Source organism: Vibrio sp. 1F255, from assembly GCF_041439145.1.
GTDB lineage: Bacteria > Pseudomonadota > Gammaproteobacteria > Enterobacterales > Vibrionaceae > Vibrio > Vibrio crassostreae_C.
In genome coordinates, this window is sequence record NZ_JBGONQ010000009.1 from 57,672 (window position 1) to 115,342 (window position 57,671).

At 44.4% G+C, this 57,671-nt stretch carries 46 protein-coding genes and 1 pseudogene (2 of these 47 cut by a window edge); 27 read left to right on the top strand and 20 right to left on the bottom strand.

The features are described 5' to 3' along the window. A protein-coding gene (locus tag ACED41_RS07675) for a SulP family inorganic anion transporter (RefSeq protein WP_017062156.1) crosses the window boundary here: on the bottom strand, window positions 1–1,240 show its 5' portion. 308 nt of this gene lie to the left of the window's left edge; the window shows 1,240 of its 1,548 coding nt (coding positions 1–1,240); the start codon lies at window positions 1,238–1,240; its stop codon lies off the left edge, out of view. 258 nt (window positions 1,241–1,498) lie between these two features. Beyond that, window positions 1,499–4,666 carry a ribonuclease E gene (gene rne / locus ACED41_RS07680; RefSeq protein ID WP_371724735.1) on the bottom strand — a complete coding sequence of 1,056 codons (3,168 nt, stop codon included), beginning with the start codon at window positions 4,664–4,666 and terminating at the stop codon, window positions 1,499–1,501. A 618-nt stretch (window positions 4,667–5,284) separates the two neighbouring features. On the opposite strand from rne, the gene rluC reads away from it, so the two are divergent. Beyond that, window positions 5,285–6,229: a 23S rRNA pseudouridine(955/2504/2580) synthase RluC gene (gene rluC / locus ACED41_RS07685; protein WP_017054981.1), complete on the top strand. Its 945-nt coding sequence runs from the start codon at window positions 5,285–5,287 to the stop codon at window positions 6,227–6,229. Window positions 6,230–6,523: 294 nt separating this feature from the next. Here the strand turns inward: rluC and ACED41_RS07690 are convergent, their stop codons facing one another. Next, complete coding sequence (locus tag ACED41_RS07690; protein ID WP_371724736.1) at window positions 6,524–7,105, bottom strand: nucleoside triphosphate pyrophosphatase; 582 nt, start codon at window positions 7,103–7,105, stop codon at window positions 6,524–6,526. Window positions 7,106–7,254: 149 nt separating this feature from the next. Between ACED41_RS07690 and yceD the strand changes: the two genes are divergently transcribed. The 15 genes from yceD to ACED41_RS07765 all read left to right on the top strand — a co-directional run bounded on the left by yceD (window position 7,255) and on the right by ACED41_RS07765 (window position 20,360). Then, a complete protein-coding gene (gene yceD, locus ACED41_RS07695; protein WP_017062153.1) occupies window positions 7,255–7,782 on the top strand; it encodes a 23S rRNA accumulation protein YceD in 528 nt (175 codons plus the stop codon). A 35-nt stretch (window positions 7,783–7,817) separates the two neighbouring features. Further along, the gene (rpmF, locus tag ACED41_RS07700) at window positions 7,818–7,988 is read left to right on the top strand and encodes a 50S ribosomal protein L32 (protein WP_004737376.1); all 171 of its coding nucleotides are present in this window, start codon (window positions 7,818–7,820) and stop codon (window positions 7,986–7,988) included. Window positions 7,989–7,997: 9 nt separating this feature from the next. After that, window positions 7,998–9,023 (top strand): phosphate acyltransferase PlsX, encoded by a 1,026-nt coding sequence (plsX, locus tag ACED41_RS07705; protein WP_017062152.1) that lies wholly within the window; start codon window positions 7,998–8,000, stop codon window positions 9,021–9,023. Window positions 9,024–9,028: 5 nt separating this feature from the next. Further along, window positions 9,029–9,979, top strand: a complete 951-nt coding sequence (locus tag ACED41_RS07710) for a beta-ketoacyl-ACP synthase III (RefSeq protein ID WP_017054985.1) — start codon at window positions 9,029–9,031, stop codon at window positions 9,977–9,979. A gap of 80 nt (window positions 9,980–10,059) precedes the next feature. Then, window positions 10,060–10,983 carry an ACP S-malonyltransferase gene (gene fabD / locus ACED41_RS07715; RefSeq protein WP_017067205.1) on the top strand — a complete coding sequence of 308 codons (924 nt, stop codon included), beginning with the start codon at window positions 10,060–10,062 and terminating at the stop codon, window positions 10,981–10,983. A gap of 25 nt (window positions 10,984–11,008) precedes the next feature. Then, window positions 11,009–11,743, top strand: coding sequence for a 3-oxoacyl-ACP reductase FabG (gene fabG / locus ACED41_RS07720; protein ID WP_010437280.1), 735 nt, complete (start codon window positions 11,009–11,011; stop codon window positions 11,741–11,743). Window positions 11,744–11,909: 166 nt separating this feature from the next. Then, window positions 11,910–12,143, top strand: coding sequence for an acyl carrier protein (gene acpP, locus ACED41_RS07725; protein WP_004737381.1), 234 nt, complete (start codon window positions 11,910–11,912; stop codon window positions 12,141–12,143). Between the two features lie 93 nt (window positions 12,144–12,236). After that, on the top strand, window positions 12,237–13,481 hold the full coding sequence (fabF, locus tag ACED41_RS07730; protein ID WP_010437291.1) for a beta-ketoacyl-ACP synthase II: 1,245 nt from the start codon (window positions 12,237–12,239) through the stop codon (window positions 13,479–13,481). Between the two features lie 104 nt (window positions 13,482–13,585). After that, the gene (gene pabC / locus ACED41_RS07735; protein ID WP_371724737.1) at window positions 13,586–14,464 is read left to right on the top strand and encodes an aminodeoxychorismate lyase; all 879 of its coding nucleotides are present in this window, start codon (window positions 13,586–13,588) and stop codon (window positions 14,462–14,464) included. Next, window positions 14,461–15,477, top strand: a complete 1,017-nt coding sequence (gene mltG / locus ACED41_RS07740; protein WP_017062149.1) for an endolytic transglycosylase MltG — start codon at window positions 14,461–14,463, stop codon at window positions 15,475–15,477. The genes pabC and mltG overlap by 4 nt, the downstream gene beginning before the upstream one ends. Before the next feature lie 10 nt (window positions 15,478–15,487). Beyond that, window positions 15,488–16,120, top strand: coding sequence for a dTMP kinase (gene tmk / locus ACED41_RS07745; RefSeq protein WP_371724738.1), 633 nt, complete (start codon window positions 15,488–15,490; stop codon window positions 16,118–16,120). A gap of 6 nt (window positions 16,121–16,126) precedes the next feature. Next, on the top strand, window positions 16,127–17,092 hold the full coding sequence (locus tag ACED41_RS07750; RefSeq protein WP_017062147.1) for a DNA polymerase III subunit delta': 966 nt from the start codon (window positions 16,127–16,129) through the stop codon (window positions 17,090–17,092). Continuing rightward, on the top strand, window positions 17,083–17,850 hold the full coding sequence (locus ACED41_RS07755) for a TatD family hydrolase (RefSeq protein WP_017063483.1): 768 nt from the start codon (window positions 17,083–17,085) through the stop codon (window positions 17,848–17,850). The genes ACED41_RS07750 and ACED41_RS07755 overlap by 10 nt, the downstream gene beginning before the upstream one ends. 445 nt (window positions 17,851–18,295) lie before the next feature. Then, window positions 18,296–19,726: a PTS glucose transporter subunit IIBC gene (gene ptsG / locus ACED41_RS07760; RefSeq protein ID WP_017062145.1), complete on the top strand. Its 1,431-nt coding sequence runs from the start codon at window positions 18,296–18,298 to the stop codon at window positions 19,724–19,726. Window positions 19,727–19,955: 229 nt separating this feature from the next. Further along, the gene (locus ACED41_RS07765) at window positions 19,956–20,360 is read left to right on the top strand and encodes a hypothetical protein (RefSeq protein ID WP_017062144.1); all 405 of its coding nucleotides are present in this window, start codon (window positions 19,956–19,958) and stop codon (window positions 20,358–20,360) included. Window positions 20,361–20,451: 91 nt separating this feature from the next. On the opposite strand, the gene ACED41_RS07770 is transcribed toward ACED41_RS07765, so the two are convergent. Further along, window positions 20,452–21,045: an outer membrane beta-barrel protein gene (locus ACED41_RS07770; RefSeq protein ID WP_017067207.1), complete on the bottom strand. Its 594-nt coding sequence runs from the start codon at window positions 21,043–21,045 to the stop codon at window positions 20,452–20,454. A 145-nt stretch (window positions 21,046–21,190) separates the two neighbouring features. Here ACED41_RS07770 and ACED41_RS07775 point away from each other — a divergent pair, with 145 nt between their 5' ends. Together ACED41_RS07775 and ACED41_RS07780 are read left to right on the top strand one after the other, a co-directional pair. After that, window positions 21,191–21,280, top strand: a complete 90-nt coding sequence (locus ACED41_RS07775) for a YnhF family membrane protein (protein ID WP_100214626.1) — start codon at window positions 21,191–21,193, stop codon at window positions 21,278–21,280. 41 nt (window positions 21,281–21,321) lie between these two features. Then, window positions 21,322–22,536: a patatin family protein gene (locus ACED41_RS07780; protein WP_017063485.1), complete on the top strand. Its 1,215-nt coding sequence runs from the start codon at window positions 21,322–21,324 to the stop codon at window positions 22,534–22,536. Between the two features lie 159 nt (window positions 22,537–22,695). On the opposite strand, the gene pyk is transcribed toward ACED41_RS07780, so the two are convergent. Then, the gene (pyk, locus tag ACED41_RS07785) at window positions 22,696–24,144 is read right to left on the bottom strand and encodes a pyruvate kinase (protein WP_017062141.1); all 1,449 of its coding nucleotides are present in this window, start codon (window positions 24,142–24,144) and stop codon (window positions 22,696–22,698) included. A 319-nt stretch (window positions 24,145–24,463) separates the two neighbouring features. On the opposite strand from pyk, the gene ACED41_RS07790 reads away from it, so the two are divergent. Together ACED41_RS07790 and ACED41_RS07795 are read left to right on the top strand one after the other, a co-directional pair. Next, window positions 24,464–25,681 (top strand): ROK family protein, encoded by a 1,218-nt coding sequence (locus ACED41_RS07790; protein ID WP_017062140.1) that lies wholly within the window; start codon window positions 24,464–24,466, stop codon window positions 25,679–25,681. Window positions 25,682–25,849: 168 nt separating this feature from the next. Then, window positions 25,850–26,791 carry a chemotaxis protein CheV gene (locus tag ACED41_RS07795; RefSeq protein ID WP_017062139.1) on the top strand — a complete coding sequence of 314 codons (942 nt, stop codon included), beginning with the start codon at window positions 25,850–25,852 and terminating at the stop codon, window positions 26,789–26,791. Window positions 26,792–27,124: 333 nt separating this feature from the next. Here the strand turns inward: ACED41_RS07795 and ACED41_RS07800 are convergent, their stop codons facing one another. The 4 genes from ACED41_RS07800 to ACED41_RS07815 form a co-directional block, all read right to left on the bottom strand. Beyond that, a complete protein-coding gene (locus ACED41_RS07800) occupies window positions 27,125–30,217 on the bottom strand; it encodes an error-prone DNA polymerase (protein ID WP_371724739.1) in 3,093 nt (1,030 codons plus the stop codon). A gap of 113 nt (window positions 30,218–30,330) precedes the next feature. Next, the gene (locus ACED41_RS07805; protein ID WP_371724740.1) at window positions 30,331–31,800 is read right to left on the bottom strand and encodes a DNA polymerase Y family protein; all 1,470 of its coding nucleotides are present in this window, start codon (window positions 31,798–31,800) and stop codon (window positions 30,331–30,333) included. Window positions 31,801–31,803: 3 nt separating this feature from the next. Continuing rightward, complete coding sequence (imuA, locus tag ACED41_RS07810; RefSeq protein ID WP_371724741.1) at window positions 31,804–32,511, bottom strand: translesion DNA synthesis-associated protein ImuA; 708 nt, start codon at window positions 32,509–32,511, stop codon at window positions 31,804–31,806. A 317-nt stretch (window positions 32,512–32,828) separates the two neighbouring features. After that, window positions 32,829–33,569, bottom strand: a complete 741-nt coding sequence (locus tag ACED41_RS07815; protein ID WP_017062135.1) for a YciK family oxidoreductase — start codon at window positions 33,567–33,569, stop codon at window positions 32,829–32,831. Between the two features lie 143 nt (window positions 33,570–33,712). Between ACED41_RS07815 and sohB the strand changes: the two genes are divergently transcribed. Next, window positions 33,713–34,774, top strand: a complete 1,062-nt coding sequence (sohB, locus tag ACED41_RS07820; protein ID WP_004737399.1) for a protease SohB — start codon at window positions 33,713–33,715, stop codon at window positions 34,772–34,774. Between the two features lie 143 nt (window positions 34,775–34,917). Here sohB and ACED41_RS07825 read toward each other — a convergent pair whose 3' ends face one another. The 3 genes from ACED41_RS07825 to ACED41_RS07835 all read right to left on the bottom strand — a co-directional run bounded on the left by ACED41_RS07825 (window position 34,918) and on the right by ACED41_RS07835 (window position 39,825). Then, window positions 34,918–36,480 (bottom strand): SpoVR family protein, encoded by a 1,563-nt coding sequence (locus ACED41_RS07825; RefSeq protein ID WP_017062134.1) that lies wholly within the window; start codon window positions 36,478–36,480, stop codon window positions 34,918–34,920. A gap of 11 nt (window positions 36,481–36,491) precedes the next feature. Continuing rightward, window positions 36,492–37,763, bottom strand: coding sequence for a YeaH/YhbH family protein (locus ACED41_RS07830; RefSeq protein WP_017062133.1), 1,272 nt, complete (start codon window positions 37,761–37,763; stop codon window positions 36,492–36,494). 127 nt (window positions 37,764–37,890) lie between these two features. Further along, the gene (locus tag ACED41_RS07835) at window positions 37,891–39,825 is read right to left on the bottom strand and encodes a PrkA family serine protein kinase (protein ID WP_017062132.1); all 1,935 of its coding nucleotides are present in this window, start codon (window positions 39,823–39,825) and stop codon (window positions 37,891–37,893) included. Between the two features lie 379 nt (window positions 39,826–40,204). Between ACED41_RS07835 and ACED41_RS07840 the strand changes: the two are divergent. Next, window positions 40,205–40,345: pseudogene (locus ACED41_RS07840) on the top strand (MipA/OmpV family protein); the annotation flags it as partial. Between the two features lie 108 nt (window positions 40,346–40,453). Here ACED41_RS07840 and ACED41_RS07845 read toward each other — a convergent pair. The 5 genes from ACED41_RS07845 to ACED41_RS07865 form a co-directional block, all read right to left on the bottom strand. Beyond that, window positions 40,454–40,954: a YfbU family protein gene (locus ACED41_RS07845; protein ID WP_017066932.1), complete on the bottom strand. Its 501-nt coding sequence runs from the start codon at window positions 40,952–40,954 to the stop codon at window positions 40,454–40,456. 384 nt (window positions 40,955–41,338) lie between these two features. Beyond that, window positions 41,339–42,079, bottom strand: a complete 741-nt coding sequence (gene pflA, locus ACED41_RS07850) for a pyruvate formate lyase 1-activating protein (RefSeq protein WP_010437353.1) — start codon at window positions 42,077–42,079, stop codon at window positions 41,339–41,341. Window positions 42,080–42,243: 164 nt separating this feature from the next. Beyond that, window positions 42,244–43,245, bottom strand: a complete 1,002-nt coding sequence (locus ACED41_RS07855) for a lipid A deacylase LpxR family protein (RefSeq protein WP_017062129.1) — start codon at window positions 43,243–43,245, stop codon at window positions 42,244–42,246. Window positions 43,246–43,445: 200 nt separating this feature from the next. Continuing rightward, window positions 43,446–45,722 carry a formate C-acetyltransferase gene (gene pflB / locus ACED41_RS07860; RefSeq protein WP_017066931.1) on the bottom strand — a complete coding sequence of 759 codons (2,277 nt, stop codon included), beginning with the start codon at window positions 45,720–45,722 and terminating at the stop codon, window positions 43,446–43,448. A 307-nt stretch (window positions 45,723–46,029) separates the two neighbouring features. Beyond that, window positions 46,030–47,571, bottom strand: coding sequence for a DUF3360 family protein (locus ACED41_RS07865; protein ID WP_016767646.1), 1,542 nt, complete (start codon window positions 47,569–47,571; stop codon window positions 46,030–46,032). A 799-nt stretch (window positions 47,572–48,370) separates the two neighbouring features. Between ACED41_RS07865 and ACED41_RS07870 the strand changes: the two genes are divergently transcribed. The 4 genes from ACED41_RS07870 to ACED41_RS07885 all read left to right on the top strand — a co-directional run bounded on the left by ACED41_RS07870 (window position 48,371) and on the right by ACED41_RS07885 (window position 51,549). Continuing rightward, window positions 48,371–49,141: an ABC transporter ATP-binding protein gene (locus tag ACED41_RS07870; protein WP_065585117.1), complete on the top strand. Its 771-nt coding sequence runs from the start codon at window positions 48,371–48,373 to the stop codon at window positions 49,139–49,141. Between the two features lie 137 nt (window positions 49,142–49,278). After that, on the top strand, window positions 49,279–50,049 hold the full coding sequence (locus tag ACED41_RS07875) for an ABC transporter substrate-binding protein (RefSeq protein WP_010437364.1): 771 nt from the start codon (window positions 49,279–49,281) through the stop codon (window positions 50,047–50,049). A gap of 79 nt (window positions 50,050–50,128) precedes the next feature. Then, on the top strand, window positions 50,129–50,869 hold the full coding sequence (locus tag ACED41_RS07880; RefSeq protein WP_017063493.1) for an ABC transporter permease: 741 nt from the start codon (window positions 50,129–50,131) through the stop codon (window positions 50,867–50,869). Window positions 50,870–50,871: 2 nt separating this feature from the next. After that, window positions 50,872–51,549: an ABC transporter permease gene (locus tag ACED41_RS07885; protein WP_017063494.1), complete on the top strand. Its 678-nt coding sequence runs from the start codon at window positions 50,872–50,874 to the stop codon at window positions 51,547–51,549. Window positions 51,550–51,620: 71 nt separating this feature from the next. Here ACED41_RS07885 and xthA read toward each other — a convergent pair whose 3' ends face one another. The 3 genes from xthA to emrD form a co-directional block, all read right to left on the bottom strand. Next, complete coding sequence (gene xthA / locus ACED41_RS07890; protein ID WP_010437369.1) at window positions 51,621–52,427, bottom strand: exodeoxyribonuclease III; 807 nt, start codon at window positions 52,425–52,427, stop codon at window positions 51,621–51,623. Window positions 52,428–52,596: 169 nt separating this feature from the next. After that, window positions 52,597–54,687 carry a S9 family peptidase gene (locus tag ACED41_RS07895; RefSeq protein WP_065585118.1) on the bottom strand — a complete coding sequence of 697 codons (2,091 nt, stop codon included), beginning with the start codon at window positions 54,685–54,687 and terminating at the stop codon, window positions 52,597–52,599. Between the two features lie 348 nt (window positions 54,688–55,035). After that, window positions 55,036–56,241 carry a multidrug efflux MFS transporter EmrD gene (emrD, locus tag ACED41_RS07900; RefSeq protein ID WP_017065927.1) on the bottom strand — a complete coding sequence of 402 codons (1,206 nt, stop codon included), beginning with the start codon at window positions 56,239–56,241 and terminating at the stop codon, window positions 55,036–55,038. A 499-nt stretch (window positions 56,242–56,740) separates the two neighbouring features. On the opposite strand from emrD, the gene ACED41_RS07905 reads away from it, so the two are divergent. Next, window positions 56,741–57,671: the start of a methyl-accepting chemotaxis protein gene (locus ACED41_RS07905; RefSeq protein ID WP_065585119.1), read on the top strand. Its footprint extends 1,187 nt past the window's final position; 931 of the gene's 2,118 nt are visible here — the first part of the coding sequence; it begins with the start codon at window positions 56,741–56,743; its stop codon lies beyond the right edge, outside the window.

A 57,671-nucleotide genomic window follows, 5' to 3' on the forward strand; every position in this document is an offset into this window, starting at 1 on the left:
TTACTGATGTATCTGCGTAGATGTGTTTAGCATGTTGCCAAGCAAACATTAGCGCAGAAGCGACAACACCAACACCTACTGCCACAGCAAGATCAGTCAGTACTGTTACTACGGTAACAAGAACGATAACGAAGAAGTCTTGTTTAGGAACGCGACGCGCAAGCTTGAAGGTTGCCCATTCAAATGTGCCGATAACAACCATGAACATTACGCCCACAAGTGCTGCTAGAGGAATCATTTCAATCAGTGCAGAACCGAACAGGATGAACATCAGTAGTGCAACTGCGGCGACGATACCTGAAAGACGACCACGACCACCTGAGTTTACGTTGATCATCGATTGACCGATCATCGCACAACCACCCATCGCACCGAATACAGAACACGTTACGTTAGCCATACCTTGACCAACACATTCACGGTTAGATTGACCACGAGTGTTTGTCATTTCGTCTAGTACTGTCAGTGTCAGCAGAGATTCAATCAGGCCGATAGCCGCAAGGATAATTGCGTAAGGCAGGATGATCTGTAGTGTATCTAAAGAAAACGGAACAGCAGGAATTGAGAATGTTGGAAGAGAGCCCGCTAGCGTAGCAGCTTCGTCACCAGACATTGTACGTAGGAAGTCGACAACAGTGCGAGTTTCAAGGTCAAGACCCACAACCAAAGCCGTTACTGTAACAATAGCAACTAATGAAGATGGTACTGCTGTTGTTAGCTTAGGTAGGAAGTGGATGATAGCCATTGTAAGGGCTACTAGACCTAGCATTAGTGTCATTTGACCGCTTGGTAACCAAGTCAACGCACCTGTTACGTCTGGCGCTTTAAATTGACCAAGTTGAGCTAGGAAGATAACAATGGCCAAACCGTTCACGAAACCAATCATTACTGGGTGTGGAACGATACGGATAAATTTACCTAGTTTAAATACACCTGCTGCAATTTGCAGAAGGCCAGCCAGCATAACGGCTGCGAATAGGTATTGAACACCATGGGTTGCCACTAGGCTCACCATTACAACGGCCATTGCGCCGGTTGCGCCAGAAATCATACCTGGACGGCCGCCAAAGACAGAAGTGATTAAACCTACGATGAATGCTGCATAAAGACCAACCATTGGGTCAACGCCAGCAACAAAGGCGAATGCTACAGCTTCAGGTACCAGAGCCAGGGCTACTGTAAGACCTGAAAGCACGTCATTCTTTACAGAGTGCTTTGAAAATTGTGGGAATTCGAACATGTTTGCTCAGCTATGCTTAAGATGGATTTACCGACACGGGTGTATTGCGTAGCCAAACAGTGATGGAAAAGAGCGGCAATAGCGAAGTGTCGAAAAGATAAGTGCGCGAATGCTACCCAAAAATGTGATTAAGTTCAAGGTTGAACCTAACTTTGAGTAATATATCTGTTAATTTTTATTCGATTAGTAGATATGAAAAAGGCTGCTTTAATAAGCAGCCTTTGATTCTATTTACTCGCGATTACCTATCAGTAATCACTAGTAGTTTGGCTTAGTCATCGCCGCGCCAGCTTTGTTCGACGCTGCCTGACTGCCTGCACCTTTCGATACAAAACGTTCAGTGCGGAACGGAGCTGCAATCACTTCAATCTCTTTGATCTCTTGAGGACCAGGAGCTTTAGTCATTGGTGAACCGGCTTGCTTCTTAGCAACAGCTGCCTTTGGTGCCGCTTTAGGAGCTTCTGCTTTAACAACAGGTGCTTCTTCAACTTTTGCACTTTCAGCTTTAGGCGCTTCAGCTTCAACAACTGGTGTTGCTTCTGCTTGCACAGCTTCTGCTACAACAGGCGCTTCAACTTTCGTCGCTTCTGCAATCACTGGAGCTTCAACTTTCGCGGTTTCAACAACCACTGGTGCTTCTTCAACGACTGCAGGAGCTTCAACTACAGCAGGAGTCTCAGCTACTTGAGCTTCAACAGCAGCATCTTCACGACGGATGATAACTTTACCCATTGCAAGCTCTGGACATGCGAAGCCGCCAGTCATTGCTACGTTGCTTTGTGGTGCCGTCTCTAGAGCAACATTCTGCTCTTGAACAGATGTTTGAGCTTCAGCTGCTACTTGAACTTCAGCCACTTCAGGCTTTGCCTGCTTGTGGTGAGGTTTTGGAATGAAGCGAGGCATCACTTTACCCATAGCCATCTCTGGAGAAGCTACACCACCTTTACGTAGGCGGAATGGGTTAGGGCGACGATCACGACCGCGACGACGACGTTGACCACTTGCACGTAGGTGACGTGGAGAACGACGGTTACGACGTTGTTTCGGCTCTTCCTGTTCAGTTTGCTCTGCATTCGCTTGAGTTGCTTCTACTTGTTCCGCAACTTTTTGCTCTTGAGCTACTGACTGTTCTTTTGAAACAGATAGTTCTTTAGCAGCAACCTGCTCTTTTGAAGCGTTATCTTCAGCTTGAGCTTGTTGGTCTTTAACACGAACTTGCTTGTTCAGTTTACGACGCTGACGACGCTCTTTAATCTTAGCTGCTTTCGCTTCAGGTTTAGCCTTAGGCGCTTCCGGTTTACCAGCTTGTGCTTCTGCTGCTAGCTGTAGACCTTCTTCTGCTAATTTAGATGGTGCTTGCTCTTCGCGTTGCTTCTGCTCATCACGTGGCTTGTTGCGACGGTCTTGCTTAGGCTTGCGAGGCTGACGAGTTTGCTGTGGAGCTGCTTCTTTTTGCTCTTCAGGCTTCTCATCACGAGCTGGCTTACGGCGGCGTTTGTTGTCACGGTTTTCGTTACGATTGTCACCACGTTCACCACGGTCGTTACGCTGTTCGCCACGCTCACCACGTTGGTTACGACGACGGTTATCGTTACGATCACGGCGTTGACGGTTGCCGTTGTTACGATTGTTTTTAGGTTTTTCTTCTTCTTTCTTCTCTTCTTCTTTTTTCTCTTCTTGAGTTGAAGAGCCAAATAAGAAGCTACCGATAGCTTTGAAGAAACGACCAATTAGGCCTGGTTCTTGAGTCGCTGCTGGTTCAGCTTTCTTCTCTTCTACAGCTTTAGGTGCTGGAGCAGGAGTTGGTGCTGATTGAGCAGGAGCTGCGAAGCCTTTCAGAGCAGGTTCTTCGATCTTCTTAGGACGAATAGTCTGTTCAGCAGGCTCTTTGCTTTCCGCTTCTTTTAGAGCTTCTAGCTTGTTAGGTAGCAAGTAAGATAGTAGATCGAACTCTTCACCTTCACGAACACGGATAACCTCAAAATGCGGCGTTTCCATGTCTGAGTTAGGAACAACAGTGATCTTAACTTCTTGGTTCTTCTCGATGTGGTTTACTGAGCGACGTTTTTCGTTCAGAAGGTAAGAAGCGATTGGAACAGGCACAACAGCAAGTACTTGTGCTGTGTTGTCTTTTAGAGCTTCTTCTTCAATCAAACGTAGAACAGAAAGTGCTAGAGATTCGTTATCACGAACAACACCAGTACCTGTACAACGAGGACAAATGTGGTGGCTTGCTTCTGCTAGTGATGGGCTCAAACGTTGACGAGACATCTCTAGAAGACCAAAGCGAGAAATACGACCAATCTGAACACGTGCGCGATCTAAACGAACGGCATCACGTAGACGGCTTTCTACTTCGCGTTGGTGGCGAACCGGGGTCATATCGATAAAGTCGATTACAACAAGACCACCTAGGTCACGTAGACGTAATTGACGTGCAATTTCATCGGCAGCTTCTAGGTTAGTGTTAAGTGCTGTTTCTTCAATATCGCCGCCCTTTGTTGCACGAGCAGAGTTGATATCGATAGAAGTCAGTGCTTCTGTTGGGTCGATTACAATAGAACCACCAGATGGAAGACGAACTTCACGTTGGAAAGCAGATTCGATCTGGCTTTCAATCTGGTAATGGCTGAATAGTGGCACTTCACCATCGTATTTCTTAACGCGATTCATGAAATCTGGGCGTATTAATTGAATGTGCGCTTGTGCACGTTCAAAAATAGTATTGCTGTCGATTAGAATCTCGCCAATATCACGACGTAGGTAGTCACGAATTGCGCGAACAATAACGTTACTCTCTTGGTGAATTAGGAAAGGAGCTGCATTTGAATCAGAAGCTTGCTTGATAGCGCCCCAATGGTTCAATAGAACATTCAGGTCCCACTCTAGCTCTTCTGCGCTTTTGCCAACACCCGCTGTACGCACGATTAAGCCCATACCTTGAGGAAGCTCAAGAGTGCTTAATGCTGCTTTCAGTTGAGTGCGTTCATCACCTTCGATACGACGAGAAATACCGCCAGCACGAGGGTTATTAGGCATAAGAACTAAGTAACTACCAGCCAAAGAGATGAAAGTTGTCAGTGCAGCACCTTTGCTACCACGTTCTTCTTTCTCTACTTGTACGATTACTTCTTGGCCTTCTTTTAGCACTTCTTTAATGCTAGGACGGCCTTGGTATGTATAACCTTCAGGGAAGTATTCGCGGGCAATTTCTTTAAGAGGGAGGAAACCGTGACGTTCTGCGCCGTAATCAACGAATGCCGCTTCTAGGCTTGGTTCAATACGGGTAATACGTCCTTTGTAGATATTCGCTTTCTTTGACTCGTGACCTGGACTTTCGATATCTAGATCGAACAGTCGTTGGCCATCAACCAAAGCGACACGCAACTCTTCTTTTTGAGTTGCGTTAATTAACATTCTTTTCATTTAGAAGTTCTCATTGTCTTTTCTTATTTTCATCATTGTTCTTATCGCTTTATTTCGTTTCTCATGGTGCCAGATCCCATGGCTTTATCGGTGCAGCCTCCCGGCTGGAGAGGGATGCTCTGGGGCACGTCAGTCATCATAGGGAGTTAGCCTATGATCCGCGATGTGGCGGTGAATACTCAACATGAGTGTACGTGAGTAGAGCGATAAGGAACTCAGTTGACCGTGTCTTACGCCGATTGCAGCACTGTCTAATCTGAGTTATCTACTCATTTACTTGCTTATGAATGGTTAGCTGTTTAAATAATAGTCAAACCATTGATAGCAGCTGTGAACTATAGCAGCGGTCGGTAAACACAGCAATCTGCTTTGTCGGAATGCTGTAAAAAAAACAGTTTTTGTTTGGGTTTTGATAGCTCTAACTCACTGTCTATAAATAATTTATCAATTGATATTTTAATTTGCAGGAATCTTGATGCTTTTTTGTTCGAAGAATCAAAGAAATATAGAACTTCAATGACCATTTTGGGATAGATCGGTAAGGATTAGGGATAAATAAGTTCGGAATAGGGCTAAGAAAATCTCAATTATCAAAAGTGACAGTGATACAATAGCGCAATGAGCGAAATTAGAACCCAAGTCCAATTCGTCGACATTGACGAAGATATGGCTGGTCAGCGTATTGATAACTTCTTACGCAACCAATTAAAAAACATCCCGAAAAGCATGATTTACCGAATCGTGCGTAAAGGCGAAGTCCGCGTAAATAAAAAACGCATCAAGGCTGAGTACAAACTAAAAGCTGGCGATTTAGTTCGTATCCCTCCGGTTACTATTGAAGAGAAAACAGAAGAGAACGTGCCGAGCACGAAACTCAACAAGGTTTCAGAATTAGAACAGTGCATCATTTATGAAGATGATCACATGCTAATTCTTAACAAACCGTCTGGCACTGCTGTTCATGGTGGTAGCGGATTAAAATTTGGCGCGATTGAAGCATTACGTGCTCTTCGCCCTGATGCTCGTTTTCTTGAATTAGTGCACCGTATCGATAGAGATACGTCTGGCATTTTGCTTGTTGCTAAGAAGCGCTCGGCGCTAAGACACCTTCAAGCACAGTTCCGTGAAAAAACGGTTCAAAAATACTACTTCGCTTTAGTTATGGGCGAATGGAAGAACAGCTGCAAAGTCGTCAACGCACCTTTGTTGAAAAATGAAGTGAACAGCATTGTTCGAGTTAACCCGAATGGTAAAGCTTCTGAAACCCGTTTTAAGGTTTTAGAAAAATTCCAAGAGGCGACGTTGATTCAAGCAAGCCCAATTACAGGCCGAACACACCAAATTCGTGTGCACGCTCAGTATACTGGTCACCCAATTGCTTGGGATGATCGCTACGGTGATCGTCGTTTTGACGCTTACACGGGTAAGGTTGGTCTTGATCGTCTGTTCCTACATGCAGCAAACATCAAGTTCACACACCCAGGTAGTGAAGAGAAGATGGATATCTCGGCGCCAATGGAAAGAAGGCTAGAGAAAGCCCTAACTGGTTTACGTAAGCTTTAAGAAGATACGAGATACGAGATACGAGATACGAGATACGAGATACGAAGGTATAGAGTGCCTCTAAATTTGTTCTTCAGTATCCATAAATGAGAAAGGTTGACGAATATCGTCAACCTTTTTTGTTTTCATCTGTTGTAGAAGATCCCCAAGTCGCTCGTTCCTCGCTCTTGAGGATGACGACTTTTTAAAATCACGCTCTATATCATTAGTTGGTTAGATAAAATTGCGTGTTCCGCCATCCCCTAGACTGACGAAGGAAGGAGTAGGGAATCTCTAACAAAGAGAGCGTATCCGTTATAGTACACCCATTCCTTGCGCTTCTAACATATCGACTAGATCGATCAGCGGTAAGCCGATCAAAGTATTTGGATCTTTACCTTCCATCTGTTTAAACAACGCGATGCCTAACCCTTCACACATAAAACTGCCCGCGCAGTAATAAGGTTGTTCTTTCTCGACATAACTCATGATCTGTTGCTTAGTTAAATCGCGGAAATGCACAACAAAGGTGTCGAGACGCGTGTCAGCTTCATTGGTCTCGTTGTTCCAAACCGAAAGCCCAGTATAAAAAGTAATGCTCTTGCCGCTTTGACGAGATAACTGCTCGATCGCTTTTTCTCGAGTGTGAGGCTTACCTATGATCTCTCCATCAATCACACAAACCTGATCAGAACCGATGACTAAGCTAGGTTGCTCCGCAACACAAGACTTAGCTTTGGTCTCAGCAAGGCGCATCACCAACTGTTGTGGTGTCTCTTCTGGAAGCGGCGTTTCATCGCAGTCTGGCTTGGCTGTAATGAAGCTTAACTGTAGTTTTTTGAGGATCTCTTGCCTAAATGGTGATGTAGAGGCTAAAACTAGTTGGTAATTTCTCATTTTAATTTACAATTCAAGGAAGCATTTATCTCAGGATAACGTAACTTGTCCTGCTATTCATAATGCTCTGAATAGGAAAGGCAGGAAAGTACATTTTTTTTGCCATTTCCTTTGACTAAACACGATTTGGAAGATAAGATTCGCGCCCTATGCAAAAGGAAAAAATACCGCGTACAGTTGATCCGGCAAGAACGGCTCAAAAACGACTCGATATGGATGGTATCATTCAGGTCAGTCTTTTGAAGCGTTTAACTGAAGCAACTGAAGGCGTAAAACGTGACGCGCAAGTCTCAATGTCATTTGGGCTTGATGAACAACGATTAGTCGTTATCTCTGGTAAAGCTAACGTCGAAGTCGATTTAGAGTGTCAACGTTGTAATGAGGTTTTCGCACATGAGTGCGATGTCCAATTTACTTATACTCCTGTTTACAGTGAGAAAAGTGAAGAGGAAGCACCGGAAGAGTACGATTTGGTAGATCTGAACGAGTACGGTGAGTTAGACCTGATTCAATTAGTTGAAGACGAGTTCATCCTTGGATTGCCACAAATAGCAATGCACGACGATGCGAAATGTAGCGTTAACTCAAATAACTTGGTGTTTGGTGAACTTCCTGAAGAAATTGAGGAAGACAAAAAGCCGAATCCATTTGATGTTTTAAAAAGCTTAAAGAAGTAATTGCTTCTTTAAGAATTTACATAGGAGTAGGGTCAATGGCCGTACAAAAGAGCAAGAAATCACGTTCAATGCGTGGCATGCGTCGTTCACACGATGCGCTAACTACAGCTGCACTTTCTGTAGACGCAACTTCAGGTGAAACTCACCTACGTCACAACGTGACTGCCGAAGGTTTCTACCGCGGCAAAAAGGTTATCAACAAGTAAGGTTGACCTTTGCAAAATCTAACCGTTGCGCTTGATGCAATGGGCGGGGACTTCGGTCCTCGTGTAACAGTGCCTGCCGCCGTGCAGGCACTGTCGTATTTCCCAGAGCTAAAAGTCATTCTAATAGGTGATCGAAACGCGATCACATCTCAATTATCTTCATTAGGTCGAATGCCTGATTCTCGTTTGAGTATCCAGCATTGTGATCGAGTCATTTCCAATTCTGAAAAACCTTCACTAGCCTTACGTAATAGTCAGGGTAGCTCTATGCGTGCCGCTATCGATCTGGTTGCCGAATCACAGGCTGATGCTTGTGTGAGTGGTGGTAACACTGGCGCACTGATGGCTTTATCCCGTTTCAGACTCAAGCTTCTTCCCGGTATTGATAGGCCTGCATTGGTTTCAGCTTTGCCTACTGCATCCGGAAATCGCACATGGATGCTTGATTTAGGGGCGAACGTTTCTAGTGACGCAGATTCACTGTTTCAGTTTGCTGTCATGGGCAGTGCATTAGCAGAACAACATTTAGGTCGCGCACCACGTGTCGCTATCTTGAATATCGGTGCAGAAGAAATTAAAGGCAATGACCTTGTAAAACGATGCGCTGAAATGTTGTCTAATACTCAGTCTGTGAACTTCATAGGCTATATTGAAGGTAATCAATTACTTCAAGATGCTGCTGATGTCGTCGTATGTGATGGTTTTGTGGGCAATGTCTGCTTAAAAACGTGCGAAGGTACGGCTCAGCTCTTTATTGATAAGCTAAAAACGCGCATGATGGCTTCAACAATAAAGGGTTGGATAGCCAGAATGCTGTTTTCTGAGCTATTTACTGAATTAAAAACCTTGAACCCCGACCAGTATAACGGCGCAAGTTTGTTAGGATTACGCGGCATTGTCATTAAAAGTCATGGAAGTGCTGATGTGTCTGCAGTCGTCAACGCGATTGGTGAAGCAGTACACGAGGTCAAACGACAAGTCCCCAGCCGCATTAGCGATCGTTTGGAAGCGGTTTTACTCGAGAGGCATTATTAGTCTTCATGTATAGCAAAATTTTAGGTACTGGCAGCTACTTGCCATCTCAGGTGCGTACTAACGCAGACTTAGAGAAAATGGTAGAGACTAGCGATGAGTGGATCGTTGCTAGAACGGGTATTAAAGAGCGTCGTATTTCAGCGGAAAACGAAACCGTTGCTGATATGGCGTTTTACGCTGCTGAAAATGCCATTGAAATGGCAGGTATCGACAAAGAAGAGATTGATTTAATCATCGTTGCGACAACCAGCAGTAGCCACACATTCCCGTCTTCGGCATGTCAGGTACAAGGCAAGCTTGGTATCAAAGGCTGCCCTGCGTTTGATTTGGCTGCAGCGTGTTCTGGTTTTGTCTACGCACTGTCTGTTGCTGATCAACACATCAAGACTGGCATGTGTAAGAACGTTTTGGTGATTGGTGCTGATGCACTGTCAAAAACCTGTGATCCGACTGACCGCTCTACTATCATCCTATTTGGTGATGCAGCAGGCGCGGTGGTTGTAGGCGCAAGCGAAGAGCCAGGTATTTTGTCTACTCATATTTACTCTGATGGTAAATACGGTGAGCTTCTAAGCCTAGAAGTACCAGAGCGCGGCGGTGATGCAGACAAATGGCTGCACATGGCGGGCAACGAAGTATTTAAAGTGGCGGTAACTCAGCTTTCTAAGCTAGTTAAAGACACCTTAGCGGCGAACAATATGGATAAGTCAGAGCTTGATTGGTTAGTTCCACACCAAGCGAACTACCGTATTATCTCGGCAACCGCTAAAAAGCTGACGATGTCGCTTGACCAAGTTGTGATTACTCTTGATAAGCATGGCAATACGTCGGCAGCTACCGTACCAACGGCCCTTGATGAGGCTGTTCGCGACGGGCGAATTAAACGTGGTCAAACGCTTCTACTTGAAGCATTTGGCGGCGGCTTCACTTGGGGTTCTGCGTTAGTTAAATTCTAACCCCAAGCGATAATCAACAAACAAGGCACATAACTTATGTGCCTTATTCAATTTTTTGCTTTGCTTAAAGGAAAATTACAATGAGCAAATTTGCTATCGTATTCCCAGGCCAAGGCTCTCAAGCTATCGGTATGCTTGCTGACCTAGGCGAACAGTATGATGTTGTTAAAAAGACATTTGCTGAAGCTTCAGAAGCACTTGGTTACGATCTATGGGCATTGGTTCAAGATGGTCCTGTAGAAAATCTAAATGAAACTTTTCGCACTCAACCGGCTCTATTAACAGCGTCTGTTGCAATTTGGCGTGTATGGCAAGAGCTTGGCCTAGAGCAACCTGTAAATCTAGCAGGTCACAGCCTAGGTGAATATTCTGCACTTGTATGTGCCGGCGTTATCGACTTTAAAGAAGCGATCAAGCTGGTTGAACTACGTGGTCAACTGATGCAAGAAGCGGTTCCTGCAGGTGTTGGTGCAATGTACGCAATCATCGGTCTAGACGATGAAGCGATTGCTAAAGCGTGTGAACAAGCTGCGCAAGACGAAGTTGTGTCTCCAGTTAACTTTAACTCTCCTGGCCAAGTTGTTATCGCGGGTAACAAAGCGGCAGTAGAGCGTGCTGGTGCACTTTGTAAAGAAGCGGGCGCTAAGCGTGCACTTCCGCTACCTGTTTCTGTGCCGTCTCACTGTGCACTGATGAAGCCAGCAGCAGACAAGCTAGCGGTGGCTCTAGAAGCTCTAGAGTTCAACACGCCAGCATTGCCTGTTATCAATAACGTTGATGTTATCGCTGAAACAGATCCTGCAAAAATTAAAGACGCACTTGTTCGTCAGCTGTACAGCCCAGTTCGTTGGACTGAAGGCGTACAAGCGATGAATGAGCAAGGCGTTGAGAAGCTACTTGAATTAGGCCCTGGTAAAGTTCTTACTGGTCTAACAAAACGAATCGTAAAAACTATGACAGCTGCTGCAGTTAACGACACTGCATCACTAGAAGCTGCTAAGTAAATAACCACTTAATAGAGAAGTTATGATGAATTTAGAAGGCAAAGTTGCACTAGTTACAGGCGCAAGCCGTGGTATCGGTCGTGCAATCGCTGAACTTTTAGTTGAGCGTGGTGCTAAAGTTATCGGTACAGCTACTTCTGAAGGCGGCGCAGCTGCAATCAGTGAGTATCTGGGTGAGAATGGTAAAGGTCTTGCTCTTAATGTCACTGATGTTGACTCAATTGCTGCTACACTGAAAACCATCAACGATGAATTTGGTGCGATTGACATTCTAGTTAACAACGCTGGTATCACTCGTGATAACCTACTTATGCGTATGAAAGACGATGAGTGGAACGACATCATTGATACTAACCTAACGCCTATTTTCCGCATGTCTAAAGCTGTATTGCGTGGCATGATGAAGAAGCGTCAAGGCCGTATTGTTAACGTTGGTTCTGTAGTTGGTACTATGGGTAACGCTGGTCAAGCTAACTACGCAGCTGCAAAAGCTGGTGTAATTGGCTTTACTAAATCAATGGCTCGTGAAGTTGCGTCTCGTGGCATTACAGTAAACACTGTAGCGCCTGGTTTTATCGAAACAGACATGACTAAAGCGCTAAATGATGACCAACGTGCAGCAACTTTGGCGAATGTACCAGCAGGTCGACTAGGTGACCCTCGCGAAATCGCTGAAGCTGTGGTATTTTTGGCGTCACCTGCGGCAGCTTATATCACAGGTGAAACACTTCACGTCAATGGCGGTATGTACATGGTGTAAATTATGTGCAACATTTGTGCATGATTTAAGTCAAGATCATACGTAATTTCGGTTAAAATCGTGAAAATTGTGGTTTGACCAGAAAAGTTGACCTTGCAACTTTCAATAGATTGAATAAACTACGGAAAACATCGCATAAAGCGAACTCTGTAAAGGAAAAGAAAAAATGAGCAACCTCGAAGAACGCGTAAAGAAAATCATTGTTGAACAGCTAGGTGTAGACGAAGCTGAAGTTAAAAACGAAGCTTCTTTCGTTGATGACCTAGGTGCAGATTCTCTAGACACAGTAGAGCTAGTAATGGCTCTAGAAGAAGAATTTGACACTGAAATCCCAGATGAAGAAGCTGAGAAAATTACTACTGTTCAAGCAGCTATCGATTACGTAACTAGCGCTCAGTAATAATCTCTCCCAGGCGGTCACCTCGACCGCCTGTGTTTTATCTAACTCATCTATCCTCATCTTAAATCACCTCAATCCCCGGAGTGTAAAATCGTGTCCAAGCGTCGTGTAGTTGTCACTGGCATGGGTATGTTGTCACCGGTAGGCAACACTGTAGAATCTTCTTGGAAAGCCCTGCTAGCTGGTCAAAGTGGTATCGTTAATATCGATCATTTTGATGCAACCAATTTCTCAACTCGTTTTGCAGGTCTAGTTAAAGACTTTAACTGCGAAGAGTATATGACTAAAAAAGATGCTCGTAAGATGGACTTGTTCATCCAGTACGGCGTCGCAGCAGGTATTCAAGCTTTAGATGATTCAGCCCTAACTATTACTGAAGAAAACGCTCCACGTGTGGGTGTTGCTATCGGTTCTGGTATTGGTGGTCTTGGTTTGATCGAAGCCGGTCACCAAGCTCTAACTGAAAAAGGCCCTCGTAAGATCAGCCCGTTCTTCGTACCGTCGACGATCGTGAATATGATTGCTGGTCACATGTCTATCATGCGTGGCCTACGCGGTCCAAACATCGCGATTTCTACTGCATGTACGACTGGCCTACATAACATTGGTCACGCGGCTCGTATGATTGCATACGGCGATGCAGACGCAATGCTAGCGGGTGGTGCTGAAAAAGCATCAACTCCACTAGGTATGGGCGGTTTTGGTGCGGCTAAAGCACTTTCTACTCGTAACGATGAGCCTCAAAAAGCTTCTCGTCCATGGGACAAAGGCCGTGATGGCTTCGTTCTTGGCGACGGTGCAGGCATGATGGTTCTTGAAGAGTACGAACATGCGAAAGCTCGTGGCGCTAAGATTTACTGTGAGCTAGTTGGCTTCGGTATGTCGGGTGACGCTTACCACATGACATCTCCAAGTGAAGATGGCTCAGGTGGCGCACTAGCAATGGAAGCGGCTATGCGTGATGCTGGCATTACTGGTGAACAAATCGGTTATGTAAACGCACACGGTACTTCGACTCCTGCAGGTGACGTAGCGGAAGTTAAGGGCATCAAGCGTGCTCTTGGCGAAGCAGGCAGCAAGCAAGTATTGGTTTCTTCTACGAAATCAATGACAGGCCACCTTCTAGGTGCTGCTGGTTCTGCTGAAGCTATCATCACGGCTATGTCTCTGGTTGACCAAATTGTTCCACCAACAATCAACCTAGATGATCCTGAAGAAGGCTTAGATATTGACTTAGTACCTCACACTGCGCGTGAAGTTAGCAACATGGAATATGCTGCATGTAACTCATTCGGTTTCGGTGGTACAAACGGCTGTTTGATCTTCAAAAAGATTTAATCATCTTATTAAAGACGTAAACACTCGTAGATAGTCACAATTAGACTTGTTTTTAAACGGCTTGATGCTTTAGCATTGAGCCGTTTCTTTTTATGGGGAAAAACATGTTTTGGGTTGATGGAGAAAGCCAGCAAACTATCGATATTTTGGATCGCTCGTTTCAGTACGGAGACGGCTGTTTTACGACAATGCTCGTGAGTGATGGTGAGATACAACATCTTCACGATCATCAGCACCGTGTCGACGAGTGCCTTAAAGCACTACGCATTTCTGCTCTTGATTGGGATGTTGTTAGTCTTTGGTTCGATACTGCGCTTCAACACATCCAACATAACGCTCTTCATGGCACAAAGAGCCTTGATGGTTCAAAGAAGCTCCATAACGCCAACAAGCCTCATAATCAAAAAGCAGGGATCAAGCTGCACGTTAGTCGTGGAGCGGGTGGGCGTGGCTACAGTACCAAGAATATCGCCAAGCCGACAATCACCATCAGTACCTTTGATTACCCAAGCCATTATTCAGCGTGGCAAGACTCCGGTGTTGAACTCGGTATCTGCCATCAAGCGCTAGGTTTGAGCCCACTACTGGCTGGCCATAAGCACAATAATCGCCTTGAGCAGATTTTGATGAAAGATGAAATGGATCAAGCTAATGAAGTGGATGGTGTGGTTCTTGATATATCGGGCAATGTGATTGAAACCACCATGGCCAATCTGTTCTGGCGCAAAGGTCAGTCGATATACACACCTCAACTCACTCAAAGTGGTGTCGCGGGGGTTATGCGTAAGCAAGTGTTAACCGCGCTGAATCAGGCTGAACTTTCCGTTACAATTAGTGACTACTGCTTATCTCAACTCATGCAAGCTGATGAGGTTTTCATGACAAACTCCATTTTAGGGGTTGCCCCAGTTACCCGTATTAGTGATACCCAATTTAACATTGGAACCGTTACTCGTAGCCTTCAAGGACAACTAAACTCGTGATCAAAAAGTTATTTATTTTTATTATCTTGTGCTTAATTGCAGCCGGTGCTGCTGGTTTTTATGTTTACAACCAAGCGCAAGATAACCTGAAACAAGTTATTCAATTAGAAAAACCACAAGTCGTGACTGTTGCTTCAGGTAGCAGCTTTAACCGCGTTCTAGCCCAGTTGATTAACGAGGGGCTGTTTGAGGCTTCTCCTTACGAGAAATTAATCCGTAAGTTACATCCTGAGCTTGTAGACGTAAAAGCGGGTACTTTCCTGCTTGAACCGGGTTTAACCTTAGAGCAAGCGCTACAGGTGCTTGTAGAAGGGAAAGAACACCAGTTTACTATTACCTTTGTTGAAGGCAGTCGTTTTGACGAATGGCTTGTTCAGCTAAAAGACAACGAATTCATTCAACAGACATTGGATGGCGTTTCTGAAAAAGAGATCGCTGAAAAGTTGGGTATTGAAAACGAAAAGCTAGAAGGTCTCTTCTTAGCAGAAACGTATCACTACACCTACGGCACCACTGATTTAGATTTGTTGAAGCGCGCGCATCGAGACCTAATGAGCGTGGTGAATGAAGAGTGGGAAAATCGAGCGGATAAGCTGCCTCTTAAATCGCCATACGAAGCGTTAATTCTTGCATCTATCATTGAGAAAGAGACCGCTGTTGCGTCAGAACGTGAGCGTGTTTCTTCTGTGTTTGTTAACCGTCTAAACAAGCGTATGCGTTTGCAAACTGACCCAACGGTTATCTATGGCATGGGTGACAGCTACGATGGCAACATCCGTAAGAAAGACTTACGCACGCCAACGCCTTACAACACCTATACAATGAGTGGCTTGCCACCGACACCTATCGCTATGGCAGGCAAAGCGTCTATCAACGCGGCGTTGAATCCAGAGAAGAGCAACTACTTGTATTTCGTTGCGAGTGGAACAGGTGGGCACGTATTTTCAAAGAGTTTGACTGAGCATAACCGTGCAGTGCGAGCTTACTTAAAGCAATTAAGAAAAAACAGATAAAGAAATAATTATGAATCAGTCGAAATTTATCGTGGTTGAAGGCCTTGAAGGCGCTGGCAAAAGCACAGCAATCAATGCCATCGTTGAGACATTAAAAGCATCGGGTGTTGAAGATATTGTTAATACTCGCGAGCCGGGTGGTACTGTCTTAGCTGAAAAGATGCGTTCATTGGTTAAAGAAGAGCACGAAGGCGAGAAGCTTCAAGACATGACTGAATTGCTGTTGATGTATGCAGCACGTGTTCAATTAGTCGAGAACGTCATCAAGCCGGCACTCGCCAATGGTCAATGGGTATTGGGTGATCGTCATGATATGTCTTCACAGGCATACCAAGGTGGTGGTCGCCAGATCGCGCGCACGACTATGGAATCACTGAAAGCAACCACGCTAGGCGGCTTTAAACCCGATCTAACGCTATATTTGGACCTAGACCCTAGAGTAGGGCTAGAGCGTGCTAGAGGCCGTGGTGAGCTTGATAGAATTGAAAAGATGGACATCTCATTTTTCGACCGCACGCGTGAGCGCTATGTAGAAATTGCAGAACAAGATGATTCTGTACTTGTGATTAACGCGCAGCAAGAAATTGAGCAAGTAGCCGCTGATATTAAAGTCGCGCTAACTGCTTGGCTCGACAAACAGTAGGTAGTCATGGCTGAAGTGTATTCTTGGCTCACACCGGTATGGAGTGAGTGGAAAAAAAGTCTCGATGCGGAGCGTTTTCCTAACTCTGTGATTGTTAATGCACCGGAAGGGCTCGGCGTTGATGCTTTGATTAGCCAACTTACCGACGCATTGATGTGCACGAACTATGAAAGCGAGTCGTGCGGGTTTTGCCACAGCTGTGAGTTAATGAAGTCGGGCAGTCATCCTGATTTTCATGTGATCTCACCCGAGAAAGAAGGTAAGTCGATCACGGTTGATCAAGTGCGTGCCAGTAACCGCTGGGCTCAAGAGTCTTCTCAGTTAGGTGGTTTGCGCGTTATTTTGCTTAACCCTGCTGAAGCAATGAACGAATCGGCTTCCAACGCACTATTGAAAACTCTGGAAGAGCCATCAAGCAAGTGCATCTTCATTCTGTCTACTCGTAACAGTAATCGCTTAATGCCGACTATTATTAGCCGTTGTCAGCAATTCAATGTGGTTAGTCCGCAGTTAGAGACAGCATCAGCGTGGTTAGATGGTGAAGTGGGCAAAGCGGTACCGCAGTATATTTTAGCACTCAATGACAACGCGCCTTTAAAAGCAAAAGCGATGTTTGAGCAAGGTGGCGTTGAAGCTTCAACAAAAGCGCTCGATGGCTTTGTGAATGTGATAAAAGGCACTCAACCTGACATGCTAAAGTTCTCTACAGAGCTTAGCAAAGACCCTTTGATTCAACTTGGCTGGCTTTGGCATCTATTGTCAGATGTACAGAAGCTGCATTTTGGTTTGGCGAATCAGGCTTTCACTCCGAGTGCGAAAGCACTGTGTGAGGCGATGTCTTATCAAAGTGCTTATGCAGCATCGAATAAACTGCTGACATTGATTGAGCAGTTAAAGCAACACCCTGGGCTCAATACGGAGCTACTCATAATGAATTGGCTGATAGCCACTTGCGAGGAAACATGTTCGTAGATTCCCACTGTCATTTAGACAAACTGGATTACCAAGATTTACACACCAGCGTAGAAGATGTGGTTAACAAGGCGAAGGCTGCTAATGTAGACCAATTGCTTTCTGTCGGTGTGACACTCGATTCGTTTGAAAATATGCTCGAGATGATCTCGCCGTTTGATAACGTTAAAGCCTCTTGTGGCGTTCACCCTCTCGATGTTGAAAGTGATTTCAGCCTAGAGACAATGCGTGAATACGCGAGCAACCCTAAGGTTGTGGCGATTGGAGAGACAGGTTTAGATTATCACTACCAACCAGAGACGGCGGAGCTGCAACAGCTACGATTTAAGCAGCATGTTGAGTTAGCCGTTGAGCTGAATAAACCTTTGATCATTCACACTCGTAACGCACGTGAAGACACATTAGCTATTTTACGTGATGGCGGAGCTGAGAAGTGTGGCGGTGTGATTCACTGCTTTACCGAAGATCAAGCATTCGCAGAAGCAGCAATGGAACTAGGTTTCTATATCTCAATTTCAGGCATTGTGACCTTTAAGCAGGCTACAGAACTTAAAGAAGTTGTTAAAAACCTACCGCTAAACAGGTTGCTGATCGAGACGGATTCTCCATACTTGGCGCCCATTCCATATCGTGGAAAGCAGAATCAGCCTGCATATGTCGTCGAAGTGGCGGCCTACATTGCGCAATTAAAAGGTGTGTCGATGAAAGAGGTTGCCGAACAAACGACCAAAAATTACCAAAAACTTTTTTTGCGATAAAAATCTAAGTAAACAAATAAAAGGGAGCAAAAGCTCCCTTTTTGTGTTTTTGATCACCAAAAATACGTTTTTTTTTAATGTTTACGAATTATGTTGAACTTGAGAGCGCTAATTATAACATTTGTAATTTTGTTACTAAAAATAACATTCGCTCCTATTTTATTTACCCAGTAAAATAATAGGGCTCTTGAAAAATACTTATATATTTCAATGCATTAAACACTTGTAAAGCATTGCATTTCTAGATTTGACATGTGATCCAAGACGTGTTTTGAAACTAAATTTCGTAAGTGACTAGAAAGTTAGTTCCTCATCAATATATATTTAGCGGCAGAAAATATAATGCAATACATGGTTACATTTTCGCAGGGTGCTAACATATAGGCTACGGGGGTGTGCCGTTAGAACCCAATATAATTATTTTATCTTTATCAGGAGCATAAACATGTTTAAGAACCTTTTTGCTAGCCTGCAGAAAGTTGGTAAGTCTCTGATGCTTCCAGTATCAGTTTTACCAGTTGCGGGTATTTTGCTAGGTGTCGGTGCAGCAGATCTTCCTTTCATTCCAGAAATCGTTTCAAACTTAATGGAACAAGCTGGTGGTTCAGTATTCGGTCAAATGGCACTACTGTTCGCAGTAGGTGTTGCACTTGGCTTTACTAACAACGATGGTGTAGCGGGTCTAGCTGCTATCGTTGGTTACGGCATCATGACGGCTACACTTGGCGTAATGGCTGGTGTAATGGGCGTTGATAAAATCGATACTGGTGTACTAGGTGGTATCCTAGTCGGTGGTGTTGCTGCTTGGGCATTCAACCGTTTCTTCCGTATTCAACTACCAGAGTACCTTGGCTTCTTCGCTGGTAAGCGTGCTGTGCCAATCATCACAGGTTTCTCTGCGATTGGTCTAGCAATCCTACTATCTGTAGTATGGCCACCAGTTGGCGGCGCTATCTCTGCGTTCTCTGATTGGGCTGCTCACCAAAACCCACAAGTGGCGTTTGGTATCTACGGTATCGTTGAGCGTTCTCTAATTCCATTTGGTCTTCACCACGTTTGGAACGTACCTTTCTTCTTTGAAGCTGGTACTTGTGTAAACGCTGCTGGCGAAACTCAAAACGGTGTTCTTACTTGTTACTTAGTTGCTGATGACGCATCTCGTGCAGCGGGCAATGGCTTCGGTCAGCTAGCTGGTGGTTACATGTTCAAGATGTTCGGTCTACCTGCTGCTGCAATCGCGATTGCACACTCAGCTAAGCCTGAAAACCGCGCTAAAGTAATGGGCATCATGGCTTCTGCTGCGTTGACTTCATTCCTAACGGGTATCACTGAACCAATCGAATTCTCTTTCCTATTCGTTGCTCCAGTACTGTACGCAATCCACGCTCTACTAGCTGGTTCTGCATACGTTCTTGCGAACACTCTAGGTTTTGTACACGGTACATCTTTCTCACACGGTCTAATCGACTTCCTAGTTCTATCTGGCAACGCGTCTAAGATGGGCCTAATGGTTGTATGTGGTATTGCTTACGCTGCAATTTACTACATCGTATTCCGCACTGTGATTAAAGCTCTAGACCTTAAAACTCCAGGCCGTGAAGACGAGACTGAAGAAGAGTCAGTTGCGACTGGTTCTGAACTTGCTGGTGAGCTAGTTGCTGCATTCGGTGGTAAAGCGAACATCACTGGTCTTGACGCTTGTATTACTCGTCTACGTGTTGCAGTAGCTGATACAGCTCTTGTTGACCAAGACAAGCTGAAGAAACTAGGCGCTGCAGGTGTTGTAGTAGTAGCGGGTGGCGTACAAGCTATCTTCGGTACTAAGTCTGACAACCTTAAGACAGACATGGATGAGTGGATCCGTAACAACGGTTAATTCTCTGATTCAATAAATTGAAAGGAGGCCGAAAGGCCTCCTTTTTTGTTTTCTGCTCTATGAAAGATCTATTGTGCTTAATCTCCATTAACTCAGATACTTATCATTCAACTCGATCAGTTGATGGTTGCTCTTAAATTTTTCGTGTCTTTTATCTTTTACCCAGCGATGACACCTTTTGCTGAGATTCCAGTAGACTTCCGTTTTTTAAATACAGTCTGAGAATATTATGAAACATCGTTACTTGATCGGCCTTATGTGCTGCAGCGGAGCCTCGTTTGCTCAAGCTTCTGAAGCTCCAGCTTTGGAAGTGGGACTCGCCATTGACCAAGACCTGAGTGTCGTTGTGGAATTTGATCAGAAATACCGTGCTACGATTGGCAATGACGGCGCTGCCTTTGATTACATTTTGAAGCGTGGTCAGTTCGAGACTGAAGCTCCGTTGAGCTGGTACGTCGGTGCTGGTGCTTGGGCTGAATGGAATGACGACTTTGGCTTACGCTTGCCGTTAGGCGTGAAAGTGAATTTCTACGAAGGTTGGAATGCTTACGCTCAAGTTCACCCTGAACTCGATATGTATAAAGGTGTTGAGTTGCAAGTGGGCGGCGCTTTAGGTGTTACCTATAAGTTCTAACCTGAACTAAAACCGTTTTAATAATGAAAAAACCAGCATTTAGCTGGTTTTTTCGTTTGGGCCGATCTTATATTTTGCTTCATTGAGCCACTTAGAAAGTAAAACTCAGTCCGACATTGGCTTGGAATTGGTTCATCCAGTCGGTATCAAAGCGAATGATGCACTCTTGCCCGTTATTTGGGATATTACAAACACCGGAGGTATCGTTGTCGACAACCGTGCCTAACCAACGTACTTGTGTGTTCAACGCTAGTCGGTCACTAAATTTGTACTCTAAGCCACCAAAGATAGAAGTTGAGAATCCATACTTATCTTTTGCCCAGTCTACATCGACGTAAGAAGCACCCAGGCCTAGCCCTAGATAACCCGACAACACAGGCGAAGCAGGGTAGTAGATGCTGCTTTGAAGGTGCAGGTATTGGATGGAGGAGCTTAGGTTGAGCGTTTCTAATTCCGAGCTCTGATTGGAGTAGAAGAAGCCGATGCGTCCTTTTTCAAGTGGCGTTTCAATGGCAAAGGTGTAATTTTCAGAGCCTTTCATGTCATAGGTTTTACCGTCCTGGTCTTCGACACTGCCACCGCCGGTATAACCTACCATAGGTGTAATGATGATCTCCGGCGAAGCATACGCGCTTGAAACGGAGAGAAGCGTAATCAGTGCCATCATATTTGCTTTGTTATTCATGAGTATATCCTTATCCATACACATACTAATTGTGATGGTTACATCAATATTGTGCGACTAATTTCGACGATTCTTGAAGATACTTCACACACCTGATAGTACTTAAATAGAGACTCGACAAATTAATAATAAGCCAGAGGTGTCTATGGACCATAATCTGAAAAATGCCCTACAAATTACCGTGTTTATCTACATGATCATTCTTTCATTTGGCTTTATTGCGATTGGTAGTTAATACCATCTATTGCGAGGCTGAGTTTTGATACTCAGGGAATAATGAATAGTGGGATTATAACCAATATTGATACAGCAATAGACTTGGATTATTACGCTAAGTTTATTGCTGGAAAAACAGCACTGGTCGCTCAAGGTGGCGGACAGAGAAGTATTTTTACTTCTGGAGTGCTGGATGCCTTTCTTCTCTCAAATTTTGACCCCTTCGACGAATTTTTTGGTACCTCAGCAGGTGCTCTCAACTTATGTGCTTATCTGTGCCGTGATAAAGGCCTTGGACGTTCTTTTGTTCTCGACCTCACAACCTCACCAGAGTTCTTCAATCTCTTTTCCTATATACGACACAGAAAGAACCTAGGATTAGAATGGGCGCTAGAACAAATCATGGCTTACCCATATAAGCTCGATCTGGATTTAGGGCGACAAACGCTAGGCGATCGCCACTTCTATGCGGCTGTAACGGATTCCAAAGACTTACGAGACCACTACTTCCCATTATTGGGCGAAGATTGGTACAAGGTGATGATTGCGACCTGTGCTATTCCTCGCTTGTACAATGACGAAGTCTTTATTGGTGACAGTGCTTATGTGGACGGTGGTGTATCGGCGTGTATCCCAGTTCAGGAAGCGTGGCGAAGACAAGCTCGTTCTATTGTGGTGATTCGTACTGAGCCAGTGGTGGAGGAAGGTAATACCCATTTGGTTGAAGCACCAGTTAAGGGATCTTCAGTCAAAGCGCCTAAACCTATATCTGCAGAAGAACTGGAGTGGTTCCGCGAATCTTTCGACAGTGTTCAAGGCCATTGGCAACAGAAAGTGGAACAGTGGAAAACCGACTGGACCTCTTTCTTCCAACAACAAATTATGCGCTCAAAAGAGCAGAAGCGTGACCGTGGGCATTTAGACCTGCTGAACGGTGGTCGCTGGCTATTTGGTGCAGATGATATTTATCGCTTAAGTCATTTAATCGGAGATAAGTTTGATTCAGGGTTGGCTGACATGCTGATGGTGCATTATCAGACCTACTCATTGACTCAGGATTTTTTGAATTCGCCACCAGACGACGCGTTTGTGGTTCAGATAGCACCTAGTCAAACGCTTAAATCGAGCTCATTAATGAGTCATAAAGATGATTTACTGCATGATTACGAATTGGGTTTAGAAGCCGGTTACCGATTTGTGGAGACCTATACCTCAACGGAAAACGCTCGCAACTCGCATATGCCACAGTTAGCCACCATTGCTGCGGGTAACTAATTCCCGAAGTTGATGAGCTAGCATGCTGTGAGCTCGTTATGCTGTTTAAGCAGATTTTAGTGAGTCGTGTTCTGAAATGAAAAAGGGTTATTGAACTTGGTTCGATAACCCTTTTAAGTTTTTGAGATTAGGCGAATCGTTTCGCCTTAAGGTCAAATATTAGGTGACAGGCAAGATTCTCATACAGTTGGTTGACCCTGCTACATCCATAATGTCGCCTTGAGTGACGATCACTAGGTCACCAAACTTAAGGTGTCCTTTCTCTTTCAAGCAAGTGAGTGTAGATAGTGCAATGTCAAAGCTGTCTTCGGCTTCTGTCTCGAAGTAGATTGGTGTCACACCTCGGTATAAGGTACAGCGATTAAGCGTTCCTTCGTTACGAGACAGCGCGTAGATCGGCATGTCGGCACTCAGGCGAGACATCATCAGTGCGGTGCGGCCTGACTCGGTGAGAGTGACAACGCCTTTAATGCCTTCCATATGGTTTGCAGAGTAGATGGTCGCCATCGAAACGGTTTCTTCGGCAGTAACAAAGGTGCGGTCAATACGGTAATTGGATTGGTTATTAATGCCTGCCATTTTTTCCGCACCAATACAGACTTCAGCCATCGATTTTACGGTCTCGACTGGGTAGTCACCAGCTGCAGTTTCACCAGACAGCATCACAGCATCGGTGCCATCGAGTACGGCGTTGGCAACATCCATAACTTCGGCACGGGTTGGCATTGGCGCAGAAATCATTGATTCCATCATCTGAGTTGCGGTGATGACAGTTCGGTTAAGCGCTCTGGCACGGCGTATAAGCTGTTTTTGTACTCCGACTAACTCAGGGTCGCCAATTTCCACTCCGAGGTCACCACGAGCCACCATGACCACATCTGAGGCCATTATGATGTCATCCATGTTCTCAACTGTAGCTACTGTCTCTGCTCGCTCCACTTTTGCGACGAGGTGAGCTTCTAAGCCGGCTTCTCGTGCAAGCTGACGAGCATAGTGCATGTCTTCACCATTACGAGGGAAAGACACCGCTAGGTAATCCACTTTGATTTGTGCGGCGGTGACGATGTCGCGCTTGTCTTTTTCTGTTAGCGCTTCTGCGGAAAGGCCACCCCCTTTTTTGTTGATGCCTTTGTTATTTGAGAGTGGGCCGCCAATGATGACTTCGGTATGAACGCGACAGCCTTCCACTTTGGTTACTTTGAGTTGAACACGACCATCGTCAAGCAACAGTATATCGCCGGCGGATACGTCGTTAGGCAGTTCTTTGTAATCAAGGCCAACGGCTTCTTGATTGCCTTCACCTAAACCTAGGCTGCTATCGAGAGTGAACAGGTCGCCTACGGCAAGTTGGATTTTGCCATCTTTGAATGTCGACACACGAATCTTGGGACCTTGTAAGTCTCCGAGAATGGCAATTTGAGTACCGTGTCTTTTTGCTATTGCTCTGACTTTTTCTGCGCGTTGTATATGGTCGTCGCTGGTGCCGTGAGAGAAGTTCATACGAACAATATTGGCACCGGCTTTGATGATCTCTTCAAGCACGTTACCTTTATCAGTAGAAGGGCCTAGCGTTGTGACGATTTTCGTTTTTCTTAATTCGGCTGTCATGAATACTCCTAGAGTGAGGCCAAGTAATCTTTTAAAAGACTGAATTAAGTATATGCATTAATTGATAATTTATTGGGAGCTAGGAGGATATTTCTTGATTTGCCTTTAATTATTGAATTCAGGGCTCAAATGCGATGTTTTATTCTGAAAATTAAGTCGTAAATTATCGATGTGGGTGTTAATTTTCCTCGAACTATTTGACTCGATACACAAAGATTCATGTATATACGTGATACTGGTCACGGCGATATACCAAGTGACTTCACAATTACTTCGCAAAGTAAAAAAATTACCTCGTTGATGATTTCTGGAGCGTAAAATGTACATGGCTCAACCGGGCCATATTGATCATATCAAACAGGTCAATGCTGGTCGTGTATATAAACTAATTGACCTTAAAGGTCCTATTTCTCGTATCGATCTGTCCAAGCAAAGTGAGTTGGCTCCGGCGAGTATTACTAAAATTACCCGTGAACTCATTGAAGCTCACCTTATTCACGAAACGACGGTTCAAGAAGCCACGACTCGTGGGCGTCCTGCTGTCGGTCTGCAAACCAATAACGAAGGTTGGCAATTTTTGTCGATGCGTCTTGGTCGCGGATACTTGACGATCGCGCTCCATGAATTGGGCGGCGACGTGCTTATCGATACCAAGATTGATATCCATGAACGTGATCAAGACGATGTGCTTGCGCGTCTTCTCCATGAAATCGATGAGTTCTTCCAAACCTATGCCGAGCAACTCGACAGGGTGACGAGTATCGCTATCACACTGCCAGGTCTGGTGAATTCAGAGCAAGGTATTGTGTTGCAGATGCCGCACTATAACGTTGAAAACTTAGCGTTGGGGCCGGAGATCTACAAAGAAACCGGTTTGCCAGTTTTTATTGCCAATGATACCCGAGCGTGGGCATTAGCAGAAAAGCTGTTTGGTAACTCACAAGACAACGACAACTCTGTTCTTATCTCGATTCACCACGGTTTAGGTGCCGGGATCATTCTTGATGGTCGCGTTCTGCAAGGACGTCACGGTAACATCGGTGAGTTGGGGCATATCCAGATCGACAAGGAAGGCAAGCTTTGCCACTGTGGTAATCGAGGCTGTTTAGAAACGGTGGCGAGTTCTCAGGCAATCCGTGAGCAAGTCAAAGAGCGATTGGTAAATGGTGAAGAATCAACGCTAACGGTGTTTGAAGACGTCACTATTGAACAGATCTGTGCTGCCGCTGCTAATGGGGATCCGCTGGCTGTCGAAGTGATTGAACAGTTAGGCCGTTATCTAGGTTCTGCGATTGCGATTGTGATTAACCTGTTCAACCCAGAGAAAATCTTGGTGGGTGGTGTTATCAATCAGGCGAAGAGCGTGTTATACCCGGCGATTCAAAAGTGTATCGAAGAGCAGAGTCTATCGGTTTACCATAAAGACTTAGAGCTGGTGGAATCTCGTTTTTATAAGCAGGCAACCATGCCAGGTGCTGCGCTCATCAAGCAGGCCTTATACGATGGCCAACTGTTAATGAAAGTTATTGAAGGTTAACCCCTTTTTCTCGTCTTGTAGCCTTACCTTGAACCTTTCCATGTACTTAAGCTTTGTATAACATCATTTGTTGTACTTAGTTTAAGCATTCTGTGCATTGGCGCTTTGCTTTAACCTATTGAAGTAGGCTATTGTAGCCACAGTTATTATTTGTCACTAAGGTGTTGTATGTCTGGCGTTTTAAATTCGGTTGATCAGAGAACCAAACTGGTCGGTGAAAACCGTCTGGAACTCTTGTTATTCAGCTTAAATAGTCGTCAACTATTTGCGATTAACGTATTTAAAGTGAAAGAAGTCCTCAAAGTGCCAGTACTCACTCGCTTACCGGGCTCTCATCATCATATTACGGGTGTTGCGTCTTTACGTGGTGAATCGGTGCCTGTTATCGATTTACGCAGTGCCATTGGCTTTCCGCCATCTCGTGCGGAGTCTCAAGAGAGCAACCTGATTATTACGGAATACAACCGAACCGTACAAGGTTTCTTGGTTGGGCAAGTTCGTAATATCGTGAACACGACATGGACAGAAATCCAGCCGCCGCCAAAGACAACAGGCCGTGCAAACTACCTAACCGCTATTACGCATATTCAAGAAGAAGAGCAGCACAAGATCGTCGAGATCATCGATGTTGAGAAAGTGTTGGCTGAGATCATTGATTACGATGTCTCGATCTCTGAAGGCGTTTTAGATGAACAATTAGCTCAGGAGATGATAGGACGCAATGTGCTTATCGTTGATGACTCTTCAACAGCGCGTAACCAGATCAAAGGCACCTTGTCGCAGTTGGGTTTGAACATTATTGAGTGTTGTGATGGCTTAGAAGCACTGACCTTACTTAAGGGCTGGTGTGATGAAGGCAAAGACATCAATCAAGAAATATTGTTGATGATCACCGATGCTGAAATGCCTGAAATGGACGGCTACAAGCTGACACACGAAGTACGTACTGACCCAAGAATGCATGACCTATTCATCACGCTAAATACTTCATTAAGTGGAAGTTTTAATGAAGCTATGGTTGAGAAAGTAGGGTGTAACCGCTTTATTTCTAAGTTCCAGCCAGACCTCTTGGTTGAAGTGACTCAAGAGCGAATGCGTCAGATTTTATAATTAATGCTGCTGTACGGTTTGTTTTGAGTGACCTTATAGAAAACGCTTGCTAATATTCACGCAGCATATTTTTCTTAACGAAATATGCTCAACTACTAGCGTGATTTTTCACACACAATCTAAGGTAGTTCCTCTTAATGATATGGTTAACGTCTAAAGTCGTCATGACTTTGAGCTTATTACTGTATAGGGAATTTAAGAAAAGACGTACGGAAGCTGAAGTTGAGTCATAACTCAACAACTGGAATTGAAGGGAAGCGGATGCTTCCCTTTTTCGTTTTTCTTTCTCTCTTTTCTTTAGCCAATGATCGATTGAGAACAGTTGGTACTTCGCTAATGAAAATCCCGAGATTTGGTTTTCAAGCCAACAATTTCATCGGTAATATCGATAAGTTTTCCCGCGATAACATGCACGACTTCACCTTCTTTTTCTAATATCCCTTGTACTTTTAACGCCTTGGCTGTGAGATAAGCTTGCTGTTGAGCGCGTGCGGTTGCTCCCCATACCACGACATTAATATTGCCAGTGCTATCTTCCAGCGTAACAAAGGTGACACCTGCCGCGGTGCCGGGAGATTGTTTACCTGTGACTAATCCGACAACGGTGACCATAGATTTGTGTCTTTGCTGTATTAAATCTTTCATGTGTGTGAATCGACCTAATCGTCCTGCTTCTTCGAGCAAAGTGATGGGGTGCTTGTTCAATGAAATTCCGACACTGGTGAAGTCTTCGAGTAGATCTTGCATCTCATTGGGCTTGTGCAGTACATGTTCGTCATGTCCTGCCTCAGCATCGTCATAGGCTTGGCTAAACAGAGGTAAATCCGACGCCGAGTCCATGATCGCCCAGCGAGTCTGGAAGCGGTCTCCAGAAACGTTATGTAGCGCATTGGCCGATGCCAGTAGCTCGATATCTTTCTTATTCATCGATAACTGTTTCACCTGACTAGGGTGGCGATAACCGGATGGTGGACGATTGGCGAGCACGCTTTGAATTCCATGCTCGCTGAATCCTTTGATTTGTCGCAGCCCTAAGCGAATCGCTAGACCATTCTGATGAGGGGCAACCGTGTGGTCGTTTTGAGAAGCGTTCACACATACCGGAAGTATCACCACATTGTGTCGTTGTGCGTCTTGTACCAACTGTGAAGGGCTATAAAACCCCATCGGTTGGCTATTCAACAGAGAAGCGTAGAAGCACTCTGGGTAGTAGCATTTCAACCAAGCGGAGCAATACGCTAACACCGCAAACGAAGCGGAGTGGCTTTCAGGAAAACCGTACTCGCCAAAGCCGCATATCTGTTTAAAGATCTGCTCAGCAAACTCTGTCTCATAGCCGCGCTTTTGCATTCCTTCGATGAGTTTGTTTTTAAACTTAAAGACGTTGCCATTTTTCTTCCAAGCGGCCATTGCCCGTCTGAGTTGATCTGCTTCTCCGCCTGTGAACCCTGCAGCGACCATCGCGAGTTTGATCACTTGCTCTTGGAATATCGGTACACCTAAGGTGCGCGACAGTACTGATTCCACGTCTTTAGATGGATAACTGATTGGCTCAATACCATCTCGACGCTTGAGAAACGGATGCACCATATCACCCTGAATAGGGCCTGGGCGTACGATAGCGATTTGAATCACCAAGTCGTAATAAGTCTTCGGTTTAAGCCTTGGCAGCATGCTCATTTGTGCGCGTGACTCAATTTGGAATATCCCGACTGTGTCTGCTCGCTGAATCATGCCGTAAACCTGAGGATCGTCCTTAAGGCGAGTGATCTCAGCAATGGTCAGTGATCGCCCGTGAATACGTTTGATCAGGTCGAAACATTTACGAATCGCAGAGAGCATACCCAACGCGAGCACATCAACTTTCAGCAAGCCTAAGGTTTCTAGATCATCCTTATCCCATTGGATAATGGTTCGATCGTGCATCGCTGCATTTTCGACGGGAACCAGCTCATACAAAGGCCCTGAGGATATGACAAAGCCACCGACATGTTGAGATAAGTGACGTGGGAAGCCGATAATCTCATTAACCAAGTGGATAAACTGCTGCCCCTTCAAAGAATCAGGTTGTAGCCCTAATTGAGTGAGCTGAGCCTGCCAACCTAAGCTTTTGTCCCTGCGATTGGTGTTCTTGATGAAGTAGTCGAGCTGAGTTTCTTGTAGCCCTAATGCTTTCCCCACATCTCTCACCGCACTTTTGAAGCGATAAGAGATGACTGTTGCAGCAAGTGCAGCCCGTTCTCTACCGTATTTTTTATAGATGTATTGGATGACTTCTTCACGACGTTCGTGTTCAAAATCGACATCAATATCAGGCGGCTCATCGCGCTCTTTACTGATGAAACGCTCAAACAGCACCGAGATCTGTCTTGGGTCGACAGAGGTGATTTCTAAGCAGTAACAGACCACGGAATTGGCCGCTGAACCTCGACCTTGGTAAAGAATGCCTTGGCTTTTGGCAAACATCACGATGTCATGAATGGTGAGAAAAAAGAAAGGGTAGTCAAGCTCGTCAATTAATCCCAATTCTTTATCTATGATTTGTTGGATGTCGTTAGGTACACCTTGTGGGAAGCGAGTCTGTTTTCCTTTTTCGACCAACATGCGCAGATAACTCATGGGTGTCTCCCCTTGAGGAATCAGCTCACTGGGATATTCGTATCGCAAGCTATTTAAATCAAATTCACACAGCTCAGCGATACGGTTGCTCTCTTCTAGCCACTCCGCTTTGAAGATATGAGAGAGCTTATTGATACTCCGTAAACAGCGCTCGGCATTAGCGAGTAAGTGACTGCCCACTTCGGTAATGGGCTTTTGGTACTTTATCGCAGTGAGTGAGTGCTGCAAGGGTAAGCGGTTAGCATTGTGCATTAGCACGCCACCACAAGCTGTTATCGGCAGTTGATGATGTTGTGACAGCTCAACGCAGTAATCTGTGTACTGCTGGTCGGTTTGCTTTAGGTGTCTTTGTAAGCCGATCCAAAGCCGACCTGAATGGTGCTGAGATAGCCATTGCCCCCAGTGCGCGTCTTCATTTTTCTGTTGAGGAAGCCAAAGAATAAAGCAGTGCTTAGCCGACATGATATCCCACTCAGAGAGCTGATAATGTCCCTTACTGCTACGACGTCTCGCGTTGGTAATTATACGGCACAGCTCGGCGTAGGCTTGTCTGTTTGGGCATATCAAGATCACTTGGCACTCTTCATTTAACCAAAACATGCTCCCGACAATTTGCTTGAGTGACAGTTTATGTTGCTTGATTGCAGAGTGAACCTTAACGATGCCCGCGACTGAGCACTCATCAGTAACCGCGAGTGCTTTGTAACGTAAGAAGTCGGCCTGTAAAACAAGCTCTTCCGCATGCGAAGCTCCCTCTAGAAAGGAGTAATTACTTTGACAGAAAAGCTCTGAGTATTGCTGAGACATAACGTAATCTCACTTAACCATTGCGAGTGAACATGATTGAAAAGGGACGCTGAAATTGAATAAGTAGAACGGAGGAGCTAACAAAGTTTCTTGCTGACTTACGTTCTTACCGACTAGCTAAATAAGCCGTGCAAAAACCACTGTTTATCTGGCGTTTTAAATATCCAGAGCCACCGACCGTTTTCGCTGTGAGCAATAAAGTAGTCACGAATGACCTTCTCTCCGTCCCACCAGCCAGACACAATGCGCTCTGGGCCTTGAGATAAGGTGACGCTTTCGGTTAAGGCTTCGGGCTCTGGCAGTAAAATACTGGGCCTGAGCCGCTGTTGAACGACGCTGAGAGCAGTGGTTTGTTGCTCGCTCCTTGAGGGCGCTTGCCTTTTTGTCACAGACTTACTCAGTGTTGGGAGCGAATACTGATTGGCCTTTTCTGGCCTTGGGTCGTGCTGTATTTTTGGTGTTTGAATACAGGCTTGTCCAAGCTTTGCTTGCAGTAGTGAGAGCAAATCTAACGCGGCAAGTGTTCCGGTATTACCATCAAAAAGATCATGGTAGGCCATTTGGGGTTCTCCATGACGAACCAAGCTGAGGGTCAGTCCTTGAACCGGTGCGGTGAGCTTGAGTGACTCTAAGGTGAGATGAGTAAGGTTCGCCCATTTTTCAGCAAGGTAATCACCTTGTGCCGAATAAAAAGAGACAGGGTGATCGTCTTTATCTCTTAGGTGTAAAGTCAGAGTTAACTCGAAAGCCACTCGATCGCGTAGCTTCAAAAAACATTCGAGTTGATTCAGTAATTTCAGCAACGGCTTTTCGATAAATAGGATGTTTTCAATATCAAACAATAGCTCCAAATATTGCTGGAAATTCTCTGGTGGATGATAGAAATCAATCGGGTGCTTGAACTGGCCGTTAAGGCGCCCGACATAATTCACCAAGTCGATATCAAAGCGGCGTGCGACCTCTTGCAAAGGCTGCTTTAATAAGTCTTCAACGGTATTGATACCGACACGGTTCAGGCGTTCCACTTGCTTGGTCGGTAGCTCACTGGAAATTAATGCTTGTTGATTGACCCAAGTTTTCATCTGCTCAATATTGTTTGTTGCTTGGTTGATCGCTTGCTTACCCAAAAGGATCGCAGAAAGCGGCGAATAACCCGTAGCGAAGCTGAACTGGATATTGAGCGTTTCTAAGTGGCTTTTGAGCTCATGCCAGTAGTTATCTAGCCCGTCGTAAAGTGACAGCATGTTAGAGGCTTTAATCAACAAACCATTAGGTGGCAATAACGCCATGTCGGAAGTGACCAGATACGCCCATTGAGCGATCTCTTTGAGCTTACTTTTCTCCAGTTCAATACTGTAAGGGTGGACGTGTAAGTTGTGACACAGCGCCGCCGCAGATCCTAAGCCCGTACCAAGTGAAATTCCCGATTGCAACGCAACTGGGTTTGCTTGCAGTACTCGGTGATCTTTTTCATCCACGATGATAATGGGTTGTTCGCGTGAGTCTTCGCTCGAACCCAATTCATTAGAGTTAAACAAGGTATCCAACTGCAGGGACGGAAAGTGCAGATAAAGCCACAACATACGCTAGCCTTGCTTCGCAATAGGAAAAGCCAGCACAGTGTTACCTGACAAAGCACGATCTAAATTGTCTTCATGAATGACGTTCTCTGTGAGTAACGGCCAGTTGTGTGTCATGTCTAGAATAAAGCCGCCATACGACCAACTGCCTTTTCTTTTTGTTACCTCTACCTTCAATCCTTGGGCGTGAGAAGACAGCTTCATGCTTAAAGAAACAGGTAGGGATAGTTGATTATGGCTGGTGGCTTTAAAGTGAAACTGCAGGCACTTACCGGTTTCGCTTGCTGCTTGTAAGCGCTTGGTTTGGTGTATTTCTAGATCGGCTCCCCATAGCAATACAGAGTGACAAGCACCGCTTTTGAGGCACTGCTCAGCCGCCCACAACGCATCGAGATCGCGTTGAGGCTGGATAACAAGAATATTCTCTAATTCAATGCCTTGGCCGCTAAAAAACTCGGCACAGATCTTCCCTGGCGGATTAATGAATATGGCCAGTTTTTGCGAGTTTTGTTGAGATAAATAGGGCGTAAGGAGGCGAAGCTCGCCGATCCCTTGTTGTGATTCAACTTCAATAACGCCGTGCGTCGGGAAGCCGCCATCAAGCTGTTTATCCAGTTGAGGATAGCCTGTTGAAGTGGTGCTTCCTTGCGTTGTTGATTGTAACCCTTTCCAGATTAGCTGGCGGTCTTGTAAGTTTTTTATTAGTTCATGCATAATTAAATACCTGTATATTTATACAGTATATTTAACAATGAAAAAGATGCAAAGCAAAATGACGAAAATTAGGGGAATAATACCAATCACAGTAAGTAAGTGATCATAAATAGCGCAGGAAAAATGCTTGAGAACAAGGCAGAAATTTTCGATAAGTAGTTATTCTACAATCAAAATTTCTAACGCCGTTATCGAGTGTTTTAACAAGCTAGGATGACCAGTTATTTACTACGATTGGTATCAGTGTTAGTTGATTGATTTAGATACAAAAAAAGCCGCTATGGAAGCGACTTTTTACTATTGGTCAATGATATCAGTTACTTAGGTTGAGCATCGATACATTGGCCATTAATGTCTGTCACACTTGGGTTCATTAAGTGTAGGTACAGTGGGATGATGTCGAGTGGCGTTTTTAGCTTATTCGCATCTTCTCCTGGGTACGCTTTTGCACGCATACGTGTTTGAGTGCCGCCTGGATTGATTGCGTTAACACGGATGTTCGTGTCTTCAAGCTCGTCCGCTAGGATTTGCATCATACCTTCGGTAGCAAACTTAGAAATTGCGTAAGTGCCCCAGAATGCACGGCCAGAGTGACCAACCGTTGAAGAGGTAAATACGATACGACCCGCTTCTGCTTTCTTAAGTGCAGGTAGCAGAGCTTGAGTCATCAAGAACTCAGACTTCACATTGATCTGCATAACATCATCAAAGGTTTCTTCATCAATCTGCTCAAACGGGCTCAGAGTGCCAAGAACGCCAGCATTATGAAGTAGGCCGTCTAAACGACCGAACTGTGATTGAATGGTTTCAGCCATATCAACGTAGTTCTGCTTTGTCGCACCTTTTAAATCCAATGGGATAATTGCAGGCTGCGGGTAACCAGCGCTTTCGATTTCATCGTAAATGAATTCTAGGTTTTTAACATTGCGGCCTAACAGAATGACAGTTGCGCCATGTTGAGCGAAGCTTAGTGCAGCTTGGCGACCAATGCCAGCACCGGCACCTGTAACCAAAATTACTTTATCTTTGAGGGCATCTGTAGAGATTGGGTAATCCACTGTGCTTATCCTTCTTTCTTTTATTATGTTCGTCATTCCATTGATGTTTAATCACACAGATAACCGCAGGAATGATGAGAAATTCTTGGTAATCGTGACAAGATGGTTACAATACACTAATTCATACAATAGGGGATATGACATTGGAATTTTTGTTGGACTACGGCTTGTTTTTAGCCAAGATTGCGACCGTTGTAATCGCCATCATTGCAATTTTAGTCATTGCTAAATCTGTGGGTGGAAAATCAAGCGCGATTAAAGGTGAGCTGGAAATCACGAACCTATCTGAACACCATAAACAGACGATTGAACAATTAGAGCACCATCTACACGATGATGCTTTCATCAAAGCCCGTGATAAAGCAGAAAAGAAAGCGGAAAAAGAGAAAGTAAAATCACGCGGTAAAGAAGTGAAGAAAGCAGCGAAAGAGGGTGAGCTTGATAGCAAGCGTGAACCACATCTATTCGTTCTTGATTTTAACGGCAGCATTGATGCGAAAGAAGTGGCTTCATTACGTGAAGAGGTAACGGCGGTTCTGGCTGTGGCTCGTGAAGGTGATGAAGTATTGCTGAAACTTGAGTCTGGCGGTGGCATGGTTCACGGCTATGGTTTAGCGTCTTCTCAACTTGATCGTATCAAAGCGGCAGGTTTGCCTCTGACTATCTCGGTAGACAAAGTAGCAGCAAGCGGTGGTTACATGATGGCATGTATCGCAGACAAAATTGTATCTGCACCGTTTGCTATTGTTGGCTCTATTGGTGTTATCGCTCAACTGCCAAACTTCAATAAACTGCTTAAAAAGCACGACATTGAGTTTGAACAGCTAACTGCGGGTGAGTACAAGCGCACACTGACTATGTTTGGTGAGAACAGCGATAAAGCACGTGAGAAGTTCAAAGAAGAGCTAGAAGAGACACACGGCTTATTCAAAGACTTCATTCGTGACCATCGTCCAGCGCTAGACCTTGATAAGGTTGCAACGGGTGAGCACTGGTTTGGTACACAAGCACATGAACTTGGGCTGGTGGATGAGATCCGTACTTCTGATGACTTAGTTGTTGAAGCATGCAAAGACAAGACGGTTCTAGCGATTCACTATGTACAGAAGAAAAAGCTGTCAGACAAGCTAGCTGGCGTGGCAGGTAAATCTGCAGACAGCGTGCTGATGAAGCTGATTGAACGCGGTCAAAAGCCGATTGTTTAAGCTTATTTAGTTCGAGCCTTAAAAAGAAAGCGCATAAGTCATCAGACTTATGCGCTTTTTTATTGCTCCACTTCCGAGCGGGTGACCACTATGTTGTAGGGGGAGCGGAGTTTTATACCCATAATCTACTTACTATGAGGGTATTAAATCTTGGCTCCATAGTCATTGCGTTTCGGACAAGTCGTCAGGATTTCTCGATGACCCGTGTCTTTGAGCTCTTCCAAAATCACATCAAAGCCCCACAAGCGATAGAGATGCTTCATCACTTCGTCGTAGCCTTTATCAAGCGGGATGCGGTCGTGAGGCACATATTGCAGTGTCATTGAGCGGTCACCACGAACATCGACATTAAACACCTGAATGTTTGGTTCAAGGTTACTTAGGTTGTATTGCGCCGCAAGCTTCTCACGAATCAGGCGATAGCCCGGATCATCATGAATAGCACTCACCTCAATGGTATTTTTACGGTCGTCGTCGAGTACAGAGAACAGCTTAAAGTCTCGAATGATTTTTGGAGAAAGGTATTGGCTGATGAAACTTTCATCTTTGAAGTTGTGCATCGCAAAGTGCACCGCTTCTAACCAATCACTTCCGGCTAACTCAGGGAACCACTCTCTATCTTCATCGGTTGGCTCTTCACAGATGCGTCGGATGTCTCTAAACATCGCAAAGCCAAGCGCATAAGGGTTTATCCCGCTGAAATAAGGACTGTTGTAGGCAGGTTGTGCGACGACACTGGTATGGCTGTGTAGGAATTCTAAGATGAACTTATCACTCACCAAGCCTTCGTCGTAAAGGTGGTTAAGAATGGTGTAATGCCAGAAGGTTGCCCATCCTTCGTTCATCACTTGAGTTTGTTTTTGAGGGTAGAAGTATTGGCTCACTTTGCGAACGATGCGAACACACTCTCGTTGCCAAGGTTCAAGCAGTGGTGCGTTCTTCTCGATAAAGTAGAGAATGTTTTCTTGAGGCTCGCTAGGAAAGCGGATCTTGGTCTCTTCTTCCTTACTTTTATTTTGAGGAACGGTTCGCCATAGCTCATTCACTTGAGATTGCAGATAAGCTTCGCGTTCTTCTTGTCTTGCTGTCTCTTCTGCAATGGAAATCTTCTCAGGGCGTTTGTATCGGTCTACGCCGTAATTCATCAGTGCGTGACAAGAATCAAGGAGCTGCTCGACTTCAGCAACACCATATTTCTCTTCACAACCACTGATGTACTTCTTAGCAAACAACAAGTAATCGATGATGGAACTGGCATCGGTCCATGTTTGGAACAGGTAGTTGCCTTTAAAGAAAGAGTTGTGGCCATAACAAGCGTGAGCCATTACCAGCGCCTGCATTGTGACCGTGTTCTCTTCCATCAGGTAAGCGATACAAGGATCGGAGTTGATTACGATTTCGTATGCCAAGCCCATTTGGCCATGCTTGTAGTTTTGCTCGGTTTGAATGAATTTCTTACCAAAAGACCAGTGGTTGTAATTGATAGGCATACCAATGCTCGAGTAGGCATCCATCATCTGTTCTGAAGTAATCACTTCAATCTGGTTTGGGTAAGTATCTAAACGGTAATGCTGCGCAACACGTTTGATTTCTACGTGGTATTTCTCCAAGAGGTTGAACGTCCAATCTGGACCATCAGGCAGCATCTTGTCGTTTTTCTTTTTTGCAGCTTTGTTTTTCTCTGCAACGTTTGATTTCGCTGTCATGGCAAACTCCCTTACGCTGTCTCTTTTTGGAACAGTTCTCTAAACACAGGAAAAATATCATCCACCGTTTTAATGTTTTTCATGGCGAAGTTGTCAAAGCTACTCTCGAGTTTTTCGTATTCGTGCCAAAGTGTTTGATGAGAGCGGCGTGTTATTTCGATGTAAGAGTAATATTGGCAAGTTGGCAGAAGCGTATTGACCAGTAACTCTTTACAGCGAGGAGAGTCATCAGCCCAGTTATCGCCATCAGAGGCTTGTGCTGCATAGATGTTCCACTCATTAGCAGGGTAGCGGTCTGCGACAATTTCCTTCATCAGTTTCAGTGCGCTTGAAACAATGGTGCCACCCGTTTCTTGTGAGTAGAAAAACTCATGTTCGTCGACCTCTTTAGCCTGAGTATGGTGACGAATAAACACAACATCGACGTTTTCGTAGGTGCGATTTAAGAACAGATACAGAAGAACATAAAAGCGCTTCGCAATATCTTTTGTGGCCTGATCCATAGAGCCCGATACATCCATTAGACAGAACATCACGGCTTGGCTAGATGGAATAGGGCGCTTCTCGTAGTTTTTAAAACGTAAGTCGAAGGTGTCAATGAACGGCACGCTTTCAATCTTTTTACGTAACTCGGCAATCTCTTCTTTGAGGCGACCTTCCTCAAAAGGTTGTGCCGGCTCCGTCATTTTAACTTGGTCAAGCTGTTCCATCAGTAGGTTAAGCTCGCGCTTTTTACCTGCTGTCATCGCGGTTCTACGAGCTAGAGATTGCTGTAGTGAACGAACGATAGCGATGTTGGATGGAATCCCCGCGCTTTGGTAACCAGAGCGGTGAGTTTTCCATTCGGTGATTTTGTTGACCTGATTTTTCTCTAGATTAGGTAGAGCTAAATCTTCAAAGAGAATATCAAGATACTCATCTTTTGAAATTTGGAAGGTAAATTCATCTTGGCCTTCGCCATCAGGGCTTGCGTCGCCTTGGCCTGAGCCACCACCTTGACCACCACCTTTAGGGCGTTCGATTTTATCGCCAGTGATGAACTGATCATTACCTGGGTGAACGCGCTCTCTTACGCCGCCTTGACCTTGGTGAAAGTTCGGCTCTTTGATGTCTTTATGGGGAATAGTGACGTCTTCACCTGTTTCTGTATTGGTGATTGAGCGTCGGTTAACTGCATCGGCCACAGATTCTTTGATTTGCTCTTTATGGCGTCGTAAGAAACGCTGTCTATTCACAGCACTCTTATTTTTGCCATTGAGCCTCCGATCGATAAATTGTGCCATAAGAACTCCCTCTCAGCTGATGTCGCGATCCTACTTTTTATTCGGGTATAAGAGTTATTGATTTACTAAGGTATAAAAGTTATTGGTTTATACGAGCTGCTCAGTTGAGCAGCTCAATACCGTTTAGTTATGAGGATTTACGAACTCTTAGGTACCACTCAGATAGCAGTCTCACTTGCTTCTCGGTGTAGCCTTTTTCCATCATACGAGCAACGAAGTCGTCATGTTTTTTCTGATCATCCGTTGAGGTCTTAGCATTGAACGAAATAACAGGAAGTAGCTCTTCTGTGTTAGAGAACATTTTCTTCTCAATCACAGTGCGCAGTTTCTCGTAGCTCGTCCACACTGGGTTTTGACCGTTATTGTTGGCTTTGGCACGAAGCACAAAGTTCACAATCTCATTTCGGAAGTCTTTAGGGTTACTGATACCGGCTGTCTTCTCGATTTTCTCTAGTTCACCATTCAGAGAAGCACGGTCAAATAGTTGGCCTGTTTCTGGGTCGCGGTACTCTTGGTCTTGAATCCAGAAATCTGCGTAGGTGACATAGCGGTCGAAGATATTCTGACCGTACTCAGAGTAAGACTCTAGATAAGCGGTTTGAATTTCTTTACCGATGAACTCTACGTAGCGTGGCACTAGGTATCCTTTCAAGAACTCTAGGTACTTCTCGGCGGTCTCTTGAGGGAACTGCTCCCGTTCGATTTGCTGCTCAATAACGTAGAACAAGTGCACAGGGTTCGCAGCCACTTCGGCTTGGTCGAAGTTAAACACACGAGACAGGATCTTAAAGGCGAAACGCGTTGATAGCCCAGACATGCCTTCGTCAACGCCAGCATAATCTCGGTACTCTTGGTAGCTCTTCGCTTTTGGATCGGTGTCTTTTAGAGTCTCACCATCGTAAACACGCATCTTAGAGAATAGAGATGAGTTTTCAGGCTCTTTTAGTCTCGAAAGAATGCTGAATTGCGATAGCAGATCGAGTGTGCTTGGTGAGCAAGGCGCTTGGGATAGCTCACTGTGCTCAAGCAGTTTCTTGTAGATCTTAACTTCTTCAGACACACGCAGACAGTAAGGGACTTTTACAATGTACACACGGTCGAGGAATGCTTCGTTGTTTTTGTTGTTACGGAAGGTCTGCCACTCAGATTCGTTCGAGTGAGCGAGAATCATACCGTCAAATGGCAGTGCAGAAAGCCCTTCGGTACCGTTGAAGTTACCTTCTTGTGTTGCCGTAAGTAGAGGGTGTAATACTTTGATTGGCGCTTTGAACATCTCCACGAATTCCATCACACCTTGGTTGGCTTTACAAAGCGCACCAGAGTAGCTGTAGGCATCAGGATCATCTTGAGAGAAGTGTTCAAGTTTACGAATATCAACTTTACCAACCAGAGACGAGATATCTTGGTTGTTTTCATCACCTGGCTCCGTTTTCGCGATCGCAACTTGATCGAGAATAGAAGGGCGCAGTTTGATGACTTTGAATTTGGAAATATCACCGCCAAAATCGTGCAGACGTTTCGCTGCCCACGGAGACATAATTGAGCGAAGATAGCGTTTCTCAATGCCATATTCATTCTTCAATAAGTCGCCGTCTTCGTTAACGTCGAATAGACAGAATGGGTGATCGTTTACTGGGCTTCGTTCACCGTCAGCAGACAATACATAGATTGGTAGTTTCTGCATCAGGGCTTTGAGTTTTTCAGCGAGAGAAGATTTACCACCGCCCACAGGGCCAAGTAGGTAAAGGATTTGTTTACGTTCTTCTAAACCTTGCGCAGCATGTTTTAAGTAAGAAACAATCTGTTCAATCGCATCTTCCATACCGTAGAAATCTTTAAATTCGCTGTAGCGTGAGATGACACGGTTCGAGAAAATACGACTCAGTTGAGGGTCTTGAGCAGTGTCAATAACCTCTGGTTCGCCAATGGCTAGTAATAAGCGCTCGGCAGCATTAGCGTAAGCACTTTTATCGTCTTTACACAGCCCTAAGAACTCCTGCAATGTCAGCTCTTCTTCCTTGGCTGCTTCATAACGTGATTGATAGTGGTCAAAGATACTCATAGTCACATTCCCCTTGTTAACCAGTCAAAACTGACGAGCGATTGAAAAATAGGCTCTCCCTACATTTTAAGGTTAGACCCGCTTCCACAATTTTGCTTAACAATTATGTATTTATTTACAATTTTGCGTGTGAAAAACGTGGCGAGCGCAATAGGCAACTTGAGGCGCGTAGAATCAAATTATTTTACATTCGAGGGGATCTGGCCGTTTGTTTTGAGATTTTAGGTCGCTTAACAATACTCACAATGGATTTATGTGCATTAGATGTATAACTGGGCTCTATTGATATTTGGAATGGAGTACCATATAATGCGCGAAGTTATCAAAAATTGCTCAATAAATAGGTAGATGTAGTGAAGAATAATGGGTTCAAAATAGTGGCTATCTGTATGTTACGCCAAATGTTCGAGTAACTGGTGGCGTTCGTTATACCAACCTTGAAGGTGATATAGAGAATAGCCCAATACTTGAAAGTGGTATCAACATGGCCGCGAACGTTGGTGTTGCTTACGTTTTCTAGTTGCTTTGGTTTTTCTCTTTGTGTGCGAACATTAAAAAAAGGGTTACTCATGATGAGTAACCCTTTTTCTTGAAACTTTTTAAAAGTTATCGCTGATCTATTAACGAATTAAGCGCTAAAGATTTGAGATAGCTCTGTCGCACATAGGTGGTACTGACGAGGGCAGTTGCGCCATGTTGTTAGCATGCGACGGTACTTCTCTAGCATTGGCATCTGGCTATTGAAGTGGTGATCGGCTTTGTCGAATTGAGGGTAAAGACCTTCAGAATCAACAAGGAAACGCACGTAGTGTACGATCTGCGCTTCAGAAGCGATATCAAAACCTAAGAACTGCAGGCGACGTTGGTCTACTTCAGCACGCTCTTGCTCTGCAAGCATTTTGTTCGACTCTTGCATTGCATGGTACATCTCCATGATGTCGATAATTTCGCGACATTCTGCTTCAGTCAAACAACCAAACTCTTTGTTAAGCTCACGCATTTGGAGTTCGTAACCACGTTCTACAATCGTTTGTAGACGTTGGTATTTAGCGGAGTTCTCAGGATCCATTTGAGACATTAGGTAGTATTGATTTGATAGAATTAGACGCTGAGCATTGGTCATTTCCATGGGAGGAGCCTCACTAAAAAACTAAATGTTGTATTCTTTTGTTGCAGTAAGAGTAACAGCATTCCTACGAGTGGAAACATGATCTCAACACGGATTTAATATGATTTTTTGAATTGATAAACAAAAGTTGTAAAGAAAAGTGAAAGGATTGTTTTGATACCAATCACAGTAAGTAAGTGCTCATAAATAGCGCAGGAAAAAGGTTTAAGAACAAGGCAGACATTTTCGATAAGTAGTTATTCTACAATCAAAATTTCTAACGCAGTTATTGAGCGTTTTAACCAGCTAGGATGACCAGTTATTTACTACGGTTGGTATAATCATAAAAGAAAACGCCCCAATCGAAATTGAGGCGCTTGAAATCACTATGAACGTCAGTCTAGATTAGTATTTTACGTTTGAATGGTACTGGCTAAGAACAGCAACAATCTCGTCCATTTTCTCTTTGCTTGGCGGGTTTGTACCTTCAAGAGGGTAGTCAAAACCAAGTGCTTCCCACTTATGTGCACCAAGCTTATGGTATGGAAGCAGTTCTACTTTCTCGATGTTATCCATGTCTTTGATGAATTCGCCTAGCAGATGAGCATCTTCAGGTGTGTCCGTGTAGCCAGGGACAATCACATAACGAATCCACGTCTTCTTACCGATTTTGTGTAAGTAGCGTGCGAAATCCAGAGTACGTCTGTTTGATACACCAATGAAATCGTGGTGAATCTCATCTCGCATGTGCTTAAGATCCAACATAACTAGATCAGAGGCTTCTAGGACTTCATCAACCACTTCAGTGTGCTTACGAATGTAGCCATTAGTATCAAGACAAGTGTGGATGCCTTCAGCTTGAGCTGCGCGGAAAAAGTCACGAACAAACTCAGGTTGTAGCATCGCTTCACCACCAGAACAGGTGATACCACCGCCCGATGCTTTCATGAAATGACGGTATGATTTTGCTTCGTTGATGATCTCTTCGACCGTTACTTCCTTTCCGTCATGAAGATCCCATGTATCACGGTTATGACAGTACATACAACGCATTAAGCAGCCTTGAAGAAACACAATAAAGCGGATACCAGGGCCATCGACAGTACCACAAGATTCGAATGAGTGAATGCGACCAGTTGTAGACATGAGCTATTCTCGTAGAGGAATTTATACCGTTTATTTTATTACAAAAACGGTACATAAAATAGGGTCAAATGGTAACGAGACCTTTAAAAATAAAGGCAACCACCTGTGAAGATGATTGCCTTTATTAAACTTGAAAAGTAAAGGACGAAAGCCCTTACTGGTGGCTAGAAGAAAGCAAACATTGTGATACCGCCAGTGGTGTACACTGACTCTTTCGCTTCTTCGTAATCCGGTGTTTTTGCGGTTAGCGCGAAAGAGGCACCAACGTATCGGTTATACCAAGCGACACCCAATACAGCAGTTGCTTGAATGTTCTCTAAAGTCACATCGTAGATCGCTGGATCTTCGTTGTTTTTATTAGCGTACTCATCAACACCTGAGCGATCGCCTTCGATAGTCAGGTCGTTGAATCGGTAGCGACCTTCGAGGCCTGCATAGGTAAACCAACCAGCGTTTGATGCGCCGATCATGCCCGGTTTGAATGGGTTTTCTGTGGTGATGTTAGCTGCACCAAAGTTACCGCCTAAGTCTGTACCCCAACGAAACATGAAGCCCGTTGAAATGTCACTTCTAAAGTTACCGACGTTGATTTCAGAAACGTTAGAGATTTCGTAGTCAGTATTCGCAAGAGCTTGATTACGCATTAGGTTGAAATGGCTTAGGTAACCAACGCTTCCCGCCCATTCATCATCGACTTGGTATTCCCAACCCATCGGCTCATCCGACTTAGTGATTGAGTGAACCAGCTTTTGAGCATCTTCAGACAGTGCACGTTCGCCCGTAGTACCAAACGTGATATTAAAACGCTGGGCTTGCTGTGGGTTTAAGCTGATGTAATTGAATTCAGTGTGAAGGTAACCTGCGTATGGGCGATCATTAGGCGATGGCGTTTCTAACTCAATGTCAGAAGGCGTATACATCTTGTGGCCAATGGTGATTTCCCACTTGTCTAGAGAGCTTGCGCCCCAGTAGGAAAGACTCAATGGTTTTACCCAGTTATATGGCGTAATACTTGATGATGTGTAACCCAGAAATAAGCCGTTGGTATAGTCTTGGTCGACACCAAAAATACCATCATTATCTAAAGCAAAAGTTAACGTAGAACGCTCAGAGGCTAAAGATGAGAAAGAGAGAAGAATCAGGGGTAAACAACGCAGGTATTTCATGGAGCAGTTACTCTTAAATTATGTACCGCGATATTACCGTAATTTGACAGAATTTGTGGAAAAAAAGTGAATGGCAGGGTGCTTTTTTGCTCAACCTAACATTTCGCGGGATAGGTGAGTGTAGTGCGATTTATTTCAGATATAAAAAAGCCCCGCACATTGGCGAGGCTAATATTATTTACTGTCTATTGAGCGTGAGCTTATAGAGACTCAGTAAATGTACGTGCGATTACGTCAGCTTGTTGCTCTGCAGTTAGAGAGTTAAAGCGAACAGCGTAACCAGATACACGGATTGTTAGCTGAGGGTATTTCTCAGGGTGCTTAACTGCGTCTTCAAGAGTTTCGCGGTTAAGAACGTTAACGTTAAGGTGTTGACCACCTTCAATGCCAGCTTCGTGGTGGAAGTAACCATCCATTAGGCCTGCAAGGTTAGCACGTTGGCTGTCTTGTTCTTTACCTAGTGCGTTTGGCACGATAGAGAACGTGTAAGAGATACCATCTTGTGCGTCAGCAAACGGTAGTTTACCTACAGACGTTAGTGATGCTACAGCACCTTTCTCATCACGACCGTGCATTGGGTTTGCACCAGGAGCGAAAGGAGCGCCAGCACGACGACCGTCTGGAGTGTTACCAGTTTTCTTACCGTATACAACGTTAGACGTGATAGTAAGAACTGACTGTGTAGGGATAGAGTTACGGTAAGTCTTAAGCTTACGGATCTTGTTCATGAACGTAGAAACTAGTTCACAAGCAATATCATCTACACGAGAGTCGTTGTTACCGTATTTAGGGTAATCGCCTTCGATTTCGAAGTCAGTTGCGATGCCATCTTCGTCACGGATTGGTTTAACAGTCGCGAACTTGATTGCAGATAGTGAGTCAGCTGCAACAGATAGACCAGCGATACCACAAGCCATAGTACGACGAACGTCACGGTCATGAAGAGCCATTAGAGACGCTTCGTAGCTGTACTTGTCGTGCATGTAGTGAATGCTGTTTAGTGCAGTCACGTATTGCTTAGCTAACCAGTCCATGAATGTGTCTAGGCGACCCATTACGTCATCGTAGTTAAGAACTTCGTCAGTGATCTTGTCTGAAACAGGACCAACTTGCATCTTAAGTTTCTCGTCCACACCGCCGTTGATTGCGTAAAGCATTGTTTTCGCAAGGTTAGCACGAGCACCGAAGAACTGCATTTGCTTACCAACGATCATTGGAGATACACAACAAGCGATAGCGTAATCATCAGACTCTAGGTCAGGACGCATTAGGTCATCATTTTCGTACTGGATAGAAGAAGTATCGATAGATACCTTCGCACAGAAACGCTTGAAGCCGTCAGGTAGTTGCTCAGACCAAAGAACAGTGATGTTTGGCTCTGGAGAAGGACCCATAGTGTATAGAGAGTTTAGGAAACGGAAGTTCGAACGCGTTACTAGCGTACGACCGTCGATACCCATACCACCCATAGACTCTGTTGCCCAGATTGGGTCGCCAGAGAATAGCTCATCGTACTCAGGAGTACGTAGGAAACGAACCATACGTAGCTTCATTACGAAGTGGTCGATCATTTCTTGTGCTTGTTCTTCAGTGATCTTGCCAGCAGCGATATCACGCTCGATGTAGATGTCTAGGAAAGTCGAAGTACGACCTAGAGACATTGCAGCACCGTTTTGAGATTTAACAGCAGCTAGGTAGCCGAAGTAAGTCCACTGGATAGCTTCTTGAGCTGTTTGAGCTGGCTCAGAGATATCGAAACCGTATTTCTCAGCCATTTGCTTGATTTGACCTAGAGCACGATGTTGCTCAGAGATCTCTTCACGCAGTTGCATTGTTTCTGCTAGGTTTTCACCGTTTTCGAATTGCTCTTGAAGAGAAGCAAATTGAGCTTGCTTGTCTTTCATTAGGAAATCAATACCGTAAAGTGCAACACGACGGTAGTCACCAATGATACGACCACGGCCGTAAGCATCAGGAAGACCAGTCAGAACACCAGACTTACGACATTTTAGGATATCAGGAGTGTAGATATCGAAAACGCCAGCATTGTGTGTTTTGCGGTATTCTGAGTAGATTTTTGAAACCATTGGGTCAAGAGTTTCACCGTATGCTTTACAAGAACCTTCAACCATACGCACACCACCGTTAGGGATGATTGCACGTTTTAGTGGCTTCTCAGTTTGTAGACCAACGATAGTCTCAAGATCTTTCTCAATGTAACCTGCATCGTGAGCAGTAATGGTAGAGATAACAGAAGTATCGAAATCTACAGGTGCTTTAGTTGCGTTTTCCTGTTTGATACCTTCCATTACCGAAGACCAAAGCTTGTTAGTTGCTTCAGTACCCTCAGAAACTAGGAAAGACTCGTCGCCTTCATACGGCGTGTAGTTCTTTTGAATGAAATCACGAACGTTTACTTCGCTTTGCCACTCACCTGCAGCAAAATCTTCCCAAGCTTTAGCAAATTGCTCTGCCATGACATACCTACCTTTTTAGTAGAAAAAATACGTACATTAACACTGTTGAGCCAGCGCCCCTCGTAAGGGTAGTACACTCTTATTAATAACAATATATATGAGCATATAAGCGTCATATGGTTATATATATTGTCACTACCTTTTATATGTTGTCTTTACTCTATGAATTCAAGACTACGCTAAAAAATTTCTGCAAACCTTAAACTAAATCAATAAATGCCAAAAAAAGTTGAAAAAATTTGAGTGGCAGGGGTTGCCACCCAAACTTTTTTTTAATCCTAATACTACTTTTGTGTAGTAAGGACCATTATAGCCAAGCTTTTAGGCCATATTGACTTTCTAGCATACCAACTGCAAGCATTGCTACTAGACAGATAACTAAAACGCCAACTGGGATAACAATCTTATCTACAAATGATAGACGCTTCGCACGCTCTTTATCACCAATTAGACCGTTATTATCTAGAAGCATAGTCAGTGCCCATGCTAATACTGGGTTAACAACCGCTGAACCGAAGATACAGATACCAGCTGCTTGAGAGTCTTTTGAATCTTTAACCATCTGCATACCCGCTTCAAGTAGAGGTAGAGATACACCTACAAGTAGCGCAACACGCATCACTGGTGGCCATACTGCTACGTCCATTGGGAAGCCAAGAATCGCAACAATAATACATAGAGAGCCAAGCAAGATTGCGCCGCCAGGAATTGGACGTTTCGCGATTGCTGCTGGGATCATGTAAGTACCCCAAGAAGATGTGATGTTACCACCACCTACTGCAGTACCGACCATTTGACGAACAGAACACATCGTCATTGTGTCATCTACGTCCATCAGAACTTTTTCAGAACGTTTAGGGTAGTTCAGCTCTTGGAAGATACGGTGACCTAGGAAGTCTGGTGACCACATTGCTACTGCAAGAATAGCGAACGGTAGCGAAGCGATGAAGTGCTCAACATTTGGCAAGCCAAGCATCCAACCTTCAGAAGTCGAACCCCACCAGTAAACTGGGTTTAGGTTTGGAATGCCCATTTCAGTTTCGAACACGATATCGAAACCAGCGCCTAATGCTAATGCAATAGCAAGGCCTGTAAACGCACAAACTGGAATAGCTAACCAACGCTTGTTCACTTTTGCTAAGAAAGCGTAGATAGCAATAGTAATAGCAAGAACGATAAGACCCACGTAACCCATGCTACCCGCTTCAACAGTAGAAGATTGAAGACCAACCGCCCATGCTTGAATTGAGTTGATTTGGCTCATGGTACCGGTTAAGCCTAAGAATATGAGCAAGCCACCTGCTGTACCTTCAGAAGTTAGGTTAACAAGTTTAGATCCGCCTTTTAGGAAACTTAGGATGAGACCGAACACACCGATCAGGATGGCCAATGCAAGAGGGTGAGCACCAGCGAGAGCGATGGTACCGATAAGAGGGATCATTGGGCCGTGGTTGCCGGCAAGGTTTGCTTTAGGGTTAAAGAAACCAGAAGCAAGGATACAAAACAGTAGTGCAGGAATAAGCATTTCTACACGAGCGACTTCAATTGCGAAGTCTTTACCTAGGTTTACGTGATCCCAAGCTTGAGTTAGGCCATCAGCCCACGACATCATTACTGCAGAGTACATCGCAATGATACCAATAGTACCAGCAAGTGCAGGAACAAGATCTTCAAGTTCAAAGCGGAAGTCACGACCTGGAAGGTTTAAACCGAAGCGGCGAGGCTTCATGATTTGAAGTTCGTGATCTAGATAATCTGAGCGGCTCTCAAATTCAGAAGCAGGACGGTGTAGCTCTTTATAGCTTTTCTCTTCTACTTCAGAGTTCGCATTATTGACAACGTCTGACATAGATTCCTCATATTTTTTGTTAGTAATTCTAAAATTGAATTCTATAAGTTCGCGTAATTGCGTAATTGCGTTATTTCTTAGTTATAACTCATTAACATTATGTTGCACGGTTTTGCTGTGCTTTATGCAGCTAAGTTAAAAGAAATGTTTGGCATTTTTAATGCCTTATTCTTTGCTGAGGAGTCTAACAAGCTTACCCTTTAGGGTGATTGATCTTGATCACTTTATGAGTATATGTGAAAGAAAGCTACAAAACGCAGCGATTCATTAACTTCCCATTGATGAATCGTGTAATTAGTTTTCACAAATTGACGTTTACCTATCTTCTTCGAGCCTTTGTCGTCATGGCTCGAGTTCAATACTCAATTCTTACTGAGTTATTTCACTATTACTTGCTTCCCAACTGTTCCGAGTGAAATGCTTACAATGTAATAACCTTAAAATAATTGTGCCTTACGGTGTGTATGTAGTGTTGAGCGTACAGATTATATTTTGCAGATCTCGGCGTATCTAAGTTCACAAAACTTGTTTTTCTTGTGAGACATCAAGCTACGTGAATCTCATTTTGATTAACTTTATTTAAACAATGTAAGGGGTGTAATTGCAGCTTATTGATAGAACTCATTCATTAAATTGAGGCGAAAACGCTACCTTTTGCATAATAAGTCAGAGTGAATCGCTATTTATTCCAATTTATCAGGTTAATAATTTGTTGCATGTTGTTTCGTGTGGTGCTAGTTTGTATCGCATGAAAAGGTCGGAGTACCTTGCATTTTCACAAACTTGGGAGAGAAAGCGCATGAAAGATGTACCAGCGCTGGATATAAAGGATCTACACAAAACGTTTGGTCAAAATGAAGTTTTAAAGGGAATTTCACTTTCTGCGCATAAAGGCGATGTTGTATCGATTATCGGATCTTCAGGGTCGGGTAAAAGTACTTTCCTTAGATGTATCAACCTTTTAGAGACACCAACTGCAGGCGAGATTTGGGTTAATGGCGAATTAATTCAAATGAAAAACAACCGCCAAGGCGTATCTGTTCCTGCTGATGAAAAACAAGTACAGCGAATCCGTTCTCGCTTAGCGATGGTTTTTCAAGGCTTCAATCTTTGGTCTCACCTGACCGTTCTCGAAAACGTTATCGAAGCGCCTGTTCACGTCTTAGGTGTACCTAAAGCACAAGCGATTGAAAATGCAGAGCTACTACTTAAAAAAGTAGGCTTGTATGAGCGCAAAGATTACTACCCAGGTCATTTATCCGGTGGACAACAACAACGAGCGGCAATTGCTCGAGCGTTAGCGGTTGATCCGGAAGTGATGCTGTTTGATGAGCCAACATCAGCACTTGACCCTGAGTTAGTAGGGGAAGTACTTGGTGTAATGCGAGATCTAGCAGAAGAAGGAAGAACCATGCTTGTGGTAACACATGAAATGGCTTTTGCTCGTGACGTATCAAACCATGTGATGTTCCTGCACCAAGGTCTAGTGGAAGAACAGGGCGATCCAGCTAAACTGTTTACGGAACCTGAATCTGAACGTTTACAACAATTTATCTCATCGATTTACTAATCAGAATTGAAACGCCGTTGCCAACGGTAAACAGCGACGGTGTGAACAATAAAACACAACAAGTAAGTTAATAAGCAACAACAAACACAATATTAAAACTAGCAAAACATAAAAACCTAAATCACAGGAGTAGGGATATGAAAAAGTGGTTATTAGTCGCGGCACTTGCTGCAACTGCTGCAACGGGCGTAGCTCAAGCAAAAGAATGGAAAACAGTACGCTTTGGTATTGAAGGTGCTTACCCTCCATTTAGCTGGACAGAAGCTGACGGGTCACTGAAAGGCTTCGATGTCGATATGGCTAACGCACTTTGTACTGAAATGCAGGTGCAGTGTAAGATCGTTGCACAAGACTGGGATGGTATCATTCCTTCTCTACTTGCTCGTAAATATGATGCGATCATCGCGGCAATGTCTATCACGGAAGAGCGTAAGAAAAAAATCGACTTCACTGGTAAATACGCACTTATCCCAAACAAGTTCATCGCTAAGAAAGGTGCAGGCCTTAACTTTGATGATCTAAGCGGTCAAAAGATTGCAGTTCAACGTGCAACAACTCACGATAAATACCTAACAGACAACTACGGCGATACAGTAGAGATCGTTCGTTACGGTTCATTCGACGAAGCTTACCTTGATCTAGCAAACGGTCGTGTTGCTGCTGTACTAGGTGATGCATCTGCTCTAGAAGAAGGCGTGCTGAACAAAGCTGGTGGTGAAGACTACGAGTTTGTTGGCCCATCACTAACTGATCCTAAGTGGTTCGGCGAAGGTTTTGGTATTGCTCTACGTAAGCAAGACAAAGATCTGACTAAGCAATTAGATGCGGCAATCCTTTCACTACGTGAAAAAGGCATCTACCAAGATATCGCGGCTAAATACTTCAACTACGACGTATACGGTCAGTAATCTTTAGCGTCAATTCTTAAGGGAGAGGTTCTCCTCTCCCTGTCTTACCAACTTTTTCGCAGTTCTGTTGGAATCCATTATGTTTGATTTACAAGGATATGAAGCGTCGATCCTGAAAGGGGCGGTGCTCACAATCGAAGTTGCCTTGCTGTCGCTAATTTTAGCTATGGTTCTTGGTATGCTAGGTGCCTTAGCAAAACTCGCGCCTTATCGCTGGGCTCGTGCTATTGCAACCCTCTACACAACCGTCATTCGAGGCATTCCCGATCTCGTACTGATGATGCTGATTTTCTTTGGTGGACAAATCCTTTTAAACAACAGTTTGTATTCCATCAACGAGTGGCTCAACGAGTGGTTTGCATCCAGTGATCCTAACCACGAATGGACCTCTTACCTACCTGATTATATTGATGTCAGCCCATTTGTTGCTGGTGTCTTAACCATAGGTTTTATTTTCGGTGCCTATATGGCAGAAACGTTCCGTGGTGCGATCATGGCTGTCGACAGCGGTGAGATGGAAGCGGCAAAAGCTTATGGTATGAGCCCTGTAAAGGCGTTTCACCGCATACTGCTACCGCAGATGATTCGTCACGCATTACCGGGTTTTGGGAATAACTGGCTGGTATTACTTAAAACCACTGCGCTGGTTTCGATTATTGGCCTAGAAGATATGGTACGTGTTAGTGCACTGGCGGCGGGTTCAACCAAAATGCCATTCACTTTCTACATGACTGTGGCGATTATCTTCTTATTCTTCACCAGTGTTTCAACGGGCTTACTTAAGCTGGTTGAACGTAAATTCAGTATCCACGCGAGGTAGTTATGGACTTTTCATTGATAATTGAAAGCCTGCCGATTTACCTTGGTGGTTTATGGACAACGGCTTGGATGGTTTGCGTTGCTTTGATCATTGGCTTATTCGTCGCCATACCATTAGCTATCGCTCGTAACAGCCCAAATATGCTGATTAACGCTCCTGCTTGGTCGTTCATCTATTTCTTCCGTGGTACGCCATTATTGGTGCAGTTGTACCTGATTTACTACGGAATGGATCAGTTCTTCCCTGTAAAAGATACACTATGGGAAAATGCATGGTTTTGTGCTTTGGTGGCATTCATCCTTAACACATCGGCATACACAGCTGAAATCATTCGCGGTGCGATTAACGGCTTACCAAAAGGTGAAGTTGAAGCAGCAAAAGCGTATGGCATGAGCACACCTAAGACATACCGACGTATCATTCTGCCAAGTGCATTACGTCGTGCATTACCGGCTTACAGTAACGAAGTTATCTTTATGCTTCACGGCTCAGCCGTTGCAGGTATTGTGACGATTATGGATCTAACGGGTGCAGCTCGTTTGGTTAACTCTCGCTACTATGCTCCGTTTGAATCTTTCCTAACAGCAGGTCTGTTTTACATGGGGTTGACGTTTATCATCATTGCGATTTTCAAATTCGCAGAGAAACGTTTCTTAGCTTACTTAAGACCACTTAGCTAATTACACATCATAATTAACAAAACGGCGCTTCTATAGCGCCGTTTTTTATGAGCAGATTCTGTTGCTGTTGATTACTTAAACGTTGACCAAATTGGCGCGTGGTCAGACGGCTTTTCGATGCCACGCAGTTCGTAATCGATGCCTGCTTCAGTACACTTATCAGCAAGCTTCTGAGTCGCAAGTACTACATCAATTCGTAGGCCGCGGTTGTCCACGAAACCTTTCGAGCGGTAGTCAAACCACGAGTATTGGTCGTTTACTTCAGGGTGCAGTAAGCGGAAGCTATCCACAAAACCCCAATCCATCAGTGTTTTCAACCATTCTCGCTCTTCTGGTTGGAAAGAGCACTTACCTGTTTTCAACCAACGTTTCGCATTAGGTTCACCGATGCCGATGTCTGCGTCGATAGGGCTGATATTAATGTCGCCCATCACAATGACTTGTTCGTCTTTGTTGTGGTAGTCATTTAGGTAAGTCATCAAGTCTTTGTAGAACTGGCGTTTGTACGGGTATTTTGTTTCATGCTTGATGTTATCCCCTTGAGGGAAGTAGCCATTTAGCACGGTAACCTTTTCACCATTTTCATCTTCAAACGTCGCCATGATCATGCGTTTTTGATGGTCTTCATTATCTGTTGGGAAACCCTTCTGCACAGAAATAGGCTCTTGCTTACACAACATTGCCACACCGTAGTGGGCTTTTTGACCGTGGAAGTAAACCTTATAGCCCATTGCTTCAACATCAGCAATTGGGAAGGCTTCATCGTGCACTTTTATCTCTTGCAGACCAATCACGTCGGGTTGGTGTTTGTCGATAATAGCTTGCAGTTGGTGAAGGCGGGCTCTAAGACCGTTGATGTTGAAGCTAATTACTTTCATTTGTTTTTATACCTCTCGTAAACCTTTGTCACTGCTTGTTTTTAAAGGTTTTTGATTTGGTGGATTTCATGGTTCATCGTATTTAACCATGCTTAATAATTTCTGTCGCCACTTTGTAGAGACAAAATGGCGACATTAAATGATGTGAATACTTACAGTTACGTAGAATCTATTGAGTCTTAAGTAAATCCAAAAAGAACGCGTATTCAAGTGCGTCTTCTTTTAATCGTTTAAATCGGCCAGAAGCGCCACCGTGACCGGCTTCCATATCGGTTTTGAACAGCAATACGTTGTTGTCTGTTTTCATTTCACGCAGCTTCGCAACCCATTTCATTGGCTCAAAGTACTGCACCTGTGAGTCATGCAGGCCTGTCGTTACCAACATGTTCGGGTAGTTTTGTACCTTAATGTTGTCGTACGGTGAGTACCCCAGCATGTAATCGTAGTAGGCTTTATCGTTCGGGTTACCCCATTCGTCATACTCATTGGTGGTTAGAGGGATCGATTCATCGAGCATGGTTGTCACAATGTCTACAAACGGAACATGTGCACCAATACCACGGTACAGTTCTGGTGCTTGGTTGATGATTGCTCCCATCAATAGACCGCCAGCAGACCCCCCAACGGCGAACACTTTATCTTTCGCGCCGTAGCCTTCTTCAACAAGCTCTTTGGTTACATCAATAAAGTCGTTGAACGTGTTTTGTTTGGTCAGTTTTTTGCCATCTTCATACCAAGGGCGACCAAGCATTTCTGAACCGCGGACATGTGCGATGGCATAAACAAAACCTCTATCCAGTAGGCTTAGGCGAGTTGAGCTGAAGGTAGGTTCAATCGTAGAGCCGTAAGACCCATAGCCGTATTGGTAGATTGGGTTAGTGCCGTCTTTCTTAAATAAGTCTTTACGATAAACCAAAGAGACAGGAACTTGCTTACCATCGCGAGCCGTAATCATGATTCGCTCTGATTGGTAGTTATCCGCTTCGAAATCACCTAATACGGGTGTTTGCTTCATGAGTTCGGATTCACCTGTACTTAGGTCGAAATCATAGTAAGTACCTGGCGTGGTTAAGCTGCTGTAATAGATACGAACTTTTGCGTTATCTAATTCATAGTTACTCGTTAGGTAAGCGGCAAATGCGGTGTCGTTAAATTCAAGTGGAAACTCGTGGCCTGTTGAGAGTTGGCGAACTTTCACTGTAGACAAGCCATCCGCGCGTTGCTCGTAGACAAGATGGTCATCAAACAACTCGAAATCTACAAGCTGAGTATTATCGTCCGCTGGGATGACATCGACCCATTTTGAGCGATCATGCATCTCTTCGGTTGTGACTTTCATTAAACGGAAGTTGACCGCTTGGTAGTTGGTGTAGATGTAATACAAATCACCTAGCTTAGCGATGCTGTACTCTATGCCGCTCTCTTTTGGGTAGAAAGCCTCAGCTGTAGCCTTTGGGTTGTTGGCATCGATGACTGAGACACCGCTGGTTTCTGTGCTCGAATGCCAAATGTAGACCTGTTCTCCATCTTTGCTTTTACTCAAAGAGGTGTAGTAAGCGCTATCGGCTTCTTCGTAGATTAACTGATCGCTTGCCTGAGCTGTGCCTAACACGTGGCGGTAAACTTGATAACCCAGCAATGTTTGTGGATTTTTTTTGATGTAGTAGAAGGCTTGGTTGTCGTTTTGCCACGCGATAGCACTTGAAGCGCCTTCAATTTCATCTTTTAGGTATTCACCTGTTGTGAGGTCTTTGATCTTGATGGTGTAAATGCGGCGGCTTAGCGTATCTTCGCCATAGGCCAACAAGTTTTCGTCTGGGCTGATCGTTAAGCCACCAATACTGAAGAATTCATGCTCTTTTGCTAGCTCGTTTACATCTAAGATGACTTGCTTGTCTGTGCCTAAAAAGTTTTTTTCACGCAGGTGAACTGGGTATTCGTTGTCGCCTGTGACCTTATTCGAGTAGTAGTAACTGCCTTTGCGAACCGGTACCGAATTGTCGTCTTTCGCGATTCGGCCTTTAATCTCTTCAAATAATTGTTTTTGCGCTGCTTCTGTATGTTTCAACACCGTATCTGCGTACTGATTCTCTTGCTCAAGTTGTTGCAATATCTCTGGATCTTGGCGTGCATCATCGCGCATCCAATAGTAATCATCGATTCGGGTTTCACCATGAATCGTCATTGCGTGAGGGACTTTCTTAGCAACGGGTGCTTGGGTTTGCTGAGCGACGAGCTGTGATTGAGAGTAGTGGTTCATGGTTGAGATTCCTTGATTGCTGCATCCGGCGACAAGCGCTATTGATACGGCTAATGTGGTTAAAGCGATACGCATCTGTATATCCTTAGTGTGTACCTTACTCGTTTTAATGCCAGCATCCTTTGTTGTGAGAGTTCAGGTACGTTGGTGTTCTTCCAGTGATATTATTTATAATTGGATTCTGGATATGCACCTTCATCGTAAGTGTCTGTTATTGTTTTCAAAAAATCAAAGCAATGTTAAATGAAATTACTGATACGTGAGAGTGGAAGGAATAAATGTGCAACAAAAAGGGACACACTTTTCAGTATGTCCCTTTCCTTTGTTTAGCAAGATTCGAGTTTTACGTTAAATAGCCAATGGCATTTCGTTTGAGTGGTCAGGTTTACGATTAACCCAACGTAAACCAAGCATAGCGATGAATGACATAGCAATCATCAGGCAACCGAGTGGCAGTTGGTCTTGAGCTGGGAAGAACGATGCCAATAGTGTTGCGATGCCAGCACCTAGGTTTTGCATACCACCTAAAATCGCACCTCCAGTACCAGCGTGGTACGGGAATGGCGAAAGTGCCCCTGTTGTTGCTGCTGGGAATAATATGCCAGCGCCCAAGAAGTAAATTGTGGCACCGCCAATCAAAGTTAATGCTGTTGTTTGACCAAACAGACCCGGTATCAATACCACTGTTGAGCCTACCAATATCGCAACCAGACCAACATTCAATGCACGGCGCTCAGAGCGACGTTGTGCGATGTAACTAGATAAGCCTGCACCGACTAAGTAACCTGGAATAGGCAAGACAAACAGCAAGCTTACTGTGGTTGCCGGTAAGCCAAGTACGCCACCAAGCAACACACCTGCCGCTGCTTCAAATACGGCTACACCAGCAAAGGTTGCGACTAATACCAATAAGAAACCTTGGAAACGTTTATCAGACAGAACGAACTTGTAGCTGTTGGCAACCGATTCATGCTTGCGTCGTTCTTTCGGCAGTGTTTCCATCATGCTCGTCATCATAGTGATCACAACAGCAATACCAAACAGCGCAAGGAATAAGTAGCTAGAACGCCAGCCGAAAACTTCTGTTAGGTAACCACCCAGTACAGGAGCCATCAATGGTGAGAAAATCACACACATGCTAATCAAGCTGTTTGCACGGTGCAGCTCTGCGCCTTCAAAACAGTCGCGAGTCAATGTACGAGACATCGCACCACCACAACCGATGCCCAAACCTTGGATAAAGCTGCCCGCTAAGAACCATTCATATTCGTGAGCGAACAATGCTACCAAAGTACCGATGATGTAGATGATCAAACCAATCACGATGATCGGTTTACGACCTAGGCGATCTGAAAGTGGGCCGTAAACAAATTGCGACAGACCATAAGGGATCAAGTAACACGCCATCACTGCCTGCAGCGAAGATGCCGAAACTAAGAACTCACCTGCCATATGACCGATAGAAGGCACGTACATCGTTTGAGTCATTTGACCTACGGCAGTCAGAATAGCGATTAAAAAGGTAAGTTTCGCTAATGGAAACGAGGCGGACATTTGCGTATCTCTCCAAAAATTAAGACGTAAAAAGCCTTAGCGCTCCATTAAAGGAGAGCCAAATGAATAAAGTGTTCAGGGAATCTAGGCGCGAGATATTAGATCTTGATTGCGGGCTTAGCAATCAAAAAGTGTGAAGTTGAGCAAGATAAAAATCTATAACTTGGATTATAAAAACTAATCCGAAGTTACTGAATTTTAAAGAGGGAGAGGGTGGAGTGGGCTTCCTTTAAATATCGATGTTCTGGCTATGTCCAAAGCGCTAAAACCTAAGCAACACAGCTAATGATTATATGAGTACATCATTTGAAATCACAGAAAAAAGGAAGAAAACACGCTCTATTAACATTTGTATAAACTTTCGTTTTATATGTAAGCAATTTGTGCTGTAATTATCCGCTAAGCTATTCGTCTAACTCATTTACATTGTGTACAGCAATTCGTTGTCGATGTGATAGTTATGGTTATGGAAGTCTTTTGGCTTAAATAAGGATATTAAATGCGCTCTCTATCGGTACAGTGGAAAATAACCCTCTTAGCAGGTTGTTGTTTAATCATTACGTCACTGTCTCTTATTGGTTTCTCGATCTACAACGCGACGAGCAATCAACAAGTCATCAAATCTCAAAGTTCAGAATCAGTTATCAATAAAACTCAGCAGTTGCTGGCGTCTGTTTCTCAGCTAAACGCTCAAGAAACTCAACGTTATGTAGACGAAGCTATTTACCGCGCAGAGATGCTTGCGGCCAGTGCTCAGTTTCTAAAAAACAATGCAGACGAAAACTTTACACCAAGTGAAGAGCTTCGTACCGCCTTGGATGAAATGGTTCGTCGCTCGGTTTTAAACTTCGACTCTATTCAAGGAGCGTATCTAGTTTTCAAGCCTGACTTGCTCGATAGTGAAGATGCGAATTATGTCGATGCTGATTATGTTGGTTCTAACGAAAAAGGTCGTTTTGCTCCTTACTGGAAGGTGGCAGATAACGGTGAAAATGTTCTAGCGAACGTTCTTTCAGAATCTATCTTGAATGATGACAGCAATAGCGAACGTTTTTACTGTCCTTTGTCTTCAGGGCAAACGTGTATTAGTACGCCGAGAGTCGTGAACAGCGGTGGTGTAGCACTACTTACGTCCTCTATTTCAGTCCCTATTTTGGTTGACGACGTTGCTATTGGTTTTCTTGGTATTGATCTAAGACTTGATGGTTTAACCAGTGTGATTACTCAATCTGACCAGAGCTTGTTTAACGGTGCGGGTAAAGCTTACGTGGTTAGTCTAGATGGTTCGGTCATCGCTTCTGATGATTCAAGCATTGCAGTCGGTTCAACTTTCCAAAGTGGCAATACAAACAGTGATTTAATGACCGACTTTATCTTTGGTGGTGAAGTGACAACGCAATGGAGCGAGAACGGTGAGTGGTTACTTGCCT

Bases quoted from the DNA above. Each gene is read 5' to 3' on its own strand.
- ACED41_RS07690 (WP_371724736.1), bottom strand. From the start codon at position 7,105: ATGAGAAATTACCAACTAGTTTTAGCCTCTACATCACCATTTAGGCAA.
- ACED41_RS07750 (WP_017062147.1), top strand. From the start codon at position 16,127: ATGGCTGAAGTGTATTCTTGGCTCACACCGGTATGGAGTGAGTGGAAA.
- imuA (WP_371724741.1), bottom strand. From the start codon at position 32,511: ATGCATGAACTAATAAAAAACTTACAAGACCGCCAGCTAATCTGGAAA.
- ACED41_RS07765 (WP_017062144.1), top strand. From the start codon at position 19,956: ATGAAACATCGTTACTTGATCGGCCTTATGTGCTGCAGCGGAGCCTCG.
- rluC (WP_017054981.1), top strand. From the start codon at position 5,285: ATGAGCGAAATTAGAACCCAAGTCCAATTCGTCGACATTGACGAAGAT.
- ACED41_RS07710 (WP_017054985.1), top strand. From the start codon at position 9,029: ATGTATAGCAAAATTTTAGGTACTGGCAGCTACTTGCCATCTCAGGTG.
- rne (WP_371724735.1), bottom strand. From the start codon at position 4,666: ATGAAAAGAATGTTAATTAACGCAACTCAAAAAGAAGAGTTGCGTGTC.
- ACED41_RS07755 (WP_017063483.1), top strand. From the start codon at position 17,083: ATGTTCGTAGATTCCCACTGTCATTTAGACAAACTGGATTACCAAGAT.
- emrD (WP_017065927.1), bottom strand. From the start codon at position 56,241: ATGTCCGCCTCGTTTCCATTAGCGAAACTTACCTTTTTAATCGCTATT.
- xthA (WP_010437369.1), bottom strand. From the start codon at position 52,427: ATGAAAGTAATTAGCTTCAACATCAACGGTCTTAGAGCCCGCCTTCAC.
- ACED41_RS07825 (WP_017062134.1), bottom strand. From the start codon at position 36,480: ATGACAGCGAAATCAAACGTTGCAGAGAAAAACAAAGCTGCAAAAAAG.
- ACED41_RS07795 (WP_017062139.1), top strand. From the start codon at position 25,850: ATGTCTGGCGTTTTAAATTCGGTTGATCAGAGAACCAAACTGGTCGGT.
- fabG (WP_010437280.1), top strand. From the start codon at position 11,009: ATGAATTTAGAAGGCAAAGTTGCACTAGTTACAGGCGCAAGCCGTGGT.
- pyk (WP_017062141.1), bottom strand. From the start codon at position 24,144: ATGACAGCCGAATTAAGAAAAACGAAAATCGTCACAACGCTAGGCCCT.
- fabD (WP_017067205.1), top strand. From the start codon at position 10,060: ATGAGCAAATTTGCTATCGTATTCCCAGGCCAAGGCTCTCAAGCTATC.
- ACED41_RS07885 (WP_017063494.1), top strand. From the start codon at position 50,872: ATGGACTTTTCATTGATAATTGAAAGCCTGCCGATTTACCTTGGTGGT.
- ACED41_RS07830 (WP_017062133.1), bottom strand. From the start codon at position 37,763: ATGGCACAATTTATCGATCGGAGGCTCAATGGCAAAAATAAGAGTGCT.
- ACED41_RS07775 (WP_100214626.1), top strand. From the start codon at position 21,191: ATGGACCATAATCTGAAAAATGCCCTACAAATTACCGTGTTTATCTAC.
- ACED41_RS07770 (WP_017067207.1), bottom strand. From the start codon at position 21,045: ATGAATAACAAAGCAAATATGATGGCACTGATTACGCTTCTCTCCGTT.
- ACED41_RS07855 (WP_017062129.1), bottom strand. From the start codon at position 43,245: ATGAAATACCTGCGTTGTTTACCCCTGATTCTTCTCTCTTTCTCATCT.
- ACED41_RS07790 (WP_017062140.1), top strand. From the start codon at position 24,464: ATGTACATGGCTCAACCGGGCCATATTGATCATATCAAACAGGTCAAT.
- acpP (WP_004737381.1), top strand. From the start codon at position 11,910: ATGAGCAACCTCGAAGAACGCGTAAAGAAAATCATTGTTGAACAGCTA.
- ACED41_RS07880 (WP_017063493.1), top strand. From the start codon at position 50,129: ATGTTTGATTTACAAGGATATGAAGCGTCGATCCTGAAAGGGGCGGTG.
- ACED41_RS07805 (WP_371724740.1), bottom strand. From the start codon at position 31,800: ATGTTGTGGCTTTATCTGCACTTTCCGTCCCTGCAGTTGGATACCTTG.
- ACED41_RS07870 (WP_065585117.1), top strand. From the start codon at position 48,371: ATGAAAGATGTACCAGCGCTGGATATAAAGGATCTACACAAAACGTTT.
- yceD (WP_017062153.1), top strand. From the start codon at position 7,255: ATGCAAAAGGAAAAAATACCGCGTACAGTTGATCCGGCAAGAACGGCT.
- pflB (WP_017066931.1), bottom strand. From the start codon at position 45,722: ATGGCAGAGCAATTTGCTAAAGCTTGGGAAGATTTTGCTGCAGGTGAG.
- ACED41_RS07895 (WP_065585118.1), bottom strand. From the start codon at position 54,687: ATGAACCACTACTCTCAATCACAGCTCGTCGCTCAGCAAACCCAAGCA.
- ptsG (WP_017062145.1), top strand. From the start codon at position 18,296: ATGTTTAAGAACCTTTTTGCTAGCCTGCAGAAAGTTGGTAAGTCTCTG.
- ACED41_RS07780 (WP_017063485.1), top strand. From the start codon at position 21,322: ATGAATAGTGGGATTATAACCAATATTGATACAGCAATAGACTTGGAT.
- pabC (WP_371724737.1), top strand. From the start codon at position 13,586: ATGTTTTGGGTTGATGGAGAAAGCCAGCAAACTATCGATATTTTGGAT.
- rpmF (WP_004737376.1), top strand. From the start codon at position 7,818: ATGGCCGTACAAAAGAGCAAGAAATCACGTTCAATGCGTGGCATGCGT.
- tmk (WP_371724738.1), top strand. From the start codon at position 15,488: ATGAATCAGTCGAAATTTATCGTGGTTGAAGGCCTTGAAGGCGCTGGC.
- ACED41_RS07845 (WP_017066932.1), bottom strand. From the start codon at position 40,954: ATGGAAATGACCAATGCTCAGCGTCTAATTCTATCAAATCAATACTAC.
- pflA (WP_010437353.1), bottom strand. From the start codon at position 42,079: ATGTCTACAACTGGTCGCATTCACTCATTCGAATCTTGTGGTACTGTC.
- ACED41_RS07835 (WP_017062132.1), bottom strand. From the start codon at position 39,825: ATGAGTATCTTTGACCACTATCAATCACGTTATGAAGCAGCCAAGGAA.
- ACED41_RS07875 (WP_010437364.1), top strand. From the start codon at position 49,279: ATGAAAAAGTGGTTATTAGTCGCGGCACTTGCTGCAACTGCTGCAACG.
- ACED41_RS07865 (WP_016767646.1), bottom strand. From the start codon at position 47,571: ATGTCAGACGTTGTCAATAATGCGAACTCTGAAGTAGAAGAGAAAAGC.
- ACED41_RS07800 (WP_371724739.1), bottom strand. From the start codon at position 30,217: ATGTCTCAGCAATACTCAGAGCTTTTCTGTCAAAGTAATTACTCCTTT.